Source organism: Allobosea sp. 10L417, assembly GCF_056395485.1.
In genome coordinates this window covers 620,661-677,405 of the sequence record NZ_JBFTJP010000002.1, presented here as the reverse complement: position 1 = coordinate 677,405, position 56,745 = coordinate 620,661, and the positions used below count along the sequence as shown (strand labels likewise).

Annotated in this window: 48 protein-coding genes and 1 pseudogene (2 of these 49 running past the window's edge); 27 read left to right on the top strand and 22 right to left on the bottom strand. The window is 66.5% G+C overall.

Features of this window, described 5'->3' with window-relative positions; translation table 11 throughout:
- Nucleotides 1-1,448: the 5' portion of an Asp-tRNA(Asn)/Glu-tRNA(Gln) amidotransferase subunit GatB gene (gatB, locus tag AC1DE3_RS09330; RefSeq protein ID WP_441511324.1), read on the bottom strand. Its footprint begins 34 nt before the window's first position; only the first 1,448 of its 1,482 coding nucleotides appear in the window; its start codon is at nt 1,446-1,448; its stop codon lies off the left edge, out of view.
- A 275-nt stretch (nt 1,449-1,723) separates the two neighbouring features.
- Between gatB and AC1DE3_RS09325 the strand changes: the two genes are divergently transcribed.
- On the top strand, nt 1,724-2,878 hold the full coding sequence (locus tag AC1DE3_RS09325; protein ID WP_441511323.1) for an efflux RND transporter periplasmic adaptor subunit: 1,155 nt from the start codon (nt 1,724-1,726) through the stop codon (nt 2,876-2,878).
- A 118-nt stretch (nt 2,879-2,996) separates the two neighbouring features.
- Nucleotides 2,997-6,200 carry an efflux RND transporter permease subunit gene (locus tag AC1DE3_RS09320; protein WP_441511322.1) on the top strand — a complete coding sequence of 1,068 codons (3,204 nt, stop codon included), beginning with the start codon at nt 2,997-2,999 and terminating at the stop codon, nt 6,198-6,200.
- Between the two features lie 208 nt (nt 6,201-6,408).
- Here AC1DE3_RS09320 and gatA read toward each other — a convergent pair whose 3' ends face one another.
- The 3 genes from gatA to AC1DE3_RS09305 all read right to left on the bottom strand — a co-directional run bounded on the left by gatA (nt 6,409) and on the right by AC1DE3_RS09305 (nt 9,164).
- On the bottom strand, nt 6,409-7,923 hold the full coding sequence (gatA, locus tag AC1DE3_RS09315; RefSeq protein WP_441511321.1) for an Asp-tRNA(Asn)/Glu-tRNA(Gln) amidotransferase subunit GatA: 1,515 nt from the start codon (nt 7,921-7,923) through the stop codon (nt 6,409-6,411).
- A gap of 141 nt (nt 7,924-8,064) precedes the next feature.
- Nucleotides 8,065-8,352, bottom strand: a complete 288-nt coding sequence (gene gatC / locus AC1DE3_RS09310; RefSeq protein ID WP_441511320.1) for an Asp-tRNA(Asn)/Glu-tRNA(Gln) amidotransferase subunit GatC — start codon at nt 8,350-8,352, stop codon at nt 8,065-8,067.
- Nucleotides 8,353-8,465: 113 nt separating this feature from the next.
- A complete protein-coding gene (locus tag AC1DE3_RS09305) occupies nt 8,466-9,164 on the bottom strand; it encodes a metal-dependent hydrolase (RefSeq protein ID WP_441511319.1) in 699 nt (232 codons plus the stop codon).
- 122 nt (nt 9,165-9,286) lie between these two features.
- On the opposite strand from AC1DE3_RS09305, the gene ade reads away from it, so the two are divergent.
- Nucleotides 9,287-10,987, top strand: coding sequence for an adenine deaminase (ade, locus tag AC1DE3_RS09300; RefSeq protein WP_441511318.1), 1,701 nt, complete (start codon nt 9,287-9,289; stop codon nt 10,985-10,987).
- Between the two features lie 404 nt (nt 10,988-11,391).
- Here the strand turns inward: ade and AC1DE3_RS09295 are convergent, their stop codons facing one another.
- Together AC1DE3_RS09295 and AC1DE3_RS09290 are read right to left on the bottom strand one after the other, a co-directional pair.
- Complete coding sequence (locus AC1DE3_RS09295; RefSeq protein ID WP_441511317.1) at nt 11,392-12,324, bottom strand: hydroxyacid dehydrogenase; 933 nt, start codon at nt 12,322-12,324, stop codon at nt 11,392-11,394.
- A complete protein-coding gene (locus AC1DE3_RS09290; protein ID WP_441511316.1) occupies nt 12,321-12,902 on the bottom strand; it encodes a GNAT family N-acetyltransferase in 582 nt (193 codons plus the stop codon). Before AC1DE3_RS09290 ends, AC1DE3_RS09295 begins: the two co-directional genes overlap by 4 nt.
- A gap of 171 nt (nt 12,903-13,073) precedes the next feature.
- Here AC1DE3_RS09290 and ruvX point away from each other — a divergent pair, with 171 nt between their 5' ends.
- On the top strand, nt 13,074-13,574 hold the full coding sequence (gene ruvX / locus AC1DE3_RS09285; protein WP_441511315.1) for a Holliday junction resolvase RuvX: 501 nt from the start codon (nt 13,074-13,076) through the stop codon (nt 13,572-13,574).
- Between the two features lie 38 nt (nt 13,575-13,612).
- On the opposite strand, the gene AC1DE3_RS09280 is transcribed toward ruvX, so the two are convergent.
- Together AC1DE3_RS09280 and AC1DE3_RS09275 are read right to left on the bottom strand one after the other, a co-directional pair.
- The gene (locus tag AC1DE3_RS09280; RefSeq protein WP_441511314.1) at nt 13,613-13,990 is read right to left on the bottom strand and encodes a hypothetical protein; all 378 of its coding nucleotides are present in this window, start codon (nt 13,988-13,990) and stop codon (nt 13,613-13,615) included.
- Nucleotides 13,991-14,126: 136 nt separating this feature from the next.
- Nucleotides 14,127-14,534: a hypothetical protein gene (locus tag AC1DE3_RS09275; protein ID WP_441511313.1), complete on the bottom strand. Its 408-nt coding sequence runs from the start codon at nt 14,532-14,534 to the stop codon at nt 14,127-14,129.
- Nucleotides 14,535-14,756: 222 nt separating this feature from the next.
- Here AC1DE3_RS09275 and AC1DE3_RS09270 point away from each other — a divergent pair, with 222 nt between their 5' ends.
- Nucleotides 14,757-15,671, top strand: coding sequence for an AEC family transporter (locus tag AC1DE3_RS09270; RefSeq protein ID WP_441511312.1), 915 nt, complete (start codon nt 14,757-14,759; stop codon nt 15,669-15,671).
- A 99-nt stretch (nt 15,672-15,770) separates the two neighbouring features.
- Nucleotides 15,771-16,040 (top strand): hypothetical protein, encoded by a 270-nt coding sequence (locus AC1DE3_RS09265; protein WP_441511311.1) that lies wholly within the window; start codon nt 15,771-15,773, stop codon nt 16,038-16,040.
- A 27-nt stretch (nt 16,041-16,067) separates the two neighbouring features.
- Here AC1DE3_RS09265 and dprA read toward each other — a convergent pair whose 3' ends face one another.
- The 4 genes from dprA to AC1DE3_RS09245 are packed head-to-tail and all read right to left on the bottom strand — an operon-like array spanning nt 16,068 to nt 20,221.
- Complete coding sequence (gene dprA, locus AC1DE3_RS09260; RefSeq protein WP_441511310.1) at nt 16,068-17,297, bottom strand: DNA-processing protein DprA; 1,230 nt, start codon at nt 17,295-17,297, stop codon at nt 16,068-16,070.
- Nucleotides 17,298-17,302: 5 nt separating this feature from the next.
- Nucleotides 17,303-17,926 (bottom strand): glycerol-3-phosphate 1-O-acyltransferase PlsY, encoded by a 624-nt coding sequence (gene plsY / locus AC1DE3_RS09255; protein ID WP_441511309.1) that lies wholly within the window; start codon nt 17,924-17,926, stop codon nt 17,303-17,305.
- Between the two features lie 31 nt (nt 17,927-17,957).
- Nucleotides 17,958-19,259 carry a dihydroorotase gene (pyrC, locus tag AC1DE3_RS09250; RefSeq protein ID WP_441511308.1) on the bottom strand — a complete coding sequence of 434 codons (1,302 nt, stop codon included), beginning with the start codon at nt 19,257-19,259 and terminating at the stop codon, nt 17,958-17,960.
- A 17-nt stretch (nt 19,260-19,276) separates the two neighbouring features.
- Entirely contained in the window at nt 19,277-20,221 is a 945-nt protein-coding gene (locus AC1DE3_RS09245) for an aspartate carbamoyltransferase catalytic subunit (protein WP_441511307.1), read from the bottom strand.
- 138 nt (nt 20,222-20,359) lie between these two features.
- Between AC1DE3_RS09245 and AC1DE3_RS09240 the strand changes: the two genes are divergently transcribed.
- Entirely contained in the window at nt 20,360-21,484 is a 1,125-nt protein-coding gene (locus tag AC1DE3_RS09240; RefSeq protein ID WP_441511306.1) for a serine hydrolase domain-containing protein, read from the top strand.
- A 256-nt stretch (nt 21,485-21,740) separates the two neighbouring features.
- On the opposite strand, the gene panB is transcribed toward AC1DE3_RS09240, so the two are convergent.
- Nucleotides 21,741-22,559: a 3-methyl-2-oxobutanoate hydroxymethyltransferase gene (gene panB / locus AC1DE3_RS09235; RefSeq protein WP_441511305.1), complete on the bottom strand. Its 819-nt coding sequence runs from the start codon at nt 22,557-22,559 to the stop codon at nt 21,741-21,743.
- 208 nt (nt 22,560-22,767) lie between these two features.
- Between panB and topA the strand changes: the two genes are divergently transcribed.
- Both topA and AC1DE3_RS09225 read left to right on the top strand, forming a co-directional pair.
- On the top strand, nt 22,768-25,446 hold the full coding sequence (topA, locus tag AC1DE3_RS09230; protein ID WP_441511304.1) for a type I DNA topoisomerase: 2,679 nt from the start codon (nt 22,768-22,770) through the stop codon (nt 25,444-25,446).
- Between the two features lie 137 nt (nt 25,447-25,583).
- Nucleotides 25,584-26,054 (top strand): aminoacyl-tRNA deacylase, encoded by a 471-nt coding sequence (locus tag AC1DE3_RS09225; RefSeq protein ID WP_441511303.1) that lies wholly within the window; start codon nt 25,584-25,586, stop codon nt 26,052-26,054.
- A gap of 213 nt (nt 26,055-26,267) precedes the next feature.
- On the opposite strand, the gene AC1DE3_RS09220 is transcribed toward AC1DE3_RS09225, so the two are convergent.
- Both AC1DE3_RS09220 and AC1DE3_RS09215 read right to left on the bottom strand, forming a co-directional pair.
- Nucleotides 26,268-27,359, bottom strand: a complete 1,092-nt coding sequence (locus tag AC1DE3_RS09220; RefSeq protein WP_441511302.1) for a DUF2778 domain-containing protein — start codon at nt 27,357-27,359, stop codon at nt 26,268-26,270.
- 139 nt (nt 27,360-27,498) lie between these two features.
- On the bottom strand, nt 27,499-27,696 hold the full coding sequence (locus tag AC1DE3_RS09215; protein WP_476779688.1) for a hypothetical protein: 198 nt from the start codon (nt 27,694-27,696) through the stop codon (nt 27,499-27,501).
- 121 nt (nt 27,697-27,817) lie between these two features.
- Between AC1DE3_RS09215 and AC1DE3_RS09210 the strand changes: the two genes are divergently transcribed.
- Nucleotides 27,818-29,077 (top strand): MFS transporter, encoded by a 1,260-nt coding sequence (locus tag AC1DE3_RS09210; RefSeq protein ID WP_441511301.1) that lies wholly within the window; start codon nt 27,818-27,820, stop codon nt 29,075-29,077.
- 101 nt (nt 29,078-29,178) lie between these two features.
- Here the strand turns inward: AC1DE3_RS09210 and AC1DE3_RS09205 are convergent, their stop codons facing one another.
- Complete coding sequence (locus tag AC1DE3_RS09205; RefSeq protein WP_476852321.1) at nt 29,179-31,503, bottom strand: bifunctional salicylyl-CoA 5-hydroxylase/oxidoreductase; 2,325 nt, start codon at nt 31,501-31,503, stop codon at nt 29,179-29,181.
- A gap of 236 nt (nt 31,504-31,739) precedes the next feature.
- Between AC1DE3_RS09205 and AC1DE3_RS09200 the strand changes: the two genes are divergently transcribed.
- From AC1DE3_RS09200 to AC1DE3_RS09170, 7 genes are all read left to right on the top strand, one after another.
- Nucleotides 31,740-32,495 (top strand): SDR family NAD(P)-dependent oxidoreductase, encoded by a 756-nt coding sequence (locus AC1DE3_RS09200; RefSeq protein ID WP_441511299.1) that lies wholly within the window; start codon nt 31,740-31,742, stop codon nt 32,493-32,495.
- 1 nt (nt 32,496) lies between these two features.
- On the top strand, nt 32,497-33,045 hold the full coding sequence (locus AC1DE3_RS09195; protein WP_441511298.1) for a MarR family winged helix-turn-helix transcriptional regulator: 549 nt from the start codon (nt 32,497-32,499) through the stop codon (nt 33,043-33,045).
- On the top strand, nt 33,045-33,878 hold the full coding sequence (locus tag AC1DE3_RS09190; RefSeq protein WP_441511297.1) for an enoyl-CoA hydratase family protein: 834 nt from the start codon (nt 33,045-33,047) through the stop codon (nt 33,876-33,878). Before AC1DE3_RS09195 ends, AC1DE3_RS09190 begins: the two co-directional genes overlap by 1 nt.
- A 1-nt stretch (nt 33,879) precedes the next feature.
- Nucleotides 33,880-35,124: an acyl-CoA dehydrogenase family protein gene (locus tag AC1DE3_RS09185; RefSeq protein WP_441511296.1), complete on the top strand. Its 1,245-nt coding sequence runs from the start codon at nt 33,880-33,882 to the stop codon at nt 35,122-35,124.
- Nucleotides 35,090-36,730: a benzoate-CoA ligase family protein gene (locus AC1DE3_RS09180; RefSeq protein WP_476852320.1), complete on the top strand. Its 1,641-nt coding sequence runs from the start codon at nt 35,090-35,092 to the stop codon at nt 36,728-36,730. The genes AC1DE3_RS09185 and AC1DE3_RS09180 overlap by 35 nt, the downstream gene beginning before the upstream one ends.
- A gap of 47 nt (nt 36,731-36,777) precedes the next feature.
- Nucleotides 36,778-37,185: a RidA family protein gene (locus tag AC1DE3_RS09175; RefSeq protein WP_441511294.1), complete on the top strand. Its 408-nt coding sequence runs from the start codon at nt 36,778-36,780 to the stop codon at nt 37,183-37,185.
- A 137-nt stretch (nt 37,186-37,322) separates the two neighbouring features.
- Nucleotides 37,323-37,955, top strand: a complete 633-nt coding sequence (locus AC1DE3_RS09170) for an EF-hand domain-containing protein (RefSeq protein ID WP_441511293.1) — start codon at nt 37,323-37,325, stop codon at nt 37,953-37,955.
- A gap of 77 nt (nt 37,956-38,032) precedes the next feature.
- Here the strand turns inward: AC1DE3_RS09170 and AC1DE3_RS09165 are convergent, their stop codons facing one another.
- The 6 genes from AC1DE3_RS09165 to AC1DE3_RS09140 all read right to left on the bottom strand — a co-directional run bounded on the left by AC1DE3_RS09165 (nt 38,033) and on the right by AC1DE3_RS09140 (nt 47,460).
- Complete coding sequence (locus tag AC1DE3_RS09165; RefSeq protein WP_476779685.1) at nt 38,033-39,688, bottom strand: sulfate adenylyltransferase subunit 1; 1,656 nt, start codon at nt 39,686-39,688, stop codon at nt 38,033-38,035.
- Nucleotides 39,688-40,590: a sulfate adenylyltransferase subunit CysD gene (gene cysD / locus AC1DE3_RS09160; protein ID WP_441511291.1), complete on the bottom strand. Its 903-nt coding sequence runs from the start codon at nt 40,588-40,590 to the stop codon at nt 39,688-39,690. Before cysD ends, AC1DE3_RS09165 begins: the two co-directional genes overlap by 1 nt.
- The gene (locus tag AC1DE3_RS09155) at nt 40,587-41,357 is read right to left on the bottom strand and encodes a phosphoadenylyl-sulfate reductase (protein WP_441511532.1); all 771 of its coding nucleotides are present in this window, start codon (nt 41,355-41,357) and stop codon (nt 40,587-40,589) included. The genes cysD and AC1DE3_RS09155 overlap by 4 nt, the downstream gene beginning before the upstream one ends.
- A 268-nt stretch (nt 41,358-41,625) precedes the next feature.
- Entirely contained in the window at nt 41,626-45,147 is a 3,522-nt protein-coding gene (locus AC1DE3_RS09150) for an error-prone DNA polymerase (RefSeq protein ID WP_476852319.1), read from the bottom strand.
- Nucleotides 45,144-46,688, bottom strand: coding sequence for a Y-family DNA polymerase (locus AC1DE3_RS09145; protein WP_441511289.1), 1,545 nt, complete (start codon nt 46,686-46,688; stop codon nt 45,144-45,146). The genes AC1DE3_RS09150 and AC1DE3_RS09145 overlap by 4 nt, the downstream gene beginning before the upstream one ends.
- The gene (locus AC1DE3_RS09140) at nt 46,594-47,460 is read right to left on the bottom strand and encodes an ImuA family protein (protein WP_441511288.1); all 867 of its coding nucleotides are present in this window, start codon (nt 47,458-47,460) and stop codon (nt 46,594-46,596) included. Before AC1DE3_RS09140 ends, AC1DE3_RS09145 begins: the two co-directional genes overlap by 95 nt.
- Nucleotides 47,461-47,658: 198 nt before the next feature.
- On the opposite strand from AC1DE3_RS09140, the gene AC1DE3_RS09135 reads away from it, so the two are divergent.
- The 10 genes and pseudogenes from AC1DE3_RS09135 to AC1DE3_RS09090 form a co-directional block, all read left to right on the top strand.
- Entirely contained in the window at nt 47,659-49,104 is a 1,446-nt protein-coding gene (locus AC1DE3_RS09135) for a phospholipase D-like domain-containing protein (RefSeq protein WP_441511287.1), read from the top strand.
- 88 nt (nt 49,105-49,192) lie between these two features.
- Nucleotides 49,193-49,987, top strand: a pseudogene (locus tag AC1DE3_RS09130) (endonuclease/exonuclease/phosphatase family protein); the annotation flags it as partial.
- Nucleotides 49,988-50,345: 358 nt separating this feature from the next.
- On the top strand, nt 50,346-50,894 hold the full coding sequence (locus AC1DE3_RS09125; protein WP_441511286.1) for a chromate transporter: 549 nt from the start codon (nt 50,346-50,348) through the stop codon (nt 50,892-50,894).
- Nucleotides 50,895-50,901: 7 nt separating this feature from the next.
- Complete coding sequence (locus AC1DE3_RS09120) at nt 50,902-51,438, top strand: chromate transporter (protein ID WP_476852318.1); 537 nt, start codon at nt 50,902-50,904, stop codon at nt 51,436-51,438.
- An 81-nt stretch (nt 51,439-51,519) separates the two neighbouring features.
- The gene (locus tag AC1DE3_RS09115) at nt 51,520-52,230 is read left to right on the top strand and encodes a GntR family transcriptional regulator (protein WP_441511284.1); all 711 of its coding nucleotides are present in this window, start codon (nt 51,520-51,522) and stop codon (nt 52,228-52,230) included.
- A 121-nt stretch (nt 52,231-52,351) separates the two neighbouring features.
- Nucleotides 52,352-53,314: a dihydrodipicolinate synthase family protein gene (locus AC1DE3_RS09110; RefSeq protein WP_476779683.1), complete on the top strand. Its 963-nt coding sequence runs from the start codon at nt 52,352-52,354 to the stop codon at nt 53,312-53,314.
- A gap of 79 nt (nt 53,315-53,393) precedes the next feature.
- The gene (locus AC1DE3_RS09105) at nt 53,394-54,395 is read left to right on the top strand and encodes a 4-hydroxyproline epimerase (RefSeq protein ID WP_441511282.1); all 1,002 of its coding nucleotides are present in this window, start codon (nt 53,394-53,396) and stop codon (nt 54,393-54,395) included.
- 169 nt (nt 54,396-54,564) lie between these two features.
- Entirely contained in the window at nt 54,565-55,134 is a 570-nt protein-coding gene (locus AC1DE3_RS09100; protein ID WP_476852317.1) for a TetR/AcrR family transcriptional regulator, read from the top strand.
- A gap of 40 nt (nt 55,135-55,174) precedes the next feature.
- Nucleotides 55,175-56,356, top strand: a complete 1,182-nt coding sequence (locus AC1DE3_RS09095; RefSeq protein WP_441511280.1) for an efflux RND transporter periplasmic adaptor subunit — start codon at nt 55,175-55,177, stop codon at nt 56,354-56,356.
- A gap of 4 nt (nt 56,357-56,360) precedes the next feature.
- A protein-coding gene (locus AC1DE3_RS09090; protein WP_441511279.1) for a multidrug efflux RND transporter permease subunit crosses the window boundary here: on the top strand, nt 56,361-56,745 show its start. It continues 2,750 nt past the right edge of the window; only the first 385 of its 3,135 coding nucleotides appear in the window; its start codon is at nt 56,361-56,363; its stop codon lies beyond the right edge, outside the window.

The following is a 56,745-nucleotide window of genomic DNA, read 5'->3' as shown; positions in this document are numbered from 1 at the left end:
TTCAGCGCCTGCGGATTGGCCTTGCCGCCCGAGGCCTTCATCGCCTGACCGACGAACCAGCCCAGCATGGTCGGCTTGGCCTTGACCTGCTCGACCTTGTCGGGATTGGCGGCGATCAGATCGTCCACCGCCTTCTCGATGGCGCCGGTGTCGGTGACCTGCTTCATGCCGCGAGCCTCGACGATCGCCCGCGGTTCGCCCCCCTCGGTCCAGAGGATCTCGAACAGATCCTTGGCGATGCGCCCCGAGATCACGCCCTCTCCGATCAGGTCGACGAGGCCGCCGAGCTGGGCGGCCGAGACCGGCGAGGTCGTGACGTCCTGGCCTTCCTTGTTGAGGCGGCCGAACAGCTCGTTGATGACCCAGTTCGCCGCAGCCTTGCCGTCGCGTCCCTTCGCCACCGCCTCGAAATAATCCGCCTGGTCGCGCTCGGCGACGAGCACCGAGGCGTCGTAAGGCGAGAGCCCGTAATCCGCGATGAAACGGGCCTTCTTGGCGTCGGGCAATTCGGGCAGCGCGCCCTTCAGGCTCTCGACGAAGGCGTCGTCGAATTCGAGCGGCAGCAGGTCCGGATCGGGGAAGTAGCGGTAGTCATGCGCCTCCTCCTTGGAGCGCATCGAGCGCGTCTCGCCCTTGCCGGGATCGTAGAGGCGTGTCTCCTGGTCGATGGTGCCGCCATCCTCGATGATGCCGATCTGGCGGCGCGCCTCGGTCTCGACCGCCTGGCCGATGAAGCGGATCGAATTGACGTTCTTGATCTCGCAGCGCGTGCCGAGAGCGTCGCCCGGCTTGCGCACGGAGACGTTCACGTCGGCACGCAGGTTGCCCTTCTCCATGTCGCCGTCGCAGGTGCCGAGATAGCGCAGGATGGTGCGCAGCTTCGAGACATAGGCCTTCGCCTCTTCCGACGAACGCAGGTCCGGCTTCGAGACGATCTCCATCAGCGCCACGCCCGAGCGGTTGAGATCGACGAAGCTCATCGTCGGATGCTGATCGTGGATCGACTTGCCGGCATCCTGCTCGAGATGCAGCCGCTCGATGCCGACGGTGATCTGCTCGGTCGTCGAGAGATCGACCACGATCTCGCCCTCGCCCACGATCGGGCTCTTGTACTGGCTGATCTGGTAGCCCTGCGGCAGGTCCGGATAGAAATAGTTCTTGCGGTCGAAGACCGAGCGGTTGTTGATCTGCGCGTTCAGGCCGAGGCCGGTGCGCACGGCCTGGCGAACACATTCGGCATTGATCACCGGCAGCATGCCGGGCATGGCAGCGTCGACAAGGCTGACATGCTCGTTCGGCTCGGCACCGAAACCGGTCGAGGCGCCGGAGAACAGCTTGGCATTGGAGGTGACCTGGGCATGGATTTCCATGCCGATCACGACTTCCCAATCACCAGTCGCGCCCTTGATCAGCTTCTTCGGGTCGGCGGGGCGGGCATGCGCATTCATCTGTGATCTTCCGGCTGAAATGGTCGCCTACGCGTTACGATGTCGGCGGGCTTGCGGCAAGCGTCCGTTGCTTCGCAGGCCTGCCCTGAAACTCGGCTGCATGGTGCAGTGCCGTTGCGCTCCTGCAACCAAATGGCAGGAATATGATTTATGTGGCGCAATATCGCGCAAATTGACGGGTGATGGATCTTGACATTCGTCAGTCATCATCCCTTTTTGCGCCAAAGGCCGCAAAATCCGCTATGTTGCGCAGGCCCGTCATTCGGAGTTCCGTCATGTCACGCAGCCGTTTCATCGGCCTGGTGCTCACCGCTGTTGCCACGTCGACCGGCCTGACCTCGTTCGACGCTGCCGCCCAGGGAGCTCCGCCGGCCCCTCCGGTTCAGGTCGCGCCCCCTCTCGCCAAGCGCATCACCAACTGGGATGAGTTCACCGGGCGTTTCGAAGCGAGCGAACAGGTGGAAGTCCGCGCCCGCGTCTCCGGCTTCATCGACAGCGTGCACTTCCCCGACGGCTCGCTCGTCCAGAAGGGCGATCTGCTCTTTACCATCGATCAGCGGCCTTACAAACTGGCCGTCGACGTGGCGCGCGCCGAGGTCGCTCGCGCAAAGGCGCAGGTCGAGCTGTCGCAGAACGAGGTCGATCGCGCCGAGGGCCTGACCCAGAACCGCACGATCACGGCCCGCGACGTCGACCAGCGCCGCGCCAACCTCAACAGCGCGGTCGGCTCCCTGCAGGGAGCCGAGGCCAATCTCAAGAACGCCGAGCTCAACCTCGAATGGACCGAGGTGCGCGCGCCGCTTGCCGGGCGCATCTCGAACCGCCGCGTCGACCCGGGCAACCTGATCGCCGGCGGCCAGTCAGGCGCCACGCTGCTGACCACCATCGTCGCCGTCTCGCCGATCTACTTCACCTTCGATGTCTCGGAAGCCGACTTCCTGCGCTACTCCCGCATGGCCAGCCTGCGGAGCGGCTCGGACAAGGATGCCGGCGTGCCTGTCGAAGTGAAGCTGTCGGACGAGACCAAATGGGGCCGCCGCGGCAAGGTCAACTTCGTCGACAACGCCGTGAACGCACGCTCGGCCACGATCCGCGGCCGCGCCGTTTTCGACAACAAGGACCAGTTCCTGACGCCCGGCGTGTTCGGCCGCCTGCGCTTCTTCGCCGGCGAGGCCGATGCGCTGCTCGTGCCCGACACCGTGATCGCCTCGGACCAGGCCCACAAGATCGTGCTGACGGTGGGGCCAGATAACAAGGTCGTGCCGAAATCGGTCGAGCTCGGGCCGATCAGCGAGGGCCTCAGGGTCATCCGCTCCGGTCTGACGCCTGAAGACAAGGTCATCATCGGCGGCAACGCCAATCCGATGGTCCGTCCCGGCGTCGCCGTCACGCCTCAGCCGGGCGAGATCAAGGTCGCGACGACGAACTGAACGCGTCCTGCACCGGCTCTTCCAACGCCGGTGCCCCGCTTCCCGGGCCGTCACGGCCCGGCACTGAAACACGGGCGCCACCGGGCGTCCGCCCGCCTTTTCCGGACAGGACGTTTCCATGTTCCGCTTCGCCCATTTCTTCATCGACCGGCCGATCTTCGCCACCGTGCTCTCGGTGCTGCTGACGATCGCCGGCGCCATCGCCCAGCGCGGCCTGCCGATCTCGGAATATCCCGAGATCGCCCCGCCGACCGTCTCGATCACCGCGACCTATCCGGGCGCCTCGGCCGAGGTCGTCGCCGCCACGGTGGCGACGCCGATCGAGCAGGAGGTGAACGGCGTCGACGACATGCTCTACATCACCTCGCAATCGACCGGCGACGGGCGGGTGACGATCAACGTCGTGTTCAAGGCCGGCGTCGACATCGACCAGGCACAGGTTCTGGTGCAGAACCGCGTCTCGCAAGCGGAGCCGCGCCTGCCGCAGGATGTGCGCCAGCTCGGCCTGCAGGTGCGCAAGGCCTCGCCCGACTTCCTGATGGTCATCAACATGATCTCGCCGGACGGGTCGCGCGACGCGCAGTACATCTCGAACTACGCCTCGCTCTACGTGAAGGACGTGCTCACCCGCGTCGACGGCGTCGGCGACGTGCAAGTCTTCGGTGCCCGCGACTTCTCGATGCGCATCTGGCTCGATCCGGCCAAGGTCGCGGCCCGCAACCTGACGGCAGGCGATGTGGTGGCAGCGCTCAGAGCAGCGAACGTCCAGGTCGCGGCAGGCGCGCTCAACCAGCCGCCGGCAAAGTCGGACGAAGCCTTCCAGTTCTCCGTCAACACCCTCGGCCGCCTGACGGATGTCTCCGAGTTCGAGAACATCGTCGTACGCTCCGATGCCGATGGCGGCACGATCCGGGTCCGCGACATCGCGCGCGTCGAGCTCGGCTCGCAGGATTACACCACCAACGCCTATCTCGATAACAGGAACACCGTTGCCATCGGCGTCTTCCAGCGTCCGGGCTCGAACGCGCTCGCGACCTCGGACAAGCTGATCTCGACGATGAACGAGATGGCCAAGCAGTTCCCGACCGGCCTCGAGCATCGCATCATCTACAACCCGACCGAGTTCATCGGCGAATCCGTCGACGCGGTGGTGCATACCCTGCTCGAAGCGATCGTGCTCGTCGTGATCGTGGTCATCCTGTTCCTGCAGACTTGGCGCGCCGCGATCATTCCGATCGTCGCAATCCCGGTCTCGCTGGTCGGCACCTTCCTGGTGATGAGCGCGGTCGGCATCTCCTTCAACACGATCTCGCTGTTGGCGTTGGTTCTCGCCATCGGCATCGTCGTCGACGACGCGATCGTGGTAGTGGAGAATGTCGAGCGCTACCTTGCCGAGGGCCTGACGCCCAAGGAGGCTGCGCACAAGACCATGGACGAGGTCGGCGGCGCACTGCTCGCGATCGCGCTCGTGCTGTGCGCGGTGTTCATCCCGACGGCCTTCATCAGCGGCCTGCAGGGCACCTTCTACCAGCAGTTCGCGGTGACAATCGCAGCCTCGACGGCGATCTCGTGCTTCGTCTCGCTCACGCTTTCGCCGGCGATGTCGGCGGTGCTCCTGAAGGCGCACAAGAAGCATGACCCGAACGAGCAGCACGGCTTCTTCTACAAGCTGGGTGCACCGGTCCGCTGGTTCTTCCACTATTTCAACGCCGGCTTCGACTGGCTGTCGCGGACCTATGGCCGCGTCACCTCGCGCCTCATCCGCATCGCCGTGATCCTGCTGATCGTCTATTCCGGCCTGATCGCGGCGACGGTCTGGGACATCCGGAGGACGCCGACCGGCCTCGTGCCGCAGCTCGATCGCGGCTATTTCATCGCCGTGCTCCAGCTGCCGCCTGGCTCCTCGCTGCAGCGTACGGACGCCGTGCTGCGCAAGGCCAACGAGATCCTGCTGTCCCGCCCCGGCGTGGCTCATACCGTCGCCTTCGCCGGTCTCGACGGCGCGACCTTCACCATCGCGCCGAATACCGGCGTCGCCTTCGTAACGCTCGCGCCGTTCAAGGACCGCGAGAAGCAGGGGCTGACGACGCAGGGCATCTTCGCCGATCTCCGGCAACAGATGTTCGGCATCTCGGAAGCCTTCACCCTGCTGATCGAGCCGCCTGCCATCCCGGGCATCGGCACCGGCGGCGGCCTGAAGGGCTATGTGCAGGATCGTGGCGGGCGCGGGCTTACGGCGCTCGAAGGCGCGGCCTGGATCGTCGCAGGCTCGGCCGGGCAGGTTCCGGGCATCCAGCAGCCGTTCACGCTGTTCTCGACCAAGACGCCGCAGATCTACGCCGATATCGACCGCACCAAGGCGGAGATGCTCGGCGTGCCGATCACGCGCATCTTCGAGACGCTGTCGATCTATATGGGCTCCGCCTATATCAACGACTTCAACCTGCTGGGCCGGACTTATCGCGTCACCGCGCAGGCGGATAACCCCTTCCGCCTGACCACGCGCGACGTCGCCAATCTCAAGACCCGCAACGCGGATGGCGAGATGGTGCCGATCGGCTCGATCGCATCCTTCCACGACACGACCGGCGCCTATCGCGTGCCGCGCTACAACCTCTATCCGGCAGCCGAAGTGCAGCTCTCGATGGCGCATGGCTACTCGACGGGACAGGGTATCGCGGCGGTCGAGAAGATCGCGGCGGAGCGGCTGCCGGCAGGTTTCGGCTTCGAATGGACCGAGATCGCGCTGCAGGAGAAGCTCGCGGGCAATACGGCGATCATCGCCTTCGGGCTTGCCGTGGTGTTCGTCTTCCTGCTGCTGGCAGCGCTCTATGAAAGCTGGCTCCTGCCGCTCTCGGTCATCCTTATCGTGCCGATGTGCATCCTGGCCGCGATGTTCGGCGTGAACTACGCCAATCTCGACAGGAACATTCTCGTCGATATCGGCCTCGTGGTGCTCGTCGGCCTCGCCGCCAAGAACGCGATCCTGATCGTCGAGTTCGCGAAGCAGGCGGAGGAGGAAGGCATGCACCGCCGCGACGCGGCGATCGCCGCCGCCCGGACCCGCCTGCGGCCGATCCTGATGACCTCGATGGCCTTCATCCTCGGCGTTCTGCCGCTGACGATCTCGGTTGGCGCCGGTGCCGAGATGCGCCAGGCGATGGGCATCGCGGTGTTCTCCGGCATGCTGGGCGTCACCTTCTTCGGCCTGATCTTCACGCCGGTGTTCTATGTGATGGTGCGCTGGCTGGCGGAACTCGGTGGCAAGAAGCGCAAGGCGCAAGCCGCTGCACAGCAGCAGCCGACCAGAGCGCATGGCTGAAGGTGACGGCGGCGGCTTTCCAAGCCGCCGCCCTGCCCCCGACTGCAGACACGAAAAAGGGCCGCTCGCACGGCCCTTTTTATTTTTCCTGAGGCATCATTCTCGGGCGGAGCGAAGCGCTGGCCCGAGAATCTCACGATGAGAAGGCGAAGAGCCTCCTTCGGCCCGAGATGCTCGGGTCAAGCCCGCGCATAACCGCGGGCGCCCCTCAGCCCCACCAGCGCTCCGAAACCGGGAAGCGGCCGGCGGCCTGCTCGATGACCTCGCCGAGCGAGAACAGCGTCTCCTCATCGAAGGGGCGGCCGATGAGCTGCAAGCCCAGCGGCAGGCCCTGAGCGTCGAGGCCGGCAGGCACGGCGATGCCGGGCAGGCCCGCCATGTTCACGGTCACGGTGAAGACGTCGTTGAGATACATCTCGACAGGATCGGCCGAGCCCTTCTCGCCGATACCGAAGGCGGCCGAGGGGGTCGCCGGGGTCAGCACCGCATCGATGCCCTGCGCATAGACGGTCTCGAAGTCGCGCTTGATCAAAGTGCGGACCTTCTGGGCACGCAGGTAATAGGCGTCGTAGTAGCCGGCGGAGAGGACGTAGGTGCCGATCATGATGCGGCGCTTGACCTCGGCGCCGAAGCCGGCAGCGCGGGTCTTCTCATACATCTCGACAATGTCCTTACCCTGCTCGCGCAGGCCGTAGCGGACACCGTCATAGCGGGCGAGGTTCGAGGAGGCCTCGGCCGGGGCGACGATGTAATAGGCCGGCAGGGCGTATTTCGTATGCGGCAGCGAGATCTCGACGATCTCGGCGCCGGCGGCCTTGAGCCATTCGATGCCCTTCTGCCAGAGCGCATCGATCTCGGCGTTCAGGCCCTCGAGCCGGTACTCCCTGGGAATGCCGATCTTCATGCCCTTCACGGAGCGGCCGATGGCGGCCTCGTAGTCCGGCACCGGCGCGTCGACCGAGGTCGTGTCCTTCGGGTCGTGGCCAGCCATGGAGCGCAGCATCACGGCGCAGTCACGCACGCTCTTGCCGATCGGCCCGGCCTGATCCAGCGAGGAGGCGAAGGCGACGATGCCCCAGCGCGAGCAGCGGCCATAGGTCGGCTTGATGCCGACCGTGCCGGTGAAGGCGGCGGGCTGGCGGATCGAGCCGCCGGTGTCGGTCGCGGTTGCGGCAAGGCAGAGATCGGCGGCAACGGCGGCGGCCGAACCGCCGGAGGAGCCGCCCGGCACGAGGTGATTGCCCTCGACAGCCCCGCCCTGCCCCGCGCCGACATTGGAGCCCTCACGACGCCAAGGGTTCACGACATTGCCGAACGCCGAGGTCTCGTTCGACGAGCCCATGGCGAACTCGTCATTGTTGAGCTTGCCGAGCATCACCGCGCCGTCGCGCCAGAGCTGGCTCGATACGGTCGACTCATAGGCCGGCACGAAATTGCCGAGGATGTTCGAGCAGGCCGTGGTGCGCACGCCCTCCGTGGCAAAGAGATCCTTGATTCCGAGCGGCAGGCCTTCGAGCGGGCCCGCCTCGCCCTTGGCGAGCTTCTCGTCGGAGGCGGCCGCCTGCTTCAGCGCGTGCTCCGGCGTCTCCAGCACATAGGCGTTGAGGGCGCGGGCCTTCTCGACGGCGGCGATATGCGCCTTCGTCAGCTCGGTGGCGGAGAAGGTCTTGGCTTTCAGGCCGTCGCGGGCCTCGGTCAGCGTCAGGCGGGTGAGATCGGTCACGGTCGATATCCGATTGAATTCAAGTCGGCGGAACCGTCATTGCGAGGAGCGCAGCGACGAAGCAATCCAGGAGCGGCAGCACTCGAGGTCCCCCCGGATTGCTTCGCTTACGCTCGCAATGACGGGGAACGATAACGCGCGCTACTCGATGACTTTAGGCACCATGAAATAGTTGTCCTCGGAAACCGGGGCGTTGGCGATGATCGTATCGGCGATCTCGCCGTCGTTCACCACGTCCTCGCGCTGCTTCATCGCCATCGGAGTCACCGAGGTCATCGGCTCCACGCCATCCACATTCACCTCGTTCAACTGCTCGACGAAGCCGAGGATCGCGTTCAGCTCCCCTTGCAGCTTGGGCAGATCGGCCTCCGGCACAGCGATGCGCGCGAGATGCGCGACGCGTTTGACGGTGGCGAGATCGACCGACATGGCGGACTCCTGGACAGGGCGCGGATCACGCGCGGAAAACGGTTCGCCGCGCTATAGCGCGGCGAACGGGCAAACGTAAATCAGCATTGAGCGATCAGGCCGGTTTCTCCGGCTCAGATCGCGAAAGCCTCGCCCTTCTTCGGCAGGACGACCTCGATGCCGCTGCCCCGCATGCCGGCAACGAAGGTGTCGGCGTTCTGGTCGATGATCGGGAAGGTGCCGTAGTGGCTGGGGATCGCCACCTTAGGCTTGACGAAGCGGGTCATGGCGAGCGCGGCGACCTTGCCGCCCATGGTGAAGCGGTCGCCGATCGGGCAGATGCAAGCCTCGACGCCATGGATCTCGCTGAGCAGCGCCATGTCGGAGAAGATGTCGGTGTCGCCCATGTGCCAGAGCGTCTTCTCGCCCCTGGCCTTGATGATCGCGCCATTCGCGTTGCCGACGGGGACGTTGACACCGCCCTCGCCCATGCCGGCCGAGTGATCGGCCCGGACGAGCGTGAGGCTGAACGGGCCGAGATCGACGGTGCCGCCGGTGTTCATCGGGCTGAAGTTCTTCAGCCCCTGCGAGGCCAGATGCATGGCGAGGTCGTAATTGGTGATGACCGTCGCGCCGGTCTTCCCGGCAATATCGAGCGTGTCGCCGACGTGGTCGCCATGGCCGTGGGTGACGACGATATGGCTGACGCCCTTGGAGATCGCCGCGACGTCGCCCTCAAAGGCTGGGTTCCCGGTGAAGAACGGGTCGATCAGGATGGCAGCGCCGTCGATATCGACGCGGAAGGCGGAGTGGCCGTACCAGGTGAGTTTCATGCGAAGGCTCCGGGCTTTCGAGATGCCGGCCCCTATCTAGGCCGATCCGAGCCGCCGACCAAGTCGACAATCTAGCCGGAGAGAGGCAGGCTGGCGCCATGACGAACCCACGGAATCGCCCCATGACGGACGCCGCCACGCTCGCCCGCCGGATCGCCCAGGGCCATGGCGACGAGCCGGCCGATCTCGTCATCAAGGGCGCAAGGCTCCTCGACCTCGTCACCGGCACGCTGGTCGAGAGCGATATCGCGATCTGCGGCGATACCATCGTCGGGACCTACGGAACCTACGAGGGCAAGCGCGTCATTGACGCCAAGGGCCTGTTCGCCGTGCCCGGCTTCATCGACACGCATCTGCACATCGAATCCTCGCTGGTGACGCCGCTCGAATTCGAGCGCTGCGTGCTGCCCCATGGCGTCACCACCGCGATTTGCGACCCGCACGAAATATCGAACGTGCTCGGCGTCGAGGGCATCCGCTATTTCCTCGCCTGCGCCGAGGCGATGCGGATGGACCTGCGCGTCAACCTGTCGAGCTGCGTGCCGGCGACGCATCTGGAGACGGCGGGGGCGGCGCTGGAGGCCGGCGACCTCACGCCGATGATGGACCATCCCAAGGTGATCGGGCTCGCCGAGTTCATGAACTTTCCGGGTGTGATCCATCGCGACCCCGGCTGCCTCGCCAAGCTCGAAGCCTTCTCGCATCGCCATATCGACGGTCATGCCCCGCTGGTGCGCGGGATTGACCTCAACGCCTATCTCGCCGCCGGCATCCGCACCGACCACGAAACGACGACGGCCGACGAAGCCCGCGAGAAGCTCGCCAAGGGCATGGCGATCCTGATCCGCGAGGGCTCGGTCTCGAAGGATTTGCATCAGCTGATCCCGCTGATCTCGCGCGACGCCTCGCCCTTCCTGGCCTTCTGCACCGATGACCGCAACCCGCTCGACATCGGCGAGGAAGGCCATCTCGACTACATGATCCGCACCGCCATCGCCGAGGGCGCCGATATGCTTGCGACCTATCGCATCGCCTCGCTCTCGGCGGCGCGGAATTTCGGGCTGTTCGATCGCGGCTTCATCGGGCCTGGCAAGCGCGCCGATATCGTACTGGTTGAGGACCTCGCTGCCTGCTCGGTGAAGCAGGTTCTGACCGGGGGCCGGCTGGTCGAGGAAGCACTGTTCGCGGGTCGGGCGACGATCCCCCCGGTTGGGCTCGGCAGCGTGAAGAGCCGCAAGCTCGCCCCCGCCGATTTCACTGTTAAGGCCCGCGACGGCGCGACGCCGGTGATCGGCGTGGTGCCGGGGCGGATCATCACCGAACGACTGTCGATGGCCCTGCCCTCGCGCGACGGCGAGGCCCTGCCCGACCTCGCGCAGGATGCGATCAAGGTCACGGTGATCGAGCGTCACGGCAAGAACGGCGGAATCGCGACAGGCTTCGTCCATGGCTTCGGCATGAAGGGCGGCGCCATCGCTTCCTCGGTCGGCCATGACAGCCATAATCTCTGCGTCGTCGGCGTCGACGAGGCCTCGATGGCCGCGGCGGCGAACCGCCTGATCGAGATCGGCGGCGGCTTCGCCGTGGCCGATGGCGGCGAAGTCACGGCCGAACTGGCGCTACCGGTCGCAGGGCTGATGAGCGAGCAGCCCTTCGAGGCGGTGCGGCACGATCTTGAGCGCTTGCGTGCCGCGGCGAAGGCGCTCGGCGTCGTGCTGGCCGAGCCCTTCCTGCAGGTCGCCTTCCTGACCCTGCCGGTGATCCCGCATCTCAAGATCACCGACAAGGGGCTGGTCGATGTCGATCGGTTTGATTTTGTGTGAGGTTATGGTGGCAAGTTTGAGGGCGCACTGACCAAACAGCGTCTGCTTTGGGTCGAAATCGGTCTCCTCAGCTATTGGGAAGATCACGCAGTTTCCGTGCGGCCTCGGCGTCCTCGGCTAGCTGTGCGAGGTTCCTTTTCCGATCCTCTTCCCTGACTTGATTGTAGAGATCAGAGCCGAAAACGAGGCCTCCGCTTCCGACGTAAGGCTCTGCGGGCTTCTTTGCCGATGAAGTTGGGGCTGAGGATCGCAACAGAGTATCGAGTAGGCGCTTCAGGGCGTCTGGCATCCAATCGATCATAACGACCTCTGCGTTGGTTCCGCCTCGGTTATCTTGGATGCGCGTTTCCAGATAGGTGAAGGCCGTTATGGGTTGGAAGCGGCCACTCGCTCCAATCTACACCCTAAATCCGCTCCTCCAGCGCCGCCATGACCTTCTCGGCCACGAGCCCAGACACGCGCCCGTTCGACTCGACCGTGTTACCGGCGATATGCGGGGTCAGGATCAGGTTGGGTGCGCCAGCGAAAACCTTGGCCGCGTCCTTGCCAAGCGGCTCCTGCTCGTAGACGTCGATCGCCGCGCCGCCGAGCTTGCCGGCCTTGAGCGCCTTGACCAAGGCCGCCTCGTCCATGATGCCGCCGCGCGCCGTGTTGATCAGGATCGCGTCCGGCTTCATCCGGGCCAAGGCCTTCGCGTCGATCATGCCGCGGGTTTCCGAGGTCAGCGGGACGTGCAGGCTGATGACGTCGGCTTGCGCCAGCAATTCGTTGAACTCCAGCCGCCGCACGCCGCTCCAGGCGGGATCATCGACGGCCAAGCGCGGATGGTAGGCCGCCACCTCCATGCCGATAGCGCGGGCATGATGGGCGACGTCGCGGGCGATGGAGCCGAAGCCGACGAGGCCCATCAGCTTGCCGGCGATCTCGCGGCCAATCAGCTTCGTCTTGGGGAATTCGCCGGCGACCATCGCGGCATTGGCGAAATAGGCGCCGCGCAACAACGTCATCGTCGTGCCGATGACGTATTCGACGACGGAGAGGCTGTTGGCGCCGGTCGCGGGGAAGACGCGGATGCCACGAGCGGCGCAAGTCTCCATGTCGAGATTGTCGAGGCCGACGCCCAGGCGCCCGATCACCTTCAGCGCCTTGGCCGCCTCCAGCACCTTGCCACGCAGTTGCGTCTGGTTGCGCACGATCACGGCCGGGACATCGGCGAAGAGCCGCGCCATCTCATCCGAATCGGCATAGAGCTCGGGATCATAATGAACAGCGAAGCGCGCCTTGAGATTGGCGACGGCGGCGTCGTCCATGAATTCGGTGATGACGATGTCGGTCATGGTGCCGTGCTGACGATGAAACGAAGGCGTGGATCGGGGCTGTAGAGCGGCGCGACGAAGGTCTCGATCAATCGCCCGCCGTTCTTCTCGATGATGCGGCGCGAGGCGTGGTTCTCGACGTCGCAGGTGATGGTGATCTCCGGCAGACCGGCCTCGCGCGCGACGCCAAGCATCCCGGCGAGCGCCGCTGTGGCGTAGCCGTGGCCGGCGAATGCCGGCAGGATGGTGTAGCCGATATGGCCCAGCACATGTTCCGGCAAGGCCAGGATGGGCCGTCCATCCTTCTCCTGCCAGCGCAGGTTGATCGAGCCGATGAAGGGCCGCTCGGGCCGATCCTCGGCGAAGATCCAGCGCGTCGGGCCGGGAATGCGATCGACCTCGCGGCCATCCGGCAGCCTCACACGTCCCGGGCCGCCACGAATTTCGGCGAGGAAGGCGTCGGGATCGGCGGCTATGGCGGCGAGTTGCTCGGGCGCGACGTTGCGCGTCGTATTGGGCGACCAGCCTGCGCGCAGCGCAGCCTCATAGGCGCCAAGCAGGTCCTTGTCGGGAACTTGCAGCGAGATGCGCGCCGCCACGGCAGAAAATCCTCCAATAGCGGCAGAGCCGCTCCGAGCGCGCCGATATAGCCCGATCATCGCAGATAGGCGATGGCATCGACGCTACAGCTGCCGGGAAACCGGCATTCGCGGGGACCATCGGTAAAGGTATCGCTCGCGAGATGGGGCTGCGCGTGATACCGCCACGCCATGACCAGCGCCGTCGTCCCGCTCGAAGCCTTCCTCGACCTGCCGGCGCATGCGCGCCTGCTCGGCCTCGATCTCGGCACCAAGACGATCGGGCTCGCGCTGTCGGATCTGGAGCGGCAGATCGCGACGCCGCTTGAGACGATCCAGCGGGTGAAGTTCGGGCTCGACGCCGCGGCGCTGCTGAAGATCGCGGGGAAGCATCAGGTGGCCGGGCTGGTCATTGGCCTGCCGCTCAACATGGACGGCACGGAGGGGCCGCGCGTGCAGTCCACCCGCGCCTTCGTGCGCAACCTCGCCCCCCTGACCGACCTGCCGATCGTGTTCTGGGACGAGCGAATGTCCACGATGGCCGTAACACGCACCTTGCTCGATGCCGACGCGTCGCGCGCCAAGCGCGCAGCGGTCGTCGACAAGATGGCCGCCGCCTACATCCTGCAGGGTGCGCTCGACAGGCTGGGCCGGCTCGCGCCGCTGGAAGGCGAGCAAGACGCGTTCGACTGAAGGAAGCGCCTCAAATATGAGGCGCTTTTCCGAGAAGCTCAGTTGAACAGAAGCCCGCGCTTGAACGCCTTCTTCTGTGCTTCGCGCTCGTTCTTGATGGCGCGCTTCCGCTCTTCCATCGTCATGCCCGCCATCGGGTCCTGCTGGCGACGCCCGCCATCGTAGCCGGGACGACGATCGTCGCGCCGGTCGCCCCGCGCATCGTCGCGACCGTAACCGCGCCGATCGTCGCGCCAATCCCTGCGGTCATCGTTGCGTCCGTAGCCGCGACTCTCATAGCCGTCGCCGGGGCGACGCTCATAGGAACGATCGTAGTTGGGGCCGGCGTAATACTGCGCTGAGGCGGGCTGAACGCTGCCCCAGCCGGCCATCGCCAATCCCAGCCCGGCGATCAGAACATCTCGAAGGGGAGCCATTTCGGTGATACCTCAATCGTCCAAACATCAGTGACGCCATCTTCTGGCGTCAAATCGCGAAGATTTCCCTGACAAACCCACAAAAATAGGCCCGCGCAGATTGCGCGGGCCTTGCAAGGCGCTTCAAGCCGCGACCTTAGCGATGATCGCGGAAATCATACGGAGCATAATAGCCGCCATAGGGCGCATAGTAGCGCTGCGGATAGGCATAGACCGGCGGCGGCGGAGGCGCGTAGTACTCATCGTAGTACGGCGCCGCGTAGGCGCGGTTGTTCGCCGCGACGGCCGCCGCGCCGAGGATGCCGAGGCCGACGGCCCCCGCGATCGCTGCGCCGCGCGAGGGGCCGCGCCAGCCGCGGTAATACCCGCCGCGATAACCGCCACGATAACCGCGATAGTATTGCGTATAGCCGGCCTGCGCCTTGTCGAGCCGGGTTGCATCGAACAGACGCTGCTCCTGCGCCATGGCAGGAACCGCGAAGCTGCCCACCGCCACACCTGCGGCAGTCAACGCGATGGCGAATGTCTTGCTCAGAGAGATCATGACGGCATCTCCTTCGTCGGGACCGTCCCGAACCATGACGGCAGGTTCGCTCGATCCGGTTGAATGCGACCTGAACCAATCGCGGCGGCATTGCGGCAGAGACACAACGGGTCTCCATCAACGCCCTTGCCGGCGGCGGGCCGCCATGGAACAGGCTGGTCGATACTCGCCGCATCAACTGCCGGCGAGAACCGTTGTTCCTGCCCATCTTGCCGGTCTGCCATGCTCGACAGCCTGATCGCCGTTTTCCTCGTCATCGCGACCGGGTGGGTCCTGAAAGCCCGAAACCTCGTTTCGCCCTCGCATTGGCTCGGCGTCGAGCGCCTGACCTACCAGGTGCTGTTTCCGGCCGTCGTCATCCACACGCTCGCCATGGCCGATCTGCGTGGCGTACCGGTCGTTGCCATGGGGGCGAGCCTCGTCCTCGCCATTCTCAGCGTCGCAGCATGTCTCCTGCTGACCCGGCCTCTCCTGGCGCAAGCAGGCATCGACGGGCCTGCCTTCACCTCGATCTTCCAGGGCTCGGTCCGCTGGAACACCTTCGTCGCGCTGGCGCTGGCAGCCGGACTGCAAGGCCGCAACGGCGCGACCCTGATGGCGATCGCGGTCGCCGCGATGATCCCCCTGCTCAACGTCATGTGCGTCCTCATCCTCGCGCGCTTCGCCAACGGCAAGCCGATGAGCGTCGGCGCCACCGTGCGCTCGATCCTGTATAACCCCTTCATCTGGTCATCCGCCGTGGGCCTTGCCTTCAACCAGGCCCAGTGGATGCTGCCTTCGGCCTTCACCGGCTATCTCGACGTATTGGGGCGGGCTTCCCTCGGCATCGGCCTGCTGGTCGTGGGCTCCGCGCTCGATCTGAACCGGCTCGCGCGCCCTCGCCTCGCCCATTGGGTCGCCGTTGGATTGAAACTCGTGGTGATGCCAGCTGCGGCCTGGCTCTATGCCGGTTGGTTCGGCGTCACCGGCCCGGCCCTGACCATGACGATCGTCGCCGGCGCCGTTCCGACCGCCACGGCCGCCTATTTCCTCGCCCGCGACCTTGGCGGCGACGCACCGCTGATGGCGGAGATCACAACGCTTCAGACCCTGCTGGCGCTCGCGACGCTCCCCGTCGCCGTGCTCCTCCTACGATGAGCGACCTGAGCTTGAAATTTTTACGAGAATACAATTTATAGGTGCATATCCGAAGGAGACGCCTCCGGACGCGTTCCGCGCCTGCCAGACGAGGTATCCATGCGCATGAAGCCAAAAGCGCGTAAGCTGGTTCAGGCGCAGAAGCTGGTTCCGTCCGAACCCGACGGCGATGAGCGGGACGGCGACACTCCCGACCGGCCGATGACCGCGCTGGAGGCGGCGGCGTTCATCGAGAGCATGGCCGCCGAGTTGCGGACCATGGCGCGCGCAACGAAGCTGGAGATCCTGTCCTATTTCCTGGAGATGACCCGTATCGAGGCATCGGCCGAAGTCGAGCGCCAGGCCAAATCGAACGGCAAGGCCCAGTAGGCCTCGGCCTTCCGAGCAAGGAGAAGATCAGAAGCGCGCCCGCGACAAAGCTCCACCGGGGTGACGGCGCACTTGCCCTTCGAGTTCCAGCTCGGCCAAAATCCGGCTGATCTCGCGCGCGGCATGACCGCTCGCACGGACAAGGTCATCGGGCGCGATCGGCGTCGGTCCGAGCAGGTCCAGCACGAGGCGACCAAGGCCCGGCGGCAAGACGGCCCCCCCGACCTCCTCGGTCGATGGCGGAGGATCGAAATCCCCCTGATGTCGCACGAAGCCCGGTGCCGGTGCCACCTCCGGCAGATCGAGCTCGTCCCACATCGCCTCGCTCGCCGGCTCGCCGGGCGCCTCCCGCAGCGCCGAGTGATCGAGCCAGGAGGCCGGGTCCTGCCGACGCAACGGCGCGAGCGCCTCGATGACATGCGCAGCCTCGGCGCAAAGCATCGCACCCTCCCGGATCAGGTGATTGCCGCCTTCGGCGCGAGGGTCGAGCGGCGAGCCGGGCACGGCGAAGACCAGCCGCCCCTGCTCGTTGGCGAAGCGCGCCGTGATCAGCGAACCGGAGCGGCGCGCCGCCTCGACCACCACGGTGCCCAGCGAAAGGCCGGAGACGAGTCGATTGCGCCGAGGAAAGTCGCGGGCCCTGGCGACCCAGCCGAGCGGCATCTCGCTGATGACGGCGCCCCGCTCGGCGATGCGCTCCGCCAGGGAGATGTTCTGCGGCGGATAGATCTCGTCGAGCCCGCCGGCGAGCACCGCGACGGTCCCGGTTTCGAGGCTTGCCTGATGGGCGGCCGTATCGATGCCGCGCGCCAGCCCGGAGACGACGGCGAATTCGGCCTCACCGAGCTCGCGCGCCAGCCGGCCGGTGAATTTCATCCCCGCCGCGGAGGCATTGCGGGAACCGACCAGAGCAACCGCCGGCTTCTGGAGAATCTGCACCTGTCCGAGCACCGCGATCAGCGGCGGCGCCGAATCGATCGCCTGCAGCGGCACCGGGTACTCCGCTTCGCCGAGCGCGATCAGGCGTCCGCCGAGACGCCGCAAGCCTTCCAGCTCGCGTTCCGCTTCCGCAGGCTGGCAGATGCGGATCGGACGGCCAGCTCGTCGGGCGAGCTCCGGCAGGGCCTCAAGCGCAGCACCAACTCCGCCGAAGCGGTTCATCAGGGAACGGAAGGTCCGCGGGCCGACGCTCTCGCTGCGGATCAGCCTCAACCAATCGAGACGCTGGCGATCGGAGAGGACGATGCCAGCCGCCATATCGCTCAGCCCTTCTGGCCGATCTTGCCTTCGCTCCCGGAGAGCAGCCGGGCGATATTGGTTCGGTGCATGATCCAGAGCAGCACCGTCAGGATAGCCATGACGATGGCAGCCTGGTGCATGCCCGCCCAGAACCAGAGCAGCAGCGGCGTCAGCAGGCTGGCCACCAGCGCCGAAAGCGAAGAGTAGCGCGAGAGATAGGCGACGCTCAGCCAGATCGCGGCGAAAACAAGCGCGATCGAAGCCTTCACGCCGATCAGCACGCCGAGATAGGTCGCGACGCCCTTGCCGCCCTTGAAGCCGACCCAGACCGGAAAGAGATGGCCGAGGAAGGCGCCGATGCCCGCGGCCAGCGCCGCCTCCGGCCCGCCGAGCAGGCGCGAGCCGACGATGACCGCCACCGTGCCCTTCAGCATGTCGCCTACGAGGGTGGCGGCCGCGAGCTTCTTGTTGCCGGTGCGCAGGACGTTGGTCGCGCCGATATTGCCGGAGCCGATGCTGCGCAGATCGGGCCCACCCGCGAGCTTCGTCAGGATGATGCCGAAGGGGATGGAGCCGAAGAGATAGCCGACGACGAGCGCGATCAGCGTTGCCGAGCCGGAGAGGCTCCAGTTCAGAACATCGGTCATGCCGCCCTATTCCCCACAGTCCGCGCGCAGCCTAGCCCGGCTCGACCTCATACACCACCCGCCCGGCAACGATCGTCGCCGCGACGATGCCTTCCAGCCGCGCCTCATCGAAGGGCGAGTTCTTGGCGCGCGATTTGAGCTTACGCTTGTCGACGACGAAGGGCGCTTCCGGATCGAACAGGACGAGGTCTGCCGGCGCGCCGGGAGCAAGACGCCCCGAGGGCAGGCCGAGCAAGGCCGCCGGCCGCGCCGACAGCGCGGCGAGAAGCTGGGGCAAACCGATCTGGCCAGCCTGCACAAGGCGTTGCGCGGCCGACAGCAAGGTCTCGATGCCGAGGGCGCCGTCCGCAGCCTCGGCGAAGGGCTGGCGCTTCGTCTCGACATCCTGCGGATCATGGTCGGAGACCACGACGTCGATCACTCCGTCGGCGAGCGCTGCGACCAAGGCGAGGCGGTCGTCCTCGTGACGCAGCGGCGGCGAGACCTTGCAGAAGGTCCGGTAGTCGCCGACGTCGTTCTCGTTGAGGGTGAGGTTGTTGATCGAGACGCCGCAGGTGATGCGGGCACCGTCCTGCTTGGCGCGGCGAACGAGTTCAGCCGATTCGGCGCAGGAGATCATCGCGGCGTGATAGCGGGCGCCGGTGGCGCGGGCGAGGCGGATGTCACGTTCCAGCATCACCGTCTCGGCCTCGAGCGGGATGCCGGGCAGGCCCTTGCGGCTGGCGAACTCGCCCTCGTTCATCACGCCCGAGCCCCGTAGTTCAGGGTCCTCGACATGGTTCATGATCAGCGCGTCGAAATTGCGGGCGTAGATCATGGCGCGGCGCATCACCTGCGGGTTGCGCAAGGCCCAGGCGCCGTCGCCGAACGCGACCGCTCCTGCCTCCAGAAGCAGGCCGAATTCGGTGATCTCCCTGCCTTCCAGCCCCTTGGTCAGGGCGGCGCAGGGCAGCACGTTGACGATCGCCTTGTCGCGTGCGCGGCGCTTCAGAAAATCGATGATCGCGGGATCGTCGATCGGCGGGTCGGTGTCCGGCCGGCAGACGATGGTGGTGACGCCACCGGCGGCGGCCGCCTGCGAACCGGAACCCAGCGTCTCACGGAATTCGGCGCCTGGCTCACCGAGAAAGGCGCGCAGGTCGATCAGGCCCGGCGTCAGCACCTGCCCGCCGGCGTCGATGCGGCGCACGTCGTCGCCCGTCGCAGGAGCCGCTCCCCATTCGACCGAGGCGATATCGCCCCCCCGCAACAAGACGGAGCCCTTGCCCTCGCGCCCGGACACCGGGTCGACGAGGCGTGCGTTGACGATCGCGATATCCTGCGTTTCAGCCATGTTCGGTCCCGCCACGCTCAGATATTCGGCAGATGCTGGGCGAGCGCATCGAGCACCGCCATGCGGACTGCGACACCCATCTCGACCTGCTCGCGGATCAGCGACTGCGCGCCATCAGCCACTTCCGAGGAGATCTCGACGCCGCGGTTCATCGGGCCGGGATGCATCACCAGCGCATCGGGCTGGGCGCGCTCGAGCTTCTCGCGGTCGAGGCCGTAATAGCGGAAATATTCCTTGGAGGACGGCACGAAGGCGCCGTGCATCCGTTCGAGCTGAAGGCGCAGCATCATTACGATATCAGCGCCTTCGAGGCCCTTGTTCATGTCGGTATAGAGCTCGACGCCCATGCGCTCGATGCCCGGCGGCATCAGCGTCGAAGGTGCGACGAGGCGAACTTTCGCGCCGAGGGCATTCAGCAGAATAATGTTGGAGCGGGCGACGCGCGAATGCAGGATGTCGCCGCAGATCGCCACGGTCAACCCCTGGATGCGGCCCTTGTTGCGGCGGATCGTCAGCGCGTCGAGCAGTGCCTGCGTCGGGTGCTCATGCGCGCCGTCGCCGGCATTGACGACCGAGCAGTCGACCTTGCGGGCGAGCAGGTTGACCGCACCGGCCGCGTGATGGCGGACGACGATGATGTCCGGCCGCATGGCGTTCAGCGTCGCGGCGGTGTCGATGAGCGTCTCGCCCTTCTTCACCGAGGACGAAGCGACCGACATATTCATCACATCGGCGCCGAGCCGCTTTCCCGCGAGCTCGAAGGAGGCCTGCGTCCGCGTCGAGGGCTCGAAGAACAGGTTGATCTGGGTGCGGCCGCGCAAGGTAGCCGCCTTCTTCTCGACCTGCCGCGAGAGGGCGACATAGGCCTCGGCCCGGTCCAATAGCCCTTCGATGTCGAGATGGGACAACCCCTCGATGCCGAGCAGGTGACGATGCGGATAGAGCGGGGCTGGCGATGTCATTTGAAGCAGGCTGTTTAGGCGCGACTCGCCCACGGCGCAAGCCGCTCGCGGGCGTGATGGCGCCATGTCCTGTGGGCCGTGGAGCTTTCGGCAAAACGGCGCTACCTCTCGCCCCCCACGCCTGAGAGGACGCAAGCCGTGCCCAGCCCGACCGACATCTTCGTGCCCGCTCCCCACAGCGCCGGCTGGGAAACCATCGCACCGGCCGAGGCCGGCTTCGATGCCGGGCGGCTTTCAGCCACGATCGCTTTCGCACAGGAGAACGAAAGCCCCTGGCCGCGCAGCCTCTACTATCCGGACGGCAGCTATGTCGGAAACGTCGAGTGGAACGAGAGAGGTCCGTGGACCGAGATCGTCGGCCCGGTGCGCGAGCGCGGCGGCCCGGCCGGTCTCATCCTGAAAGGCGGCCGCATCGTTGCCGAATGGGGCGACACCGCCCGCACCGACATGACCTTCTCGATCGCCAAGAGCTATCTGTCGGTACTCGCCGGCATCGCCTTCGACGACGGGCTGATTGGAGATGTCGAGGAGCCAGTCTGCAAAAGTGTCGACGATCCGATCTTCGCCGGCCCGCATAACGGCAAGATCACCTGGCGGCACCTGCTGCAGCAGTCGAGCGAATGGCAGGGCGAGCTTTTCGGCAAGTCCGATCAGGTCGACCACAACCGCCAGATCGGCCCCGGCGCAGACAACAGCCGCAAGGGCCAGCGCCGCGAGCTCAACGCGCCCGGCAGCTTCTACGAATATAACGATGTGCGGGTGAACGTGCTCGGCTACGCCCTGCTCCAGCGCTTCCGCCGGCCGCTGCCGCAGGTGCTGCGCGAGCGGATCATGGACCCGATCGGCGCCTCGCAGGACTGGCAATGGCAGGGCTACAGCAGCTCCTTCGTCGAGATCGACGGGCGCGAGGTTCAATCCGTACCCGGCGGCGGCCATTGGGGCGGCGGCCTGTTCATCGGCGCACGCGACCACGCCCGCTTCGGCCTGCTGATCGGCCGTAAGGGCGAGTGGAACGGCCGGCAGCTCGTTTCGCGCGAGTGGATCGCGCGCTCGCTCTCACCCTCCCCGACTCTCGCGAACTACGGCTATCTCTGGTGGCTGGCGGCGCGGCCAGGTCTGCCCCCGTCGTCCTTCTCCGCGCTCGGCGCCGGGAGCAACGTGATCTGGGTCGAGCCGGAGCGCGACATCGTCGCCGTGCTGCGCTGGATCGCGGGAGCGGCGACCGAGGGCTTCATCGACCGGCTACTGGCGGCGCAGGCCTAACGACGGCGGCTTCAGACCGGAACCACCTCCGTCATTCCGGGGCAAGCCGAAGGCTTGGGCCCGGAAGCCTTAAATACGACCTTGCTCCAGCTCGTCATGCTCGCCCTTGTGGCGAGCATCCACGCCTTGAACACCGCATGGTATCGATGAAGACGTGGATGGTCGGGACAAGCCCGACCATGACGGCAAGTGTCGTGTTCGTGGGTTCCGGGCTCTTCGCTGCGCGAAGCCCCTGAATGACGGCGTGATTTCGAACTTAGTCCTTCACCGCATAGACATGCTCGGGCCCTGGGAAGCTCCGGACTCGAACCTCTGCCGCATAATCCGCCACGGCCTTGTCGACGCCCTCCGCGAGATTGCCGAAGAGCTTGACAAATTTGGGCACGCGGCCGGTCAGGCCGAGCATGTCGTCGAGCACGAGCACCTGGCCATCGCAAGCGGCCGAGGCGCCGATGCCGATGGTCGGGATCGCGATCCTGGCCGTGATATCGGCCGCGAGCGGCTCAGCAATCGCTTCCAAGACGACGGCAAAGGCACCGGCTTCGGCCACCGATGCGGCATCGGCAGTGATCGCGGGCCATTCCTCGCGGCTGCGCCCCTGCGCCTTGAAGCCGCCGAGCACGTTCACCGCCTGCGGCGTCAACCCGACATGCGCCATCACCGGAATGCCCCTATCCACCAGGAAGCGAATGGTCGGGGCCATGCGCTGCCCGCCCTCGAGCTTGACGGCGCCGCAGCCGGTCTCCTGCATGATGCGGGCGGCGTTGCGGAAGGCCTGCTCCGGGCTCTCCTCATAGCTGCCGAAGGGCATATCGATGACGACGAGCGCGCGCCGGGAACCGCGCATCACCGCCTGCCCGTGCAGGATCATCATCTCCAGCGTGACCGGCACGGTGCTGTCGAGGCCGTGCACGACCATGCCGAGCGAATCCCCGACCAACAGGAAATCGCAATGACGATCGGCCAACGCCGCCATCGGCGCCGTATAGGCGGTCAGGGACACGATCGGCTCCGCTCCCTTGCGGCTGCGGATGTCCAACGCCGTCTGGCGTCTGATCTGTGCTTGCGAAGACACGCTCGCCTCCCCACTTCGTAGCCCAAGCCGGAGAATGGCCCTAAACCGTCCCGTGCGACACTCAAAGCTCAATCGCCGTTTGACACGGCCCGCCCGCTGAACCACTTTCGCGCACAATTCCGAACCGCAGCGGTCTTGCGGGTCGCGAGACCGTCCGTTACGGCCGGTTCCGCGCTCTGAACAGGGCTGTTATCGAGACAAACAGATCATGAAGCTCCTCGTCGTCGAGTCGCCGGCCAAGGCCAAGACGATCAACAAATATCTGGGCTCCGACTACGAGGTCATCGCCTCGTTCGGGCATATCCGCGACCTGCCGGCCAAGGACGGCTCGGTCGAGCCCGACAACGACTTCTCCATGAAATGGGAGATCGAGGGCCGCGGCGCCAAGCAGGTCGCCGAGATCGCGCGCGCCGTGAAGGGCGCCGAGAAGCTGATCCTCGCCACCGACCCTGATCGCGAGGGCGAGGCGATTTCCTGGCACGTGCTGGAAGCGCTGAACCAGAAGAAGGTGCTGAAGGGCATCCCGGTCGAGCGCGTCACCTTCAACGCCGTCACCAAGGACGCCGTGCAGAAGGCATTGGCGAATCCGCGCGCCATCGACCAGGCGCTGGTCGACGCCTATCTGGCCCGCCGCGCGCTCGACTATCTCGTCGGCTTCACGCTGTCGCCGGTGCTGTGGCGCAAGCTGCCCGGCGCCCGCTCGGCCGGCCGTGTCCAGTCGGTGGCGCTGCGCCTCGTCTGCGACCGCGAACGCGAGATCGAGGCCTTCCGGGCCCGCGAATACTGGTCGCTGGTGGCGACGCTCGCGACGGAATCCGGCCAGACCTTCGAGGCTCGGCTCGTTGGCGCCGACGGCAAGAAGATCGCCCGGCTCGACATCGGCAATGCCGAGGAGGCCAAGGCCTTCAAGGAGGCGCTGGAAACCGCGCTCTTCACCGTCAGCGAGGTCGAGGCCAAGCCGGTCAAGCGCCATCCGCAGCCGCCCTTCCAGACTTCGACGCTGCAGCAGGAGGCCTCGCGCAAGCTCGGCCTCGCCCCGGCGCGGACCATGCAGCTCGCGCAGCGGCTCTATGAAGGCGTCGATATCGGCGGCGAGACGGTCGGCCTCATCACCTATATGCGAACCGACGGCGTCGATATGGACGGCTCGGCCATCGCCGCCGCCCGCAGCGTCATCGGCAAGGAATTCGGTGACCGCTATGTGCCGAGCGTGCCGCGCAAGTACACGGTCAAGGCCAAGAACGCGCAGGAGGCCCACGAGGCCATCCGCCCGACCGATCTCGCCCGGCTGCCGGCCATGGTCGCGCGCCAGCTCGAACCCGAGCAGGCGAAGCTCTACGAGCTGATCTGGAAGCGCACCATCGCCAGCCAGATGGAATCGGCCGAGATGGAGCGCACGACGGTCGACATCGCGGCCAAGGTCGGCGCCCGCAACCTCGACCTGCGCGCCACCGGACAGGTCGTGCTCTTCGACGGCTTCCTGACGCTCTATCAGGAAAGTCGCGACGACGACGAGGACGAGGATTCGAAGAAGCTGCCGGCGATGAAGGCAGGCGACAAGCTGGAGAAGCGCGCCATCGCCGCGGACCAGCACTTCACCGAGCCGCCGCCCCGCTTCTCGGAAGCGAGTCTCGTCAAGCGCATGGAAGAGCTCGGCATCGGCCGGCCCTCGACCTATGCCGCGACCCTCTCGACCTTGCGCGACCGCGAATATGTCCGCATCGAGAAGAAGCGCCTCGTGCCCGAGGACAAGGGCATGCTGGTCACGGCCTTCCTTGAGAGCTTCTTCAAGCGCTATGTCGAGTTCGACTTCACGGCGAACCTCGAGGAAAACCTCGACCGCGTCTCCAACGCCGAGATCGACTGGAAGGCGCTGCTGCGCCAGTTCTGGGAAGAGTTCACCGCCTCCATCGGCGAGACCAAGGATCTGCGTGTCGGCGACGTGCTGGAAGCGCTGAACGGCATTCTCGGCGATTATATCTTCCCGGCCAAGGCTGATGGCACCGATCCGCGCATCTGCCCGAATTGCGGCAACGGCCAGCTCTCGCTGAAGCTCGGCAAGTTCGGCGCTTTCGTCGGCTGCTCGAACTACCCCGAATGCCGGTACACCCGTCCGCTCTCCGTCCCGGCCGCCGAGGGCGAAGCCTCGGCCGAGGGCGGCCAGGGCACGCCCGGCGTGCGCGTGCTGGGCACCGACCCTGTCACCAATCTCGAAGTGACGCTGCGCGATGGCCGCTTCGGCCCCTATATCCAGCTCGGCGAGGGCGAAAAGCCGAAGCGCTCCAGCCTGCCGAAGGGCATGAGCCCGGCCACCGTGACGCTGGAGAAGGCGCTCGCCCTGCTCTCCCTGCCGCGCGAGGTGGCGAAGCACCCCGAATCGGGCGAGCCGATTCTCGTCGGCATCGGCCGCTACGGGCCCTATGTCCAGCACGGCAAGACCTACGCCAATATCGACAAGGACGACGACGTGCTGGAACTCGGCGCCAATCGCGCCATCGACCTGATCGTCGCCAAGGAGAGCGGCGGCGGCAGGCGCGGCGGCGCGGCGGCGACACCCGGCCGCGCGTTGGGCGACCATCCTGCGGGCGGCGGGCTCGAGGTGAAGGCCGGCAAGTACGGCCCCTATGTCGCCTGGGGCAAGATCTTCGCGACCTTGCCCAAGACGATGGCGCCGGAGAGCATCACGCTCGAACAAGCGATCGAGCTCGTCAACGCCAAGGCCGAGACGAAGGGCGGAGCAAAGGTCAAGGCCAAGGCCGCGAGCGCCGCAAAAGCCAAGGCCCCCGCGAAGAAGCCGGCTGCAAAAAAACCAGCTGCCAAGAAGGCGACGGGCGAGAAGGCGGAGAAGGCGCCGGCCAAGAGCAAGGCCAAGGCGGCGAGCGGCTGATCTCGGCCCCTCGCGACCTCCCGGGCAGGGCCTGGCTCGACGCCCCCCGCTCGGCCCTGCTCCGCCGTTGACTTCGTCAGCGATGGGAGGAGGATACCCGCTCTGATGCGTCACCACGCAAGAGAGGGGCGCCGATCATGACCATCGCCAAAAAGCTCCAGAGCTATATCGACGGCAAAGGCATCGCCTACGACACCGTCGCCCATAATCGCACTGCCACCAGCAGCCAGGCTGCGCAGGCGGCCCATATTCCGGGCAGCAAGCTGGCCAAATCGGTCGTCGTCCATCACGAGACCGGCTATGTGCTCGCCGTCGTGCCGAGCACGCACCGGATCGAGCTTTCGCGCTTGCAGGATATGATGGAAAAACGGCTCGGCCTCGCCTCCGAGGATGAGATCGGCTCGCTCTTCTTCGATTGCGATATCGGCGCCGTTCCGCCGGTCGGATCGGCCTATGACGTGCCTGTGATTCTCGACAAGAGCCTCGGCGACGCCAAGGAGGTCTATTTCGAAGGTGGCGACCACCGGACGCTGGTGCATGTCAGCGGTGCCGACTTCCTCAACCTGATGAAGGATGCGCGGGTCGCGAGCTTCAGCCACCCGTCCTAGAGCATTGCGCGAAAAGATGGGCACCGGTTTTCGCAGGAGCGATGCTCTAAACCATTGGAAGCGATCGCGCTCTTCGCATTCTGACGGTGCCGTCAGAATGCGACGCGATCTGGCCGGGTCATCGGCGGCACGGCGTGAGACCAGCGCCTCCGGCATTCGGTGTGGTGAAAACTCAAGATCTGGGCCGGCCGTGGACGCGCCGAGCCGGCATTTTCAGAGGCTCGCCACCACCACGATGCGCCTCACCTCGCCGCGCAGGAAAGCCTGCAGGAAGCGCTCGTAATCCTTGAAGGAAATGCAGCCGTTCGAGTCGCCGCGCGGCCCGAGCAGATAGGTGTGGGCGAGCAGCCCGGCGCGGCCATGGATGGCGCCGCTGCCGCCGACTGGGTTCAGGCGGATGGCGCGCACGCCGTGGAAAAGCGCCTCGCGCTCGGTCAGCGTATAGGTATGCGGCGGGGTCACGCCCTTCATCCGGACATGGGCATAGCGCGCATCGTCCATCATCTCGCCCAGGCCGGAATGGGCCTCGAGCCGCTCGCCATTGGGCATGTAGACCATCTTGGCGTTGATATCGTAGATCGCGGTGCCGGCCTCGGCGGTACGCGGCGGCGTGCCGGTGGAAGGGCTCAGCCGGGCGACGCGGCCACGATCGATGACATCGTCCTGCGGCGCGGCATAGGCGAGCGCCGTGCCTGCCGGCTGCTTCTGCACACCGAAGAGCTTTTCGAAGAAGCTGCGGTTATCTTCCGGCGTCGGCGCGGCAGCCGCCGTGCGGTTGCGGCGTGACGGGGTCGGCTGCGCGACGCGCGGCTGGAGCTGCTGCGGCTGCTGGGGATCGGCCTTCGGAAGCAGATCGAGCGGCCGCGGCACCGGCATCGGCATCGCCTTCTCGGCCAGCGTGACCGGCGGCTGCGGCCGCAAGGGCAAGGCGGGCTCGGTGGCAGGAGCGGCTGCGGCAATCGAGGATGCCGGCGGAACCGGGCCAGCGGGCTGGAAGGCGGACCGGGCCGGAGCGCCCGGTGCGAAGGACGCGGCCTTGCCACCGGACAATGCCGGATCGAGCAGGCCGCCATAGGCCGGGACCGGCTGCGGCGCGGCGCGGCCCGCGGACGCCTTGCGGCCGGCGGCTGGTGAGGTGTCGGCAGTGTCGGGCGCCGGTGCGCCCTGCCCCAGCATCCAGAAGCCGGACATCGCGCCACAGCTCAGCGCGGCGGCGAGGAAGAACCCTTTCAGCAAAGGCCTGCGGCGTCGGCGGGAGCGCACATAGGGTGCACCGCCTTCCCGCACATAGGTCGCATAGGTCATCCGCCGCACTCTCGATACGCTTACGCCACGCCCGGCGGCGGACACGGCTTCGCCGTTCGCGCCCCAGCCGAGAGAGGCGCGATACACGTCGCGTAGTGACCGAGAATGCCGGGAGAACCCAAACTTCGTTCTGCTTCGATTAGGCGCTGTGTTGGTTAATCGCCGGTGAACCGCATCGATAATTTTTGCGGATGAGGAAGCTGCGGATTACGGCAAGCAGCAGCACCGCAAGACGATGCAAAGGCGGCGCGATCAAGGCCTGCCGATGGAGAAACGGAGACGGAGATTTTTCTCTGCCCGCCGCGATTGGCCCATCTTTTTCGGGCAAGGCTGGCATGTCAGCCCATTTCTCCCCACCCGGCGCTCGAATCGGATATGTCGCAAGCATCGCAACCGCAGGGCTTGTCGCCTCGAGAATCTCAGGCCTTCATGGCGGCTGCGCAGGGGGCGGGACCAACGTGACCAAAGCAGCCACCGAGCCGAGGACGAGCTCTGTCGCAGCGCTGGGGGCCATCGTTAGCGGCGCGCTCATCCTTCAGATCGCCGCCACGATCGTGAACACCGTCGTGCCGCTGAAGATGGCGCTGGAGCAGAAGGCGCCGCTGCTGATCGGCCTCGTCGGCTCGGCCTATTCCGTCGGCTTCCTGGCCGGCTGCTTCGTGATCCCCGCCTTCATCCGCCGCGTGGGGCATATCCGCGCCTTCGCCGTCTTCGCGGCCTTGCAGGCGGTCCTGACGTTGAGCTTCTCGGCGACGCCGCTCGACATCTGGGGCATCTCGCGGCTGGGCATGGGCTTCGCCGGCGCCGGCCACGCCATCTGCATCGAGAGCTGGATCAGCGGGCAGGCCAAAGCAGGCCAGCGCGGCCGCATCTTCGGCTTCTACCAGATCCTCAACCGCCTCGCCCTGATCGGCTCGCAGATCGGTGTCGGCTACGTCTCGCTGCAATCGAACAACATCTTCCTGCTCGCCAGCGCCGCCTTCTCGATCGCGCTGATCCCCGTCGGCATGACCAAGGCCAAGGGACCGGAATCGGGCGAGGTCGTCTCGGTTCGCCTCAACACGATCTGGCAATATGCGCCGGCCTCGGTCATCGGCTGCCTGTATGTCGGCCTGATGGGTGGCGCGCTCACCAATGTGGCGCCGGCCTACGGCATCCTGATCGGGCTCGACCAGGCCTGGGCGATCTTGCTCACCGCCGGCATCCAGATCGGCGCGCTCGTGCTGCAATGGCCGCTCGGGCTGCTGGCGGACCGCGTCGAGAGCCGCATCATCATGCTGAGCGCCACGCTTTCGGTGGTGATCTGCTCGCTGGCGCTGGGCGCGGTGTTCTGGTTCGCCCTGCCCCATGCCCGGTTCTGGCTCTTCGGCCTGTTCGCGCTGATTGGCGCCGGCTCGATGCCGATCTACACGGTGGCCGTCGCTCATGCCTATTTCCGGCTCGGGCGCGAACGGGCGCTCGGCCTCTCGGCGCAGCTCCTGTTCCTCTGGGCGACGGGCTCGGCCATCGGCCCGCTGGTCTCGACGGCTTTCATGCAGGCCATCGGACCGAACGGGCTGCTGGCCTATCTCGGGCTGCTCTCGGCGGCGGCCGCCGCCTATCTCGCCTTCCGCCTGCGGCGCAATCCACCTTCGGCCAATCCCTTCGGGGAGCGCCCAGCGACGGCGCCGACCATTCCCGACGTCTCGCCCTCCGGCCGCTCGCAGGGCGGCAAGTAGGACGGCGTTCCAGAGCCTCGGTGAAACGCGGGTCATCCCGGCCGCAGCGAAGCGGAGAGCCGGGATGGCTCGGCATTTTCTGGGGAGAGGCGGAGCGAACGCTACGCCTGGACAGCGTGGCGGCTCGGCTTGGCCTTCAGCTTGAGTTCCTGCAGCTCCTCGCGCTCGCGCGGGGTGTTGCGCATCAGTTGGTCCTTGCCGGGCTGGTACTGCACCGGCTGGGCGACATCGACGCCGTACCAGGCGGCCGCGCGCAGCACGAATGACGGATCGGCGAGGTGTGGGCGCCCAAGCGCGACGAGATCGGCGCGGCCGGCAGCGATGATGGTGTTGACCTGATCGGCCGTGGTGATGTTGCCGACGCACATGGTCGCAACCTCGGCCTCGTTGCGGATGCGGTCGGAGAACGGCGTCTGGAACATGCGGCCGTAGATGGGGCGCGATTCCCTGGCGGTCTGGCCGGTCGAGACGTCGACGAGATCGCAGCCCTCGGCGGCGAAAGCCTCGGCGATCGCGACGGAATCTGCGGCCGAGAGACCGCCTTCCGCCCAGTCGGTCGCCGAGATTCGCACAGACATCGGCTTCTCGCGCGGCCAAGCTTCGCGCAGCGCCCGGAAGACTTCCAGCGGATAACGCAAACGGTTCTCGACCGATCCGCCATATTCGTCCGTGCGCTTGTTGGTCAGCGGCGAAAGAAAGCTCGCCAGCAGATAGCCATGGGCACAGTGCAGTTCCAGCATGTCGAAGCCGATACGCTCGCCGCGCTCGGCAGCGGAAACGAATTCGGCGGTCACCCTGTCCATGTCGACGCGCGTCATCTCGCGCGGCACCTGGCTCTCCGGGTAGTAGGGCAAGGCTGAGGCTGAGACGATCGGCCAGGCGCCCTCAGGCAGCGGGCGGTCCATGCCCTCCCACATCAGCTTGGTCGCGCCTTTCCGCCCGGCATGGCCGAGCTGGAGGCAGATTTTCGCCGCCGAATGGCCGTGAACGAAATCGACGATCCGCTTCCAGGCAGCTTCCTGGGCGTCATTCCAGAGGCCGGTGCAGCCGGGGGTGATGCGGGCATCCGGCGCGACGCAGGTCATCTCGGTGAAGATCAGCCCCGGGCCGCCGATGGCGCGCGAGCCGTAATGCATCAGGTGCCAATCGGTCGGCAGGCCCTCCTCGGCGGAATACTGGCACATCGGCGAGACGGTCATGCGGTTCTCGACCTGCATCTCGCGCAGCTTGAAGGGCTGGAAGGCCGGCGGCACCGGCGAGCCGTCCTTGCGCCGCTTCGCCAGCGGCCCGAGCCCATCGGCGACGAGCGCGTCGACGGCCGCGACCATCTCCGGCGCGCGCAGCGCCAGATTGTCATAGGTAATCGCCTTTGAACGGGTCATCAGGCCGAAAGCGAAGCGCAGCGGCTCGAAATCCCAGAACCGCTTCAACTCCTCGAACCAGACCAGCGAGACATCGGCAGCGTGCTGGGTCTTCTCGACTTCCTCGCGGCGCTGCGTCTCGAACAGCTTCAGGCCGCCGGCGACATCGAGCTTCGCCTGCCCCATCGCCTTGTGCAGCGCGATGGCGTCTTCCATCGCCAGCTTGGTGCCGGAGCCGATCGAGAAATGCGCCGTTGCCTTGGCGTCGCCGATCAACACGACGTTCTCGACCACCCAGTTGCGACAGCGGATCATCGGGAAATTGCGCCAGAGCGAGCGGTTGGCGATGAGCTTGTGGCCCTGAAGCTCCTCGGCGAAGACACCTTCGAGGAAGGCGGCCGACTGCGCCTCATCCATGGCATCGAGCCCGGCCTTCTCGAAGGTCTCGGGGTCGGTCTCGAGCACCCAGGTCGAGCGCCCCGCCTCGTACTGGTAGCAATGGGCGATGAAGAGGCCGTGCTCGGTTTCCTTGAAGAAGAAGGTGAAGGCGTCGAAGGGGCGGGTCGAGCCCATCCAGGCGAATTTGTTGGGGCGCAGATCGGTTTCCGGCCGAAAGCGCTCGCGCCAGTTCTCGCGCAGGCGGCTGTTGACGCCGTCGGCGGCGACGACGAGGTCGTAATCGCGCCTCAACGCTTCGACATCGGCGATCTCGCTGGCGAAATGCAGGTTGACGCCGAGCTCGCGCGCCCGCGCCTGCACCAGCATCAGCAGAGAGCGGCGCGAGCAGCCGCAGAAGCCGTTGCCGGGCACGCGGTAGCTGTCGCCCTTGAAGTGGATCTCGATGTCGTCCCAATAGGCGAAGTTGTCGCGGATCGCGGCATAGCTCTTCACATCCGCCGTCTTGAAGGTGTCGAGCGTCTGGTCGGAGAAGACCACACCGAAGCCGAAGGTGTCGTCCGCCTGGTTGCGCTCGAAGACGTCGACCGCGATCTCCGGCCAATCCCGCTTCATCAGCAGCGCGAAATAGAGCCCCGCCGGCCCTCCGCCCACAACCGCGATACGCATCGACGCCTCCATCGGGGAACCGGCCGATCCGGTCTGGAAAATATTTTAAGCCTAAAATGATTTTGAACTCAAGGGGCTTCCACCCCCACCGCATCGAAAGCCGGCCATCACGGCCGCCTTTGTGATAAACGTTTGCAGCAGCGCGCAAAATCGATGTCGTGAAGGTAAGCCCCGCCGAGAGGGCTTGCAAATTCGTTGAGACTTAAAATATATTTGTTGCTGGAGGTCGAACGCTCATGGCTCTGCAAGGACGGCACGCGCTGGTGACGGGAGGCGGACGGGGCATCGGCCGCGCCATCGCTGCCGCACTGACGCAAGCGGGAGCGCAGGTCAGCATTCTCGGCCGTGACGAGGCCGCGCTGCGGGACGCTGTCACAGCCGGGGCCGCCGCCGATTTCGCCGCCTGCGACGTGCGCGACGAGGCTTCGGTCTCGGCCGCGCTCGACCGTCTTTCCAGCACACATGCCTTCGATATCGCGATCGCCAATGCCGGGGCGGTCGAGACCGGCCCGTTCATGCGCAGCGACAGCGAGCGCTTCCGCCGCATGGTCGAGATCAACCTGATCGGCACGGTCAACCTGTTCCATGCGGTCCTGCCCGGCATGCTGGAGCGCCATAGCGGCCGGCTGATCGCCATCGCCTCCACGGCAGGGCATCGCGGCTACGCCTATGTCAGCGCCTATGCCGCCGCAAAGCATGCGGTGATCGGCCTCACCAGATCGCTGGCCCTGGAAACCGCCCGCTCCGGCGTCACCGTCAATGCCGTCTGCCCTGCTTACGCCGATACCGACATGGTCGCGAGCGGGCTCGACACCATCGCGGCCAAGACCGGCAAAAGCCGCGAGCAGGCGCTGGCCGAAATGGTCAAGGACAATCCGCAGGGCCGCCTGATCGCGCCTGAAGAGGTCGCGGCCGCCGTACTCTATCTTTGCGGGCCGGGCAGCGATGCCGTCACCGGCCAGTCGCTCCTGATCAATGGCGGGGAGTTCTGAGATGGAGACGCCCTCCTCCGCACTCATGCTCGACCGCGAGACCAAGGCGAGCGAACGCCCCGGCGACCACAAGGACGAGCTGCGCCTGTGGCTGCGGATGCTGACCTGCTCGACCCTGATCGAGACGGAAATCCGCAACCGGCTGCGCGAGGAGTTCAAGACGACGCTGCCGCGCTTTGACCTGATGGCCCAGTTGGACAAGAGCGTGGTGGGGATGACCGTCGGCGAAGTCTCGCAGCGACTGATGGTCTCGAACGGCAACGTTACCGCCGTCGTCGCCGGCCTCGTCACGGACGGGCTCGTCGACAAGCGCGCGGCGCCGCAGGACCGGCGGGTGCAGATCCTCACCTTGACGGCGCAAGGGCGCAAGGCCTTCCGCGCCATGGCCGAGCGGCACGAAAGCTGGATCGCCGAGCTTTTCGCGGGGCTCGACCAGCCCGAGATCGGGCAGCTCTTCCGGCTGCTCGGAGAGACCAAGACCTCACTGCATCGCGCCATCGCCAGACGGGCGAAGGACGCAGCCGACGAGCCCGCGAAGGGAGACGCCTGATGACGATCGCCAACGCCACCACGCTGCCGCTGGCGGGCTTCACGCCCGAGCATTTCGCGTTTTCCGTCGCCGGCAAAGTCGCGACGGTGACGCTGAACCGGCCTGAGAAAAAGAATCCACTGACCTTCGCAAGCTACCGCGAACTCACGGATTTCTTCCTCGCCGCGCAGAAGGATGAAGGCGTCAAGGCGATCGTCGTGACCGGCGCCGGCGGCAATTTCTCCTCGGGCGGCGACGTCTTCGAGATCATCGGCCCGCTGGTCGCAATGGAGACCAAGGACCTGCTGAAGTTCACCCGGATGACGGGCGAGCTGGTCAAGGCAATGCGGGCCTGCCCGCAGCCGATCGTCGCGGCGATCGATGGCGTCTGCGCCGGGGCCGGCGCGATCGTGGCCATGGCTTCGGATCTCCGGCTCGGCACGGCCGGCAGCAAGATCGCCTTCCTGTTCAACCGCGTCGGCCTTGCCGGCTGCGACATGGGGGCCTGCGCGATGCTGCCGCGCATCATCGGCCAAGGCCGCGCCGCCGAGCTGCTCTACACCGGGCGAGTGCTCAAGGGGGAGGAAGCCGAGCGCTGGGGCTTCCTCAACCGGCTCTGCGCGCCGGACGCCGTGCTGGCCGATGCGCAAGAGCTCGCTACCGAGCTGGCTGATGGCCCGACCTTCGCCAACGCCATGACCAAGCGCATGCTCGAAATGGAATGGGCGATGTCGGTCGAGAGCGCGATCGAGGCCGAGGCCGTGGCGCAGGCTTTGTGCATGCAGACCGAGGATTTCGCCCGCGCCTATCACGCCTTCGCCGCGAAACAGAAGCCGGTGTTCGAGGGCAACTGACATGAGCGGCGCTCCTCGTCTCGGCCTCGACATCCTCGGCGACACGCTGGACTGGCCGTTCTTCGAGGAGCGTCACCGGACCTTCGCCGCCGAGCTTTCCGGGTGGGCCGATTCCTATCTCGCCGATCTGCCGCATGACGATGTCGACGAAGCCTGCCGGGCGCGCGTCGCGGCCTTGGGTGCGGCGGGCTTTCTGAAAGCCGTGGTGCCGGCCGCCTATGGTGGGCTTTCCGACAAGCTCGATGTCCGCACGCTCTGCCTTGCCCGCGAGATCCTGGCTGCTCATGACGGGCTCGCCGATTTCGCCTTCGCCATGCAGGGGCTCGGCACGGGCTCGATAAGCATCGCAGGCTCCGAGGCGATGAAGCAGCGCATCCTGCCGGATGTCGCGGCCGGCAAGCGCATCGCCGCCTTTGCTCTCTCCGAGAAGGAGGCCGGCTCGGATGTCGCCGCTATGGCGACGACCGCGGCGTCGGACGGCAATACCCATGTCCGCATCGACGGCGAGAAGAGCTGGATCTCCAACGGCGGCATCGCCGACCATTACGTCGTCTTCGCCCGCACGGGCGAGGCGCCCGGAGCGCGCGGGCTTTCCGCCTTCCTGGTCGAGGCCGACACGCCCGGCCTCACCATCGCGGAACGCATCGAGGTGATCGCGCCGCATCCGCTGGCGACGCTCCGCTTCGAGGGCTGCCGCGTGCCGCTCGAGAACCGCATCGGCGGGCCCGGCGACGGCTTCAAGGTCGCGATGGCGACGCTCGACATCTTCCGCTCGACGGTCGGTGCCGCCGCGCTCGGCTTCGCAAGACGCGCGCTGCACGAGACGCTGGCCCATGCCAATGGCCGCAAGCTCTTCGGCGGCACGCTCGGCGACCTCCAGCTCTCGCAGGCGGCGATCGCCGAGAGCGCAGCCGAGGTCGATGCCGCCGCCCTTCTCGTCTATCGCGCCGCCTGGACCAAAGACCAGGGCGCGGCCCGCGTCACCCGCGAAGCGGCGCTGGCGAAACTCGTCGCGACCGAGAACGCCCAGAGCGTGATCGACCGGGCCGTCCAGATCCATGGCGGACTCGGCGTCACCAAGGGCGTCAAGGTGGAGGAACTCTACAGGGAGATCAGGGCGCTGCGCATCTACGAGGGTGCCAGCGAGGTCCAGAAGGTCGTGATCGCGCGCGACCTCTTGAAAGCACATGCCGAAAAGGCAGGGGAACGAGATGACAGCAACCGGATTCGCGAGATCGGGGCATAAGGACAGCTTCGCGCGGGACAATCTGCCGCCGCGCGAAAGCTGGCCCGATCTGACACTGGAAGAGGCAGGGCTGAGCTACCCGGAGCGGCTGAACTGCGTCACCGAATTGCTCGACAAGCACATCGCGGAAGGCCGCGGTGGCCGCACAGCCGTGGTGGCGGCTGATCTGCACTGGAGCTATGCGGACCTCGCCGCGACGGTGAACCGCATCGCCAATGTGCTGACCCGCGATCTCGGCATGGTCAGCGGCAACCGCGTGCTGCTGCGCGCCGGCAATACGCCGATGATGGTCGCCGCCTATCTCGCCGTGATCAAAGCCGGGGGCGTCGCCGTCGCGACCATGCCGATGCTGCGGGCCGGCGAGCTCGCGTATCCCCTGCGCAAGGCGAAGATTGCGCTGGCGCTCTGCGACCACCGCCTCCCAGCCGAACTGGAAGCCGCGAAAGCGCAGGCGCCGGAGCTTGCCCGCATCGTCGCCTTCGGCTCGTCCGACAGCGAGCTCGAAGTCCTCATGGCGCGACCGGGCTACGAATATTTCGAGGCCGCCGACACCGCCCGCGACGATGTCTGCCTGATCGCCTTCACCTCCGGCACGACCGGCGAGCCGAAAGGCACGATGCATTTCCACCAGGACATGCTGGCGATCTGTGATGCCTATGGCGCGCGGGTGCTGAAGGCCTCTCCCGACGATCGCTTCACCGGCTCGCCGCCGCTCGCCTTCACCTTCGGGCTCGGCGGGCTTGTGCTCTTCCCGATGCGGATCGGCGTCGCGATGGTCCTGCCCGAGAAAGCTGGCCCGGCCGACCTGATCGACGCCATCGAGCGCTACAAGGTCAGTGTCGTCTTCACGGCCCCAACCGCCTATCGCGCCATCCTCGACAAGCTCGAGGGGCGCGATATTTCCTCGCTGCGCATCTGCGTCTCGGCCGGCGAGGCGCTCCCGAAGGCAACCTTCGACGCGTGGCAGGCGCGCACGGGGCTCGCGCTGCTCGACGGCATCGGGGCAACCGAGATGCTGCACATCTTCATCGGCGCCCCGCGCGACAAGATCCGGCCGGGCTCGACCGGCATTCCGGTGCCCGGCTACGAGGCGAAGATCGTCGACGCGGAAGGCCGCGAGGTGCCGGACGGGACACCGGGACGCCTCGCAGTACGCGGACCGACGGGCTGCCGCTATCTCGCCGACCCGAGGCAGGCGGTCTATGTGCTGAACGGCTGGAACATCACCGGCGACACCTATCTGCGCGATGCGGACGGCTATTTCTGGTACCAGGCCCGCTCCGACGACATGATCATCTCCGCCGGCTACAACATCGCCGGGCCGGAGGTGGAAGCCTGCCTGCTGACGCATGAGGCGGTGGCCGAATGCGGCGTGGTCGGCGCGCCCTGCCCCGAGCGCGGCCAGATCGTGAAGGCCTATGTGGTGCTGCGCGAGGGCGTCAAAGGCGACGAGGCCCTGGTCAAGACCTTGCAGGAGCATGTGAAGGCCAGTATCGCGCCCTACAAATATCCGCGCGCCATCGAATTCGTCGACGCCCTGCCGAAGACGGCGACCGGCAAGCTGCAACGCTTCGCCCTGCGCCAGATCGCGCGCGGCGAGACCTGACCCCTTCTCAAACCAGAGCCGAACGGCCGAAATCGAGGCGACAACCCATGTCCGAACTTCCGCAATCCCGCGCCATCCTGCCGGAAGGCTGGCCGCAGCCGCGCGGCTATGCCAACGGCATGGTCGCTGAGGGCCGCGTGCTGGTGACCGGCGGCCTCGTCGGTTGGAACCCGGAGGGCGTCTTCGCGCAAGGCTTCGTCGGTCAGCTCCGCCAGACCTTCCTCAATATCAAGGCGGTGGTCGAGGCCGGCGGCGCGCGCGTCGAGGACATCGTGCGCCTCACCTGGTACGTCACCGATGTCGCGACCTATCGCAGCAGCCTCAAGGAGATAGGGCCGGTCTATCGCGAAGTTTTCGGCCGGCACTTTCCGGCGATGGCGGTGGTCGCGGTGACGGCGCTGGTGGAGCCGGAGGCGCTGCTGGAGATCGAGGCGACGGCGGTCGTCGCACGCTGAGCCCGGCAGCGCGAGCAGCCGCATTCAATGGCTCGTGAAAATACCGGCACGCGGCACCGTTTATTAGGTGTTCACCAAGATTCCGGGCGGAGACTGCCGGGGCGTCGCAGGTCGCGACGTTCTTCCGGAGTATCTCCATGTCCAGTGTCAGCGGTGTGGGCGGTGGTTTCCGACCACACCATAAACCTCCCAGCTTCGACCAGATCGACAGCAACAGCGACGGCGGCATCAGCCTCGACGAATTCGAGAGCGCCGCTCCAAAGGGCGCCGACAGCGCCAAGAGCGAAGAGCTCTTCAAGAAGATCGACGCGGACGGCGACGGCTCGATCAGCAAAGCCGAGTCGGATGCGTTCAAGGAGAAGGCCAAGAAGGCCGACAGCCTGCTGCAGTCCTTTCTGTTCTCCCTCCAGGCCGACGGGTCTCAGAACGCCCAGGCAGCCTCGACCAGCGACGGCGTTTCGGCGTTCGGTCAGATCGACAGCGACGCCAATGGTGGGATCAGCAAGGACGAGTTCAGCGCGGCCTTCAAGGACGGTCGCCTGAACAGCGACCAATTGAACAAGCTCTTCAGCTCGCTCGACCAGAACGGCGACGGCTCGGTCTCGCAGGATGAGGTGAAGACCTTCCAGTCCTCGCTGCAACAGTCCGGCGAGAGGCATCGTCACCGGCCGCCGCCCGAAGCCTTCCAGAACGCTTCGCAGGCCTATGGCAGCTCCTCGCAGCTCTCGTCGCAGGCGACCACCGAAACGAACTACGCCAAGGCAGCGTGAGTTCTGCCAATCGGGTGCCGCGTCGTGGCAACCGCAACACTTTCGACGCCGACGGCAGAAGCCGCTGGCGCCGCTGCTCAGATCCCCGCCCCGTCCTGTAGGGTCCCGGCCGGCGCCTTCCGCCAGAGCCGCATATGCAGCGCGCGCAGCCCAGGCCGCAGCAGGATGTCGCCTAAGGCGAGCGCCAGCGAGGCCGGCGCATTCATCGTCAAGGCAAAAGCCGCCGCGAACAACCCGGCCGTGCTCAGGACCCGCCAGCTCACCGCGGCCAGCCAGGCCCGGCGATCCGGCGTGCCGCGCCGGCCGACGATGCGGATGACATTGCGCCGGAGCCGGGCCACCACGCCGCCTTCGCCGATCGCGCCCGGTTGCTTGGCGTCTCCGTCCGCCTCGACGAAGCCGAATGCGACGGTCTCGTTGCTGATCCGGTCGATCAGGATGAAGCCACCGAGTTCATGGCTCCGCACATAGGGCAGCGAGACCAGCGGCCTGTCGAGCCGGAGCGTGACCAGGCCGATGCCGTTCATGCGCAGGGCTTGTGCCGGCAGCGGCCGGAAGCCTTCGATATCGATGCTGTGGTGCAAGGTCTCGACCGTGGCGCTGGCACTTTGCGTCGCCAGCTTCAGCAGAAACTGGCCGCCCTCCAGCATCGCGCGCTCGCCCGTCCAGAGCAGCCGCGCCGTGAGCCCCCGGCTCACCGGCAGCTCGGTGTCCGCAGCGGCGATGACGTCGCCGCGCGAAACGTCGATGTCGTCTTCGAGGGTGATGGTCGCGGCCTGCCCGGCTGCGATCTGGCTCGCCTCGCCCGCAGCGCCGATCAGCCGCGCAATGCGACTGGTGCGTCCTGAGGGCAGCGCCACGACCGGATCGCCGACACGGGCGCGGCCCGCCACCGGCGTGCCGGCATAGCCGCGGAAATCGAGATCCGGGCGGTTGACCCACTGCACCGGCAGGACGAAGCCTTCGCTGCCGGGCGCCGCGCGCGTGATCGCAACGCTTTCGAGATAGGGCAACAGCGCCGGTCCGTCATACCAGGCCATGAGCGAGGAAGGCCGCATGACGTTCTCGCCGTCGCGGGCCGAGACCGGGATGAAGCTGATCGAGGCGAAGCCGAGGCTCTTCACCGCCGCACGGTAGTCGGCCGCGATCTTTGCGAAGACGGCCTCGTCATAGCCGACGAGGTCCATCTTGTTGATCGCGACCACGACATGGCGAACGCCGACCAGCGAAACGATGAAGGAGTGGCGGCGCGTTTGCGGCAGCAGGCCCTTGCGCGCGTCGACCAGGATGATGGCGAGGTCGGCGGTGGAGGCGCCCGTCGCCATGTTGCGGGTATATTGCTCGTGGCCGGGCGTGTCGGCGACGATGAAGCTGCGCGTCTCCGTCGCGAAATAGCGGTAGGCGACATCGATGGTGATGCCCTGCTCGCGCTCGGCCGAGAGACCATCGACGAGCAAGGCGAAATCAGGCTGCGTGCCTTGCGTGCCGAATTTGCGGGAATCGCTGTCGAGCGCGTCGAGCTGGTCGTCGAAGACCGCGCCCGCCTCGTAGAGCATGCGGCCGATCAGCGTCGACTTGCCGTCATCGACCGAGCCGCAAGTGATGAAGCGCAGCAGCGAATGCCGGCCGGTTTCGGAAGCGGCGGGCGCATCGTTGGCAGGGAGAAGGTTCTGGGCCGGCCTCAGTGCCTTCAGGTTCTTCTTGGCCAGATTCCTGGCGATGGCGAAGCCCATCAGAAATAGCCTTCCTGCTTCTTCTGCTCCATCGAACCCGAGCCGTCATGATCGATGACGCGGCCCTGCCGCTCGGAAGAACGAGAGGAGCGCATCTCGGCGATGATGTCGGTAAGGCTCGCCGCCTCGCTTTCGACCGCGCCGGTCAGCGGGTAGCAGCCGAGCGTGCGGAAGCGGACCATGCGGGTCTCGACCACCTCGCCGGGCCGCAGCGCCATGCGCTCGTCGTCGCGCATGATCCAGGCGCCGTCGCGCTGCACGACCGGGCGCGGCGCCGCGAAATAAAGCGGCACGACCGGGATGTTTTCCAGCGCGACGTAGTCCCAGATGTCCCGCTCGGTCCAGTTGGAGAGCGGGAAGACGCGGAAGCTCTCGCCCCGGTGCTTGCGTGTGTTGAAGAGCTGCCAGGGCTCGGGGCGCTGGTTTTTCGGATCCCAGCGATGCTCGGGGCTGCGCAGGGAGAAGACGCGTTCCTTGGCGCGGCTCTTCTCCTCGTCGCGGCGGGCGCCGCCGAAGGCCGCGTCGAATTTGTGCAGGTCGAGCGCCTGCTTCAACCCTTGCGTCTTCATGACGTCGGTATGAACGCGCGAACCGGAGGCGAAGGGGTTGACGCCGGCCTCGACGCCTTCCCGGTTGATATGAACGATGAGATCGAGCCCGAGCCGTGCCGCCGTCTCGTTGCGGAAGGCGATCATGTCGCGGAACTTCCAGGTCGTATCGACATGGAGCAGCGGGAAAGGCGGCTTGGCCGGGTAGAACGCCTTCATCGCCAGATGCAGCAGAACGGCGGAGTCCTTGCCGATCGAATAGAGCAGCACCGGCTTGTCGCAGGTCGCCGCGACCTCGCGGATGATGAAGATGGCCTCCGCCTCGAGCTTCTGGAGATGGCTGAGCTGAATCATGCGCGCGGCTCCACTGGCCGAATTTCTTGCGAAGGAGACTTAGCGCGCCCCAGCTTTCCGTCCGTTCCAACATGCAGGCCGCATTCCTTTGCGGCATCGTCCTCCCACCACCAGCGCCCGGCCCGCTCAGCCTCGCCGGGGCGGATGGCACGGGTGCAGGGCTGGCAGCCGATCGAGACGAAGCCCTGCGCATGCAGCTGGTTGATCGGGACATCGTTGGCTTCGGCAAAAGCAAGCGTGCGCTCGCGCGTCCAGTCGATCAGCGGACTCGCCTTGACGAGGCCGCGCGCCGCATCGGCCTCCGCGAACGGAACCGCGCCGCGCGCCGCCGACTGGTCGGCGCGCAGACCGGTCAGCCAGATATCGGCCCCGGCGAGCGCCCGGCCGAGCGGCTCGACCTTGCGGATGTCGCAGCAGGATTTGCGGGCGTCGCGCGAAGCGTAGAAACCGTTGATGCCGTTCTGGCGGACATAGAGCTCGACCGCCTCGTGGCGCGGAAAATAGGGGCGGATCAGGATGCCGTAGCGCTCCTCGGTCTGCTGCCAGAGCGCATAGACCGCGGGGAACAGCCGGCCGGTATCGAGCGTGGCGAAGATCACCGGCAGCTTCGCCATGGCGAGGAAATGAGTCAGCACCTGATCTTCGAGGCCGAAGGAGGTGGTGAAGACCACAGGCCCCTTTGCCGCCGCAGCAACCCTGGCGAGGCGAGCCGAAATGTCGACGGAACCGAGCGCCGCATTCAACACTGCGGCACGGTGCGGCAACATTTCGACCGCCCCCTCATCCGCTGCCGCTTCGATTGCTGTCGCCTCGTCCTGGCCAGGGCTTTTAGCCATCGCTCTGCCGCGCCACCTGTTCGGTAAATCGAACAGACGACTTATACCCGCAGGTCCCAAAGCTCAATTCACATGCAGTAGCGGGTTTTTTCTTATTTCACTTTCAGAGGAGAAGATTGTTTTAACGAACGCAATACCTCCCCGAACGGGTACTACGACGACGATCCGAACGAGGCGAAACAAACGAATGCTCGTCCTCTCAATGGAAATCCCGCGATTTCGGCAGAATGCGCACATTTCGCGGATGGCGGTGGCGCGGCAGCGGCGGGTTCTTCAGCTCGTCGACGGGCATGGGAATCTCGGCACGATGCGTGTCCGACAGCGAGAGCAGATCGGCCGAGCGATCGATAATGCGCTGGGCCATGAGGTGGATCACCCCCTCGACGCTCTTCTGCACCCTGCCCTCGACCAGCATCAGCCGCGCGCCCATGACCTCGCGACGGAAACGCTCGAACAACCGCGCCCAGATCACGACATTGGCGATGCCGGTCTCGTCCTCCAGCGTGCCGAAGATGGCGTTGCCATTGCCCGGACGCTGGCGCACCAGCACGATTCCGGCCGTGCGGGCGAAGGCGGCGTCGGGCTTCGCGTTGGTCTCGGCGCAGCTCAGGATGCCCTCGCGGCGGAAGCGCGGGCGCAAAAGCTGCATCGGATGCCCCTTCAGCGAGAGCCGGACGGTCTGATAATCGGCGACGATGTGCTCGGCGAGCGGCATGACAGGCAGAGCCACCGTCGGCTCCTGCCCCAGCTCGCGCGCCTGCGCCGCCTGGAACAGCGGCAGAGCCGCGTCGTCCGGCAGGCGGCGCACGGCCCAGAGCGCCTCGCGCCGGTCCAGTCCGAGCGAGCGGAAGGCGTCGGCATCGGCGAGCAGGCGCATGGCGCGGGCAGGCAGAGCGGCCCGGCGCATGAGGTCCTCGACGTCGCGATAGGCGCCACCCGCTTCTCGTGCTTCCGCGATGGCTTTGCCCCAATCCTCCTTGAAGCCGTCGATCTGGCGGAAGCCGAGGCGCAGGGCGAAGGAGTGTTTCTCCTTCGGTTCGCCCGCCCCCTTTTGAGTGCAGGAACCGGGAGAACCCCTCACCCTGCCCTCTCCCTCCGGGAGAAGGTTCCCCGCGCTTTTTTCGGCGAGGTGGCCCGGATGAGAGCTATCGGCTCCGATTACCGATTGCCCATCGTCGGCTTCCTCCAGCCCGTTGTCCCAACAGCTGGAATTGACATCGACAGGATGCGGCTCGACGCCGCCGTTCTCCTGCGCCTCCCGGACGATCTGGGCCGGGGCGTAGAAGCCCATAGGCTGCGAGTTCAGCAACGCGCAGGCGAAAGCGGCCGGGTGATGCTTCTTCAGATAGGAGGAGATGTAGACCAGCTTGGCGAAGGAAGCTGCGTGGCTCTCCGGGAAGCCGTAGCTGCCGAAGCCCTTGATCTGCTCGAAGCAGCGCTGGGCGAAATCGCGCTCATAGCCGCGATCGACCATCCGTCCCACCATCAGATCTTCGTAATTGCCGATGGTGCCATCGTTGCGAAAAGTCGCCATCGCCTTGCGCAGGCCGTTGGCTTCGATGTCGGAGAATTTGGCGGCTACCATGGCGAGGCGCATCGCCTGCTCCTGGAAGAGCGGGACGCCTTCGGTCTTCTTGAGCACTTCGTAGAGCTCGTCCGGAGGACCATGCTCCGGTGCGGGCGAGGGATAGGTCACCTTCTCGATGCCCGCCCGCCGCTTCAGATAGGGATGGACCATGTCGCCCTGGATCGGGCCGGGCCGGACGATCGCGACCTGAATCACGAGATCGTAGAATTTTCGCGGCTTGAGGCGCGGCAGCATGTTCATCTGGGCGCGACTCTCGACTTGGAAGACGCCCAGCGACTTGCCTTCGCAGAGCATGTCATAGGTGCCTTCGTCGCCATCCGTGAAATCGGCGAGTTGATAGGGTTTTCCGTCGTGGCCTGCGATCAGCTCGAACGCTTTGCGGATGCAGGTCAGCATGCCCAAGGCCAGCACATCGACCTTCATCAGCTTGAGCTCGTCGATGTCGTCGCGGTCCCATTCGATGAAGGTGCGGTCCGCCATCGCAGCGTTGCCGATCGGCACGGTTTCGTCGAGGCGCCCGCGCGACAAGACGAAGCCGCCGACATGCTGCGAGAGATGGCGAGGAAAATGCAGTAGCCGCACCGCGAAGTCGACGGCGCGGCGGATCGTCGGATTCGTCGGATCGAGCCCGGCCTGACGAACACGGGCATCGCCGATCTCCGTGCCCCAGCTTCCCCATTGCGTGTCGGCAAGGCGGGCGGTGATGTCCTCTGTCAGCCCCAGCACCTTGCCGACTTCGCGGATGGCGCTGCGCGGCCGGTAATGGATCACGGTGGCGGCGATGCCGGCGCGGTGGCGGCCATAGAATTTATAGATCCACTGGATCACCTCCTCCCGCCGCTCATGCTCGAAATCGACGTCGATATCGGGCGGCTCCTTGCGCTCGGTCGAAATGAAGCGTTCGAACAGCACGTCGTTGTCGGCCGGATCGACCGCGGTGATGCCGAGCACGTAGCAGACGGCGGAATTGGCGGCCGAGCCGCGGCCCTGGCAGAGGATGCCTTTGCTCTCCGCGAATTCGACGATCTGGCGGATGGTCAGGAAATAGCGGGCGTATTCGAGCTTCCCGATCAGGTCGAGTTCCTTCGCCAGCAAGCCCTGAACCTTATCCGGAACGCCATCCGGATAGCGGATCAGGCAGCATCGGCGAACCAGTTCCACCAGCCAGTCCTGATCCTTCCACCCGGGCGGGATCGGCTCGTCGGGATACTCGTATTTCAGCTGGCCGAGATCGAACTCGACGCGGGAGAAGAGGGCTTGCGTCTCGGCGATGGCCTCGGGTGCGTCACGGAAGAGGCGGGCCATTTCCTGCGGCAGCTTGAGATGACGCTCGGCATTGAATTCGAGCAGGCGCCCGGCACGCTCGATGGTGACGCCCTCGCGGATGCAGCTGAGTACGTCCTGCAGATCACGCTGTTCGATGGAATCGTAAAGCGCGTCATTGGTCGCGATCAGCGGGGTGCGGGTCGCGGCGGCGATGGCCTTGAGACGCGCGAGGCGGCGGCGGTCGTCGCCGCGCCGGTGCATGCTGGCACCGAGCCAGACCGCGCCGGGTGCGGCATCGTCGAGCTGCGCGAGCAGTTCCGGCAGGCCGTCAAGGCGCTGCGCCGGCATCAGGATCAGCAGCAGGTCGCGGGCATCATTCAGGAGATCATCGATGACGAGGCGGCATTCTCCCTTCTTCACGCCTTCCTTGCGATTGCCATGGCTGAGCAGCCTGCAGAGGCGCCCCCAACCCTCGCGATTGGCCGGATAGACGACGATGTCGGGCGTGCCGTCGGCGAAGACGAGGCGGGTGCCGGTCGCGAGCTTGAAGCTCTCCGCCATCGCCTTCATCTGCTCGGGGGTGAAGGGCACCTCCGCGAAGGCCGGGTTCTCAATCCAGACATACTCGCCCGGGCAACCGCCCTCGCGCACCTTTTCCGGCGCCGGCAAGCCGTCCTCACGCAGATGCTTCAGCGCGGCCCAGGCACGCACGACGCCCGCCACCGTGTTGCGATCGGCGATGCCGATACCGGCATATCCAAGCAGCAGCGCCGTCAGCACCATATTCGGCCCCGGCGAGGCGCCGCGCAGGAAAGAAAAATTCGTTGCCGCAACGGGTTCGGCGAAGGGGCTCGCAATCTGATTCATGCGAAGAGCCCGTGCAGGAACCAGCGCGGCGGCGCGCTGTCGGCTTCGTAGAAGCCGGTGCGATAAAGCCAGAACCGCCGGCCCTGCGCATCCTCGACGCGGTAATAGTCGCGCATCGGCTCGTCGCTGCCGTCGCGCCACCATTCGGGGGCGATGCGCTCGGGACCTTCGGCGCGGGCGACGTCATGGGTGAGACGCCGCCAGCGGAAGCGGATCGGGGGGCCGTCCGGCACTTCCGCGATGGCCTCGACCGGCTGTGGCGGCTCGAAGAGCTGGAGCGGGCGGGCCGGCGGCTCCGCCGGCTCGGGTTCGGGCCAGGGCGCTTGCGACAGCGGCGCGGCGGCCGAGAGCGCTTTTGCCGCACGAACGGGATGGTGCGTGTCCTGCGCCGCGAAGCGCAGCACCCGGTCACGGCCGAAGCGGGTGACGAGCCGGTCGACGAGATCAGCCACGGCCTCCTCCTCGACGGCGCGGCCATCGAGGCTGTGTTGCGGCGTGTTCAGCGGTTCGCAGACCGGCACGGCGAGCTTGATCGCATCGAAGCCGAAACCGGGATCGAGCGGATCGGCCAGCGCCTCGATACGCTCGCGATAGAGCCGGAGCAGCGCCTTGGCATCGCGCGAGGGCCGGCCGGTCTCGATGGCGAGACGGCGGACAGCGCCGTCGCTGCGGAAGAAGGCGATCTCGAAGACGCGCCCGCCTTCGCCGCGCGCCTCCAGCACCCGCGCGGCTTCCCCGATCAGGCGGGTGACCTCGGCCTCGAGGCTCGCAGTATCGGCGAAGGGCTCGGCGAAATGGCGCTCGACCACGCAATCGGGCGGCGGACGCAGCGGCACGATGCGCCTATCCTCGTGGCCGAGGATGCGCCGGAGCTTCATCGCCAACCCCTCGCCGAAGCGGGCGGAGAGGGTTTCCGAGGGGCGCTCCGCGAGATCGGCCAGCCTCTTCAAGCCGGCGCGGGAGAGCGCGATCACGGTCTCCGCTTCGGCCTCCAGCGCCGCGACCGGCAGCGGTCGCAGCGCCGCTTCATCCTGCCCCGGCGGGATAATGCCTCCCCGTGCGAAGCGGGCGCAGGCGCGGGCGGCATCGGGCGTGCCGGCGATGGCGGCTTTCAGGCTCAAGCCCATCCGGTCCATCACCCGCCGCACAAGGCCGACCATCCCCTCCTCGCCACCGAAGAGATGGGCGCAGCCGGTGATGTCGAGCATGAGACCATGCGGCTCATCGAGCGCGGCCAGGGGCGTGAAGCGGTCGCAGAAGGCAGCGAGCGCTTCTAGAAACTGGCGGTCCGCCTGCGGCTCGGCCTCCAGCGCGACGAGATCGGGGATACGGGCGCGGGCATCAGCCAGCGTCAGGCCGCGGGCCAGACCGAGATCGAGAGCACGCCGGTCACAATCGACCAGGCGCAGCGCGTTGTGCTGCGTCTCGACCAGGACATACGGCTTCTCAGCCGGCGCGCCGAAGGCCGGAATCGCGCCCGTCCGCCGCAACCTGTCCGTCGCCAGGAAGGGGAACCAGAGGGCGAGATAGCGGCGCGGCATGGTCTGTCCGGGAAGCCAGTCTGTCGGATCGGTCGAAAAGGCTGCGTTCCGCGAAAGATCGTCGATCACGGTCCCACTCCACACGCCACTCACGTTCCGCCGCGCCGCCGCGCTGGCGCAGCAATCTCAAGGCGAAGGCCGGGGCACCCGGGGCATTGGCCTCCAGCGCCCGCGAGGCGAGCGTCCGGACCTGCCAGCGCGTGCGCGCCGCGCTCGGCGCCTCGGCCGCCGCCACCCGCAGCAGCAGAACCGGGACGCCCGAGCCTTCGGCCGCCAAGACGAGGCGGCGGCTCGCCGTCAGGTCGAAGGAGCGCGGCTCCCCCCAGGGCTCGATCAGCACGGCGCCGAGCGCCGGGCAGCGCGCCGCCTCGGCACCGGCCCGCAGCACGCTTTCGCCGTCGCGCGCCCGCACCAGCAGGAGGCGCGCCGGGTCGAGGCCGAGTTCGTTGAGCCCCGGCGCGTGCAGCCGGCCCGCCTCGGCATCGACGAAATCCTGCCGTGCCCAAAGGATCGGCCGTTCAGCAGCCTTTTCCTCCGCTGCCCCCGCCCTCAAAGCGAGTCCGAGCGCGAAGCCGGTCGCGGCGGCGAGATCGGCAATCTCGGCGGCGTAGACCTCGTGCAGTGCCGCCCGCGCGAGACCGCCATTCAGGGTCTCGTCCAGCGAAGCCACGCCCAGGCCGATCCGCGCCTGCGAAGCCGGCCCGGCGCGTAGGGCCCCTTCGGCAAGGCTGCGGCGCAGATCGGCCAAGGTCAAGGTAGTGGTTACGGGCATGGCAATAAGGTAACTGTTCTCTCTTTGTTCCTTTATAAGCCTCTCCCCGGCGGAAGGCGAGTCCGGTCTCGCCGCCCTCCCTCCCATCCCTGACGCGTGATGACAGCGAATGGGGCGCACCGTCTTCCTGGCGATCGGGACGCCCCCTCCAAACCGCCGCCATGGCGAACCGGCCGCCCACGCGCTAGCTTCACGGGCATGTGGGGGATTCTCCAAGCCTATTGGCCGCATATCCTTGCCGCCATCTCCATCGTGATGGCGGCCGTCGCAGGCGCGCATGCGGTGATGACGAAGGACGAAGTGCGCGCCGCCATCGGCTGGACCGGCGTCATCATCCTTTCGCCGATCGTCGGCCCCCTTCTCTATGCGATTGCGGGCGTGAACCGGATCCGACGCGCCACGATCCTGGCGCAACGGCCCGGCCATGGTCGACCCGGAACGCACTTCCACGCCAGCGACAAGGTGGTCGGGGCGCGGTTCGGGCAGCGCTTCGCGGCGCTCAAGACTTTGGGCGACCGCGTCGCCCGCCATCCTCTGACCACCGGCAACAGCATCGAAACCCTGCGAAGCGGCGACGAAGCCTACAGCGCCATGCTTGCCGCCATCGGGGCGGCCGAGCGCAGCGTCATCCTCGAGAGCTACATCTTCGACCGCGACCCTATCGGCCTGCGCATCGCCGATGCGCTGATCGCCGCGCATCGGCGCGGGATCGCGGTGCGCGTGCTGATCGATGCGGTCGGCGCCCGCTATTCGGTGCCAAGCATCGCCGGCCATCTGCGCGAGGGCGGCGTCGCGGTCGACGTGTTCAACGGCAACATCATCATGGGCCTCAGGCTGCCCTACGCCAATCTGCGGACGCACAGGAAGATCATCGTCGTCGACGGGACCGTCGCCTTCATGGGCGGCATGAACATCCGCCAGGGCTTCACCCGCGAGTTCGCAGGAGACGCCTATGCCCATGACACGCATTTCCGCCTGACCGGGCCCATCGTCGCCGATCTCTTCATGGTCGCGGCGGAGGACTGGCGCTTCGCCTCCGGCGAGGCGCTCGAAGGCCCGGCATGGGACATCACCTTGCCTGCCGCCAGCGAACTCGCCGCGCTCGTGCGGGCCGTTCCGTCCGGCCCGGACAGCTATCTGGAGACCAATCACAAGCTCTTGATGGGCGCACTTTCGGTCGCGCGGCGCTCCGTCAGGATCATGTCGCCCTATTTCCTGCCGGATCAGGAATTGATCAGCGCGCTCGTCACGGCGGCGCGGCGCGGCGTCGATATCGACATCATCGTCCCCTCCGTCAACAATCTGGTGCTGGTCGACAGGGCGATGACTGCGCAATTCGACCAGATTCTCAAGAATTACTGCCGAATCTGGCGCTCGACCGGCCCGTTCGACCATTCCAAGCTCTTCGTCGTCGATGGTTGCTGGGCCTATGTCGGCTCCTCGAACCTCGACCCCCGTTCGCTCAGGCTGAATTTCGAGATCGATATCGAAGTGCTCGACCATGATTTCGCCGGCGGAATTGCCGAGCGCGTCGAGGCCGTGATGGCGCAGGCGACACCTGTCACGCTTGCCGGCCTGCGCGCACGCCCTTATGTCTTGCGTCTGATGGACAGGTTGATCTGGCTCGGCTCTCCCTATCTTTGAGCCGAAACGGTCAACGCCCTGACGCGATGGATATGCAAAGCTTCGTCCTGTTCGATTCGAGCGGGCCAAAGCCTCAAACGGCAGAGCGATGCAGAAGAAGAGCCCGAGCCTGCGCGCCAGCATCATCGCCTCGCTCCGCCAGCGGAAGAACCGCGATGAAGCGCCCAGGCATGGGCCGGGCGAGCGGCCGGCAGGCACGCTCATCGCCTCCTACAACGTCCACAAATGCGTCGGCGTCGACGGTCGCTTCGATCCCGGCCGCATCGCGCAGGTGATCCGCGAGATCGCCCCCGACATCATCGCCCTGCAGGAGGCCGACAAGCGTTTCGGCGCCCGCCACGGCCTGCTCGACCTCGCGAGGCTGAAGGAGGAGACGGGCCTCATCCCGGTCCCCATCGAGAGCGCCAACGCCGCCGCCCATGGCTGGCACGGCAATGTCGTGCTGTTCAGGCAGGGGCTGGTGCGGGACGTCCATCAGGTCTCCCTGCCCGGGCTCGAACCACGCGGCGCGCTGGTCGTCGACCTCGATCTGGAGGGCGGCAGGGAGGTGCGCATCGTCGCCGCCCATCTCGGCCTGCTGCGCCGTTCGCGCTCGCAGCAGGCTCGCATGCTCCTCGACGTGATGAGGAACCGCGACGAGCGCCCCACGCTCCTGCTCGGGGACCTCAATGAATGGCGCCTCGGCGACCGTTCGTCGCTCAAGGAGCTCGGGCCCACTTTCGGCGCGCTGCCGATGCCCGTACCCAGCTTTCCCTCGGGCCTGCCGCTGCTCGCGCTCGACCGCATCATCGCCAACCGGCCGGAGATGCTGTCCGACGTCACGGTCCACGATACGCCGCTGGCGCGCATCGCCTCCGACCACCTGCCGATCAAGGCCATCCTCGGCCCGAGCAGCCCGAGCCTCGCGAGCCTCCCGCTGCCAGCTGTCGCGCTCGGGCCCGCGGCCAGCCCGGCTGCCGCGATCATCGGCTTTCGCAACGGCGCCGCGCCGACCGGGCCGGAGGGCACGGCTTTGCCGATCTCGGAGCTTCCGGACGGAAGCGAAGGCAGCAACCGGGCGCTCGTGCGCAAGGCGGGCGACCGGCTGAAGCGCGCGGTCAAGCGCACCCTGCGCCGGGCTTGACCTACCCTCTCCAAAGCTTTCCCGGCCCTGCGTCATGGCGCGCATGCGTCCCGACGCTGGCAACATCCGACAAATACTGCTTTCTGGCCCTCTCAGCAGCCAGATGGCCTGGAATCACATGCCGAACGCCTTGGCCGAGCGCCCGAGCGCGCTGCAACTCTTCCTGATCTTCGCGCGGATCGGGCTGACCAGCTTCGGCGGCGGCCTGAGCGGCTGGATGCTGCGGGAATTCGTGCAGCGGCGCCGGCTGATGAGCGAGGAGGATTTCCTCAACGGGCTCTCGATCGCGCAGGCGCTCCCCGGCGTCAACGTCACCAATATGGCGATCTGGATCGGCTACAAGCTCGGCGGCCGCAGCGGGGCGATCGCCTGCTGGCTCGGCATCGTGGTGCCGGCAGCGATCGTCATCGTGCTGATCGGCACGGTCTTCTCGTCGCTCGGCGGCTATGCCGTCACCCATGTGGCGCTCGGCGGCGCCGCCTCGGCCGCGATCGGCCTCTCGCTGGCGATGGGATTGACGGCGGCGCGGCGCGTACCGCGCCGGGTTTTTCCGCTCGCGATCATGGCCGCGACCTTCTTTGCCGTCGCCATCCTGAAATGGCCGCTGCTCTGGACCGTGCTCGCCGCCGGTTCGCTGAGTGTCGCCGTAACCTATTATCGGGGCTGAGCACCGGATGCCCAATCTGCCGYTCAGCATCCTCGTGGTCTTCCTGCCGCTCTCGCTGGTGACGATCGGCGGCGGCCAAAGCGCCATCGCCGACATGCACCGCCAGATCGTCGACGTGCATCACTGGTTGAGCGCCACGCAATTCGTCGATGCCTTCGCCATCGCGCGGCTGGCGCCGGGGCCCGGCTCGCTCCTGGCGACGCTGATCGGCTGGCAGATCGCCGGGTTCTGGGGCGCGCTGGCCGCGACCGTCGGCATCTTCGGCCCGACCGCCTTCCTCATCTACGGCGTGGCCCATATCTGGTCGCGCTATGAGGGCGCAAGGCTGCTGCGCGCACTCGAGAAGGGGCTGCGTCCCGTCGCGGCCGGGATGATCCTGGCCGCCAGCTATGTGCTGATCCAATCGCTCGACGGAGGCTGGCTCGCACGCGGCACCGCGCTCGTCTCGACAGCGCTGCTGATGCTGACGCCGGTCAATCCCCTGCTGCTGATCGCCGGCGGCGCCGGCTGCTTCGTCGGGCTGCATCTGCTGGCGCTGATCTGAAGAAATCGCGGGGTCAGGCGCGTGGTTCGTTGATCGGGTTCCGCTCCTTCACTATCCCTCTTGTCGACAAGAGGTGCGCGAATGAAACCGGCGAAGACGACCACAAACGCAGCGCCCGAGCGCAAACGCGGCTCCGGCGTGAAGCTGGTCTACGATCTGTTACGCGACGAGATTCTCGATCTGGTGCTGCCGCCGGGTAGCCCGATCGACGAAGTGCAGCTCGCCGAGCGGTTCGAGATGTCGCGCACCCCCATCCGCGAGGCTCTCGTGCGGCTCGCCGGCGAAGGGCTGATCGTCACCCTCCCCAATCGCTCGACGATGGTGTCGAACCTCGACTTCCTGAACCTGTCGCCCTTCTTCGACGCGCTGATGCTGATGTACCGGGTGACGACGCAGCTCGCGGCCCAGAACCATCGCCCGGAGGATCTGGACGCGATCCGGGTCCGGCAGGCGGAATTCGCCGGGGCGGTGAGAGCGCAGGACGCGCTCGCAATGATCGCAACGAACGCAGCCTTCCATGCGGCGATCGCCGAAGCCGGCCGCAACCCCTATTTCAACAGCCTCTTCAGCCGGCTTCTCGACGAAGGCCGTCGCTTCCTGCGACTCTACTACCAGTCCTATGACGACCGGCTTCCGCAGCAATTCGTCGACGAACATGAGGACATGATCGCCGCGATCGCCGCGCGGGACATCGTTGCGGCCGAGCGCCTCGGCCGCGCCCATGCCGAGCAGATCATCCAGCAGATCCAGAAGCTTACGGTGGGAGACAAACGGCTGGAGATGACCCTGTAGCGCTTGCTCTTCGTTATTGTCGACAAATAATATGCAACATGCGATAAAGATGCCGGAGAGAGGCCTGTCGCGGCGCGGCACAGCGCTCTCCCCCCAACCACAAAGCCAGCAGGAGAGCGCGATGAAGGCCAAGATTTTCTCGGGCGTGATCCCCGCCCTGATGACGCCTTGCAAGGCGGATCGGACGCCCGATTTCGATGCCTTGGTGCGCAAGGGCAAGGAACTGATCGCAGCCGGCATGTCGGCCGTGGTCTATTGCGGCTCGATGGGTGACTGGCCGCTGCTGACGGATGCGCAGCGCATGGAAGGTGTCGAGCGGCTGGTGAAGGCCGGCATCCCCGTGATCGTCGGCACCGGCGCAGTCAACACGGCCTCGGCCGTCTCGCTTGCGGCCCATGCTCAGAAGGTCGGCGCCCAGGGCTTGATGGTGATCCCGCGCGTGCTCTCACGCGGCACGGTCGTCCTCGCCCAGAAGGCGCATTTCAAGGCGATCCTTTCGGCCGCACCGGATCTGCCGGCGGTGATCTACAACAGCCCCTATTACGGCTTCGCCACCCGGGCCGACCTGTTCTTCGCCCTACGGGCAGAGCATCCGAACCTCGTCGGCTTCAAGGAGTTCGGCGGCCCGGCCGACATGCGCTATGCGGCCGAGAACATCACCAGCCGCGGCGACGACGTCTCGCTGATGATCGGCGTCGATACCGCGGTCTTCCACGGCTATGTGAACTGCGGCGCGACCGGCGCGATCACCGGCATCGGCAATGTCCTGCCGAAGGAGGTGCTGCATCTGTGCAGGCTGTCCGAGGCGGCAGCCCAGGGCGATGCCGAGGCGCGCCAGCGGGCGCTCGAGCTGGAGCAGGCGCTCGCCATCCTCTCCTCCTTCGACGAAGGCCCCGACCTCGTGCTCTATTTCAAGCATCTGATGGTGCTGAAGGGCGACAAGGAATACGCCCTGCACTTCAACGAAACGGATATGCTGACCGAGAGCCAGCGCGGCTACGCCGAAGCGCAGCTCAAGCTGTTCGACAGCTGGTATGCCGCCTGGACGCAGCAGGCCGGCGCCGTGCAGAAATACGCGGCCTGACACGCGAGTACCAACCGAGCGCGCGGCGATGGGGCCAGCCTATCGCCGCGGGCCCAAGGCGCCTCCGGAGACCGGACCTATGGCCAGCTACACCTTCTCCTGCCTCGACGGCCACACCTGCGGCAATCCCGTCCGCCTAGTCTCGGGCGGCGGCCCCAGGCTTGAAGGTGCGAACATGCTGGAGAAGCGCGCGCATTTCCTGCGGGAGTTCGACTGGATCCGCACCGGGCTGATGTTCGAGCCGCGCGGCCACGACATGATGTCCGGCTCGATCCTCTACCCGCCGACCCGGCCCGATTGCGACGTCGCCGTGCTCTTCATCGAGACGTCGGGCTGCCTGCCAATGTGCGGACACGGCACCATCGGCACGATCACCATGGGCATCGAGAACGGGCTGATCACACCGCGCGAGCCCGGCCGGCTCGCAATCGATGCGCCTGCCGGCAAGGTCGATATCACCTATCGCCAGGAGGGCCGCTTCGTCGAAGAGGTGCGGCTGACCAATGTGCCGGGCTTCCTCTACGCCGAGGGGCTGACGGCGGAGGTCGAAGGCCTCGGCGAGATCGTGGTCGACGTCGCCTATGGCGGCAATTTCTATGCGATCGTCGAGCCGCAGAAGAACTTCCGGGACATGGCCGATCACACTGCCGGCGAACTCGTCGGCTGGTCGCCGAAGCTGCGCGCGGCGCTCAACGCGAAATACGAATTCGTCCATCCCGAGCATCCGGAGATTCGGGGCCTCTCCCATATCCAGTGGACCGGCCAGGCGACCAAGCCGGAAGCCCACGCCCGCAACGCGGTGTTCTATGGCGAGAAGGCGATCGACCGGTCGCCCTGCGGCACCGGCACCTCGGCGCGGATGGCCCAGCTCGCCGCCAAGGGCAAGCTCAAGGTCGGGGACGAATTCGTGCATGAGTCTATCATCGGCTCGCTGTTCAAGGGGCGTGTCGAGGCCGCGACGACCGTCGCCAACCGCGAGGCGATCATCCCCTCCATCGCCGGCTGGGCGCGGATGACGGGCATCAACACGATCTTCATCGACGATCGCGATCCCTTCGCCCACGGCTTCGTCGTGAAATGAGCGAATCCCGAGCGCTTTCCGCGACTTAAGCGCAAGCGCCCGCTCCTCTCGAAGTTACGCAATTCAACGCGGGCTGCCGGATGTCAGGCGCGCCCGCCCATCTGGCTCGCCTTGACTCTTCGCGCCCAAATAAATATCCAACCGGTTGGATATTTATGAAAGCCAGATCATGGGCAGGCACAGAACCATCGACCGAGATGCGGTTCTCGACGCGGCGGAACGCGTCGTGATGCGGGCAGGAGCCGCGCATCTGACGCTGGATGCCGTGGCTGCAGAGGCCGGCATCAGCAAGGCCAGCGTCCTCTACGACTACAAGAGCAAGCGCGCGCTGATCGGCACACTCATCGAGCGCCGTGTCGGCAGCGAGGAAAAGCGGATCCAGTCTTTCATCGATGCCGAAATCGGCAAGCCGGATGCGGATATTCGCGGGCGACTGGCCGCCGCCTCGCGCTCGTCCTCGGAAGAGGACCGCGCGGTCGCCCTCAACCTCTGCGTCGCTCTGGCGCAGGATGCCGAGCTGCGCGGCCCCGTGCAGAAGTCTCTGCAGAACACGCTGTCCGCCATCGCCGCATCCTCGACACATCCGCGCGGCGCACTGCTCGCCTTCCTCGCGGTCGAGGGATTGACCCTGCTCGACTGGTTCGGGCTGCTCAGCTTCCCGGAGCCTGAGCGCGACAGGTTGATCGCCGAGATCGGGTGGTTGATCGGGCAGTCGCCGAGCGCGATTCCCCAGACCTGACACGCAAACACTGAACTCATCGAGCGCCGAGCCCGAACCCATGTCTTTCTCGACTTCGACCCTTTCCCGCATCCTCGTCATCGCCCTGCCGCTGTTCGCGGCCGCATGCAGCGAGCAGAAGCAGCCTGCCAAATCGGCCTCCCAGATGCCGCCGGTGACGGTCGGCATCGTCACCGTCGAGCCACAGAACCTGCCGGTGACCAACAACCTGCCGGGGCGCATCGCGCCGACCCGCATCGCCGAGGTGCGCCCACGCGTCACGGGCATCGTCGTCGAGCGCGTGTTCCAGCAGGGCAGCCTCGTCAAGCAAGGCGACGTCCTCTATCGGATCGACCCCGCTCCGTTCCGGGTGCGCGTCGAGAGCGCCGAGGCGACCCTGAAGCGCGCCGAGGCGACGCAGTTGCAGGCCCGCCAGCAATCCGACCGCATCGTCGAGCTGCGCGAGCGCAACGTCGCCAGTGCGCAGCAGCAGGAAAGCGCGGTCGCCGCGCTCGCCCAGGCCGACGCCGATGTCGCGGCAGCGCGAGCGGGTCTCGCAGCGGCGCAGCTCGACCTGCAATATTCGGAGGTCCGCGCCCCGATCAGCGGCCGGATTGGCCGCGCACTGATCACCGAAGGCGCGCTCGTCGGCACCGGCGCCGCCGATATTCTGGCGACGATCCAGCAGCTCGACCCGGTCTACGCAGACTTCACCCAGTCCGCCGGCGAATTGCTGGCGCTGCGCCGCGCTCTCAAGCTTGGTGCGCTGACGAGTTCGAACCCCGGCGCGGCCAATGTCCAGCTGCTGTTCGACAATGGCGAGCGCTATCGCCATTCGGGCAAGCTGCTGTTCTCGGAAGCGACCGTCGATGCGACCACCGGGCAGGTGACGCTGCGCGGTGAGTTCCCTAACCCGGAGGGCGACCTCCTGCCCGGCATGTATGTCCGCGTCGAGATCGAGCAGGGCGTGCAGAGCAACGCCATCGCCGTGCCGCAGCAGGCGATCCAGCGCGACGGCCGCGGGCAGGCGCAGCTCTACATCCTCAAGCAGGACGGCACGCTGGAGCTGCGGTCGGTCCGTGCCGGCCGGACGCTGGAGAACCGGCAGGTGATCGATGACGGGCTCAAGCCCGGCGAGCAGGTCGTCGTCGAGGGTTTCCAGAAGATCCGCCCGGGCGCGACGTTTACCGGTGCGCCCTGGCAGGCGGCCGCCCCGGCCAAGGCCGCCGGCAAGCAGAGCTGATACGATGCCGAGCTTCTTCATCGACAGGCCGATCTTCGCCTGGGTCGTCGCGATCTTCATCATGCTCGGCGGGGTCATCACGATCCCGATGCTGCCGATCGCGCAGTATCCGAACGTCGCGCCGCCACAGATCACGATCAGCACAAACTATCCCGGCGCCTCGCCGGAGGACATCTACCAGAGCGTCACGCGACCGGTGGAAGAGGAGCTGAACGGCGTCCCCGGCCTGCTCTATTTCGAGTCCACATCGGAGGCGAATGGCCGCATCAACCTGACCGTCACCTTCGCGCCTGGCACCAAGATCGGCGAGGCGCAGGTCGAGGTGCAGAACCGGATCAGCCGCGTCGAGCCGCGCCTGCCGCGCTCGGTCGTGCAGCAGGGCCTGCGCG

What these genes read in the sequence shown, in the direction of transcription:
- AC1DE3_RS09325 (WP_441511323.1), top strand. Translation starts at nt 1,724, where the DNA reads ATGTCACGCAGCCGTTTCATCGGCCTGGTGCTCACCGCTGTTGCCACG.
- AC1DE3_RS09320 (WP_441511322.1), top strand. Translation starts at nt 2,997, where the DNA reads ATGTTCCGCTTCGCCCATTTCTTCATCGACCGGCCGATCTTCGCCACC.
- gatC (WP_441511320.1), bottom strand. Translation starts at nt 8,352, where the DNA reads ATGTCGGTCGATCTCGCCACCGTCAAACGCGTCGCGCATCTCGCGCGC.
- AC1DE3_RS09305 (WP_441511319.1), bottom strand. Translation starts at nt 9,164, where the DNA reads ATGAAACTCACCTGGTACGGCCACTCCGCCTTCCGCGTCGATATCGAC.
- ade (WP_441511318.1), top strand. Translation starts at nt 9,287, where the DNA reads ATGACGGACGCCGCCACGCTCGCCCGCCGGATCGCCCAGGGCCATGGC.
- AC1DE3_RS09295 (WP_441511317.1), bottom strand. Translation starts at nt 12,324, where the DNA reads ATGACCGACATCGTCATCACCGAATTCATGGACGACGCCGCCGTCGCC.
- ruvX (WP_441511315.1), top strand. Translation starts at nt 13,074, where the DNA reads ATGACCAGCGCCGTCGTCCCGCTCGAAGCCTTCCTCGACCTGCCGGCG.
- AC1DE3_RS09280 (WP_441511314.1), bottom strand. Translation starts at nt 13,990, where the DNA reads ATGGCTCCCCTTCGAGATGTTCTGATCGCCGGGCTGGGATTGGCGATG.
- AC1DE3_RS09275 (WP_441511313.1), bottom strand. Translation starts at nt 14,534, where the DNA reads ATGATCTCTCTGAGCAAGACATTCGCCATCGCGTTGACTGCCGCAGGT.
- AC1DE3_RS09270 (WP_441511312.1), top strand. Translation starts at nt 14,757, where the DNA reads ATGCTCGACAGCCTGATCGCCGTTTTCCTCGTCATCGCGACCGGGTGG.
- AC1DE3_RS09265 (WP_441511311.1), top strand. Translation starts at nt 15,771, where the DNA reads ATGCGCATGAAGCCAAAAGCGCGTAAGCTGGTTCAGGCGCAGAAGCTG.
- dprA (WP_441511310.1), bottom strand. Translation starts at nt 17,297, where the DNA reads ATGGCGGCTGGCATCGTCCTCTCCGATCGCCAGCGTCTCGATTGGTTG.
- plsY (WP_441511309.1), bottom strand. Translation starts at nt 17,926, where the DNA reads ATGACCGATGTTCTGAACTGGAGCCTCTCCGGCTCGGCAACGCTGATC.
- pyrC (WP_441511308.1), bottom strand. Translation starts at nt 19,259, where the DNA reads ATGGCTGAAACGCAGGATATCGCGATCGTCAACGCACGCCTCGTCGAC.
- AC1DE3_RS09245 (WP_441511307.1), bottom strand. Translation starts at nt 20,221, where the DNA reads ATGACATCGCCAGCCCCGCTCTATCCGCATCGTCACCTGCTCGGCATC.
- topA (WP_441511304.1), top strand. Translation starts at nt 22,768, where the DNA reads ATGAAGCTCCTCGTCGTCGAGTCGCCGGCCAAGGCCAAGACGATCAAC.
- AC1DE3_RS09225 (WP_441511303.1), top strand. Translation starts at nt 25,584, where the DNA reads ATGACCATCGCCAAAAAGCTCCAGAGCTATATCGACGGCAAAGGCATC.
- AC1DE3_RS09220 (WP_441511302.1), bottom strand. Translation starts at nt 27,359, where the DNA reads ATGACCTATGCGACCTATGTGCGGGAAGGCGGTGCACCCTATGTGCGC.
- AC1DE3_RS09215 (WP_476779688.1), bottom strand. Translation starts at nt 27,696, where the DNA reads ATGCCAGCCTTGCCCGAAAAAGATGGGCCAATCGCGGCGGGCAGAGAA.
- AC1DE3_RS09205 (WP_476852321.1), bottom strand. Translation starts at nt 31,503, where the DNA reads ATGCGTATCGCGGTTGTGGGCGGAGGGCCGGCGGGGCTCTATTTCGCG.
- AC1DE3_RS09200 (WP_441511299.1), top strand. Translation starts at nt 31,740, where the DNA reads ATGGCTCTGCAAGGACGGCACGCGCTGGTGACGGGAGGCGGACGGGGC.
- AC1DE3_RS09195 (WP_441511298.1), top strand. Translation starts at nt 32,497, where the DNA reads ATGGAGACGCCCTCCTCCGCACTCATGCTCGACCGCGAGACCAAGGCG.
- AC1DE3_RS09190 (WP_441511297.1), top strand. Translation starts at nt 33,045, where the DNA reads ATGACGATCGCCAACGCCACCACGCTGCCGCTGGCGGGCTTCACGCCC.
- AC1DE3_RS09185 (WP_441511296.1), top strand. Translation starts at nt 33,880, where the DNA reads ATGAGCGGCGCTCCTCGTCTCGGCCTCGACATCCTCGGCGACACGCTG.
- AC1DE3_RS09180 (WP_476852320.1), top strand. Translation starts at nt 35,090, where the DNA reads ATGACAGCAACCGGATTCGCGAGATCGGGGCATAAGGACAGCTTCGCG.
- AC1DE3_RS09175 (WP_441511294.1), top strand. Translation starts at nt 36,778, where the DNA reads ATGTCCGAACTTCCGCAATCCCGCGCCATCCTGCCGGAAGGCTGGCCG.
- AC1DE3_RS09170 (WP_441511293.1), top strand. Translation starts at nt 37,323, where the DNA reads ATGTCCAGTGTCAGCGGTGTGGGCGGTGGTTTCCGACCACACCATAAA.
- AC1DE3_RS09165 (WP_476779685.1), bottom strand. Translation starts at nt 39,688, where the DNA reads ATGGGCTTCGCCATCGCCAGGAATCTGGCCAAGAAGAACCTGAAGGCA.
- cysD (WP_441511291.1), bottom strand. Translation starts at nt 40,590, where the DNA reads ATGATTCAGCTCAGCCATCTCCAGAAGCTCGAGGCGGAGGCCATCTTC.
- AC1DE3_RS09155 (WP_441511532.1), bottom strand. Translation starts at nt 41,357, where the DNA reads ATGTTGCCGCACCGTGCCGCAGTGTTGAATGCGGCGCTCGGTTCCGTC.
- AC1DE3_RS09150 (WP_476852319.1), bottom strand. Translation starts at nt 45,147, where the DNA reads ATGAATCAGATTGCGAGCCCCTTCGCCGAACCCGTTGCGGCAACGAAT.
- AC1DE3_RS09145 (WP_441511289.1), bottom strand. Translation starts at nt 46,688, where the DNA reads ATGCCGCGCCGCTATCTCGCCCTCTGGTTCCCCTTCCTGGCGACGGAC.
- AC1DE3_RS09140 (WP_441511288.1), bottom strand. Translation starts at nt 47,460, where the DNA reads ATGCCCGTAACCACTACCTTGACCTTGGCCGATCTGCGCCGCAGCCTT.
- AC1DE3_RS09135 (WP_441511287.1), top strand. Translation starts at nt 47,659, where the DNA reads ATGTGGGGGATTCTCCAAGCCTATTGGCCGCATATCCTTGCCGCCATC.
- AC1DE3_RS09125 (WP_441511286.1), top strand. Translation starts at nt 50,346, where the DNA reads ATGCCGAACGCCTTGGCCGAGCGCCCGAGCGCGCTGCAACTCTTCCTG.
- AC1DE3_RS09115 (WP_441511284.1), top strand. Translation starts at nt 51,520, where the DNA reads ATGAAACCGGCGAAGACGACCACAAACGCAGCGCCCGAGCGCAAACGC.
- AC1DE3_RS09110 (WP_476779683.1), top strand. Translation starts at nt 52,352, where the DNA reads ATGAAGGCCAAGATTTTCTCGGGCGTGATCCCCGCCCTGATGACGCCT.
- AC1DE3_RS09105 (WP_441511282.1), top strand. Translation starts at nt 53,394, where the DNA reads ATGGCCAGCTACACCTTCTCCTGCCTCGACGGCCACACCTGCGGCAAT.
- AC1DE3_RS09100 (WP_476852317.1), top strand. Translation starts at nt 54,565, where the DNA reads ATGGGCAGGCACAGAACCATCGACCGAGATGCGGTTCTCGACGCGGCG.
- AC1DE3_RS09095 (WP_441511280.1), top strand. Translation starts at nt 55,175, where the DNA reads ATGTCTTTCTCGACTTCGACCCTTTCCCGCATCCTCGTCATCGCCCTG.